Below are 55732 nucleotides of genomic sequence, written 5' to 3'. Positions count from 1 at the left end.
CCTCGTAGGAGTGCGGGTCCTGGTCGGGGTCGCTGATGATCGAGGTGACCTCCACCTTCCCGGCACCGATCTGCTCGACTATGTCCCCGTAGACGTCCGTCGAGGCCACCACCGGGATCGCGGAGGCCGCGGCGGGGCTCTGCGCGGCGCCGGTGCCGCTTGGGGAGTCCGACGAACTGCCGCAGCCCGCAAGGATGATCAGGCAGGCGCCGGTCATCACCGGGGCGAGACGTCGGGGCGAGGACGCGGGCATGGATACCTCCGAGGCACGGCGAATGGTCCGCCGAGCTCCATCCGTCCCGGCTTCGGCCCCACGCTAGATGAAAACGGATGTCAAGAGCGCCCTTGGGGCGTCCGCAGGGGCAACCCTTACCGAGAACTCACCTACGCCCGTCCCCTACTCCGCTCAGGGCGCGGGGACCTCGTCCAGAAGCTGGGGGCCGTTGTTGCGGACGCTGTTCACGGCGGGCGAGACGGGACGGGCATCCAGGTGGCCGTCTGCCGGTGGGGTGAGCAGGGTGCGCAGGTCGTCCGTGGCCCGGTGGTGGGGGTCGAGCCAGGCGTCGTAGTGGTCGGGGGCGAGCGCGAGGGGCATACGGGGGTGGATGCGGCCTGCCGCGTCGGTGGCCTCGGTGGTGATGATGGTGCAGGTCAGCAGCCAGGCGGCCGGGTCGTCGGCGTCCTTGATCTCCGGATCGCGCCAGAACTCGTACAGACCCGCCAGTGCCATCACCTGCCCGTCCTCCGGGTGGATGAAGTAGGGCTGCTTGCGGACCTTGCCCGACTTCCGGTCCTTGACCTCGTCCCACTCGTAGAAGCCGTCGGCCGGCAGCAGACAGCGGCGTTCGGCGAACGCGCGGCGGAAGGCGGGCTTCTCGTGCACGGTCTCCACCCGGGCGTTGATCAACCGCGCGCCGATCTTCACGTCCTTCGCCCACGAGGGCACCAGGCCCCAGCGCAGGGGCCGCAGCCTGCGCCGGGGTGGCTCGTCCTCGGCAGCGCCGCGCGGCGTGCGCTCCAGGACGGCCCACACCTCGTCGGTCGGGGCCACGTTCCAGCTCGGCGCGAGGGTTTCCTCCGGATGCCACTCGGACACCTGGAACAGCTGGGCGAGGTCCTGGGGGCTGCGGGTGGAGGCATAGCGGCCGCACATACTGCCACTGTGCCGCATGGGAGAGGGAGCCGCGCTCCGGCTCGTCATCCCTCCACGCCGGTCGCGGTGTGCGCGGCGCCGACGGGCTTGGACTCCGGCGAGCCACGCTGGCGCAGGTAGATCGACAGGACGACCATCGAGGCCACCGCCAGCAGCTCGGACTGCCAGTTCTGCAGGGTGCGGTTCCAGAAGTCGGCGCAGGTGAGGTACTGGGCCCACGTGACCGGCGCCCGAAGGTCACGCAGTTGCTGTTCGTTGTAGGCGGCCGTACCGGTGACGGACTGGGCGAGCCAGGACATCAGGAACACCGCCCCCATCACCAGGCCCAAGGACCGCGAGTACACCGCCAGCCGCCAGCCGCGGGCGCGTGCCCAGCGTGGGGCGTCGGAGGGGGCGTGCTCCCCCACGAGCTGGTCCTCGTCGGACTCCCTGCCCGCCCTGCCCAGTTCCTTGGACTCCGGTGAGCCGCGCTGGAGGAGCCAGACGGTGACGAAGATGTAGAGGAAGAACTGCAGGTACTCGGACTGCCAGTTCTCCGTCACGTCGACGGCGAAGTCCGACGAGGTCAGGTAGGAGCCGATGCCGATGGACTCCATTCCGTCGCTGACGAGCCGGTTGTTGAAGTCGGCGTGACCCGCGATCACCTGTCCGAACAGGCTCAGCAGGAAACCGATGCCGAACGCCAGGCTCAGGCTGTTCTCACGCAGAAAGCGACGCACGGCGTCGCCACCTCCTGTCGGCCTCTCCCGTCGGACTCCCCCGTCGGCCTCCCCCGTCGTCGTCTCCCGTCGCCCCTCTCCGGTCTTCCTCTCCGGTCGTCATCGGTGCGTCAGCCCCACCGTCATGAAGTAGGCCAGGCCGCCGATCACGAAGACCAGGCACAGGGTGAACATGGTCCGCATCGATCCCTCACCCACCCTTGACCTGGCAGTCGTACGGCTGCTCCGGACGGGGCGTGCATCCGGCGGCGGTCACCTTCCAGCCGGCCGAGAAATGGGCCAGGAACAGCGTGTCGTCCGCGAGGACCACCCGGGCCTGATCGCCGTACACGTCCACTCTCCGTACCGCGTAGCCGGCCGGCAGCTGTTCCTGAGTCACCGCCTGATCGCACGGTGTCCGCTCGGACTTCTCCAGTTCCTCGAGGGTGCGGGGAGCCAGCAGGGCGCACGCCTGCCTGCCGTCCCCCTGTCGCAACGCGTCCGTGAATCCGATGGCGGCCGCGGAGGCGCCCTCGCCGCGTCCGCCCGAAGCACCGCAGCCGGTGCTCACGGCGAGCGCGGCGACCAGAACGCCGCGGCACCATCTACTGACCGACATCGCGCATCGCTTCCGCTCACGTCCCGACGTCTGTGGCGTGGAGGACCAGCATCGGCGACGCGCTGACGGCCCGCACGGCGACGGGTTCCGGACGGGTGACCGAGGCAGGGCATCCCGGCACGCCCCTGCTCCGGGCGACCGTCAGCGCAGGACCACCGTGCGCCTGAACATCGGCGCCGGTCTCTCGCAGAGCATCCTCGGCGGCCCGTCCACCCTCACCGAGTCCATCGCCGCGGCCCTGGGGGACCGGGTGCGACTGAACACCACCGTCGACGAGATCGTCCAGAAGAGGGACTCGGCCGTCGTCCGCTGCCGGGAGGTGCGGTGCACGTGGCGGGAGTTCAGATGGCTTCCGGCGGAGGCCGGCGACAGCCCCCACGCGGTCAATGGCCTCGCGAACCTCTTCCCGCACGGAACGGCCTGGACACGCCGGAGAGCGTCACGGCGCCGGCGCTGGGCGCCCAACGGTCGGGTGTGGAGCACACGTTCGCTCCTCTCCCCGGCGGCGACTGCACGCTCGCGAGCGGGGGCCGGCTAGTCCTCCCGGGCCCACGGCCGCAGCTTTTCCGGGTTGCGGACCGCCCAGATGCGGGTGACGAGCCCGTCCGAGACGTCGAACGAGGCCACGGTCATGACGACGCCGGCCCGCTGGGCCACCAGTCCCGGCACACCGTTGACCGACCGCTCCAGGAGTTCGAGCCCCGGAGCCTTGTCGGCGATGGCGACCATGTACTGGGCGATGCGCGCGCCGCCCTCGACCGGACGCAGGACGGCACCGACCATGCCGCCGCCGTCGGCGGTCATCACGGCGGCCGGGTCGAGGAGACCGACGAGGGCTGCGATGTCCTTGGCCTCCCATGCCTCTTTGACGTGCCTCACCACGTCGGCCCGGCCCGTCGCCGCCACCGGAGCGCGCGCGACGCTCACCCGCCGCCGTGCGGAGGCCGCCAGTTGCTTGCAGGCGGCAGGGGTCCGGCCGAGAACTGCTGCGATCTCGGCGAACGGGTACCGGAAGACGTCGTGCAGGACGAACGCCACCCGTTCGGCAGGTGTCATCGACTCCAGCACGACGAGGAAGGCCATGGACACCGACTCGTCCAGCACGATCTGGTCGGCGGGGTCCACGGGGCCGGTGGGGCCGACACCGCCCGCGTGGTCCCACTCGGTGCGGTCGGGCAGCGGCTCGGGCAGCCACGCGCCGACATAGCGTTCACGGCGGGCCCGCGCCGAGCCGAGCAGGTCCAGGCAGATGCGGCTGGTCACCGTCGTCAGCCAGGCGCCGGGAGACCGGATCTCGTCCTGCCGGCTTCGTGGCAGCGCGTACCAGCGTGCATAGGCATCCTGTACGGCGTCCTCGGCCTCGGTCACGGAACCGAGCAACCGGTAAGCGACATTGATCAGTTGGCGTTGCTCGCCGGCTATCTCACCTGTGCTGGTGCCGACAGTCCCCATGCTTCCGGCCGCCCCCTCGCCTTACCTTTCGCAGGCCCGCGTCGTCGGGCTGGTGAGACCTTATCGATCTACTGCCCGAATACGGCAAAAGGGGACCGTGACATGGCCACTCAGGTGACAGCGACGGCGAACGCACAGCGCAGCTCCTCCTTCCTGCGGACCGCGATCGCCCTGCAGACCCTGACCATCTTCCTTCAGGCGGTCTCCGCCGGACTGCTGCTGACCTCGTCCTACGGGGAGACGCTGCACAGTGTCGGAGCCCGTGTGATGTACGGGGCGTCGATGCTGTATGTGCTCGCGGCGGTGCTGGCGTGGAAGCCGGGCGGCGGCTCACCCCGGCCCGTCTGGCACGCGTCGGGTTTCCTCGTGCTCGCCTCGGTCCAGGTCGTAGTCGGCATCGCGCACGTCCCGTCGGTCCATCTCCCCCTGGGCGTCTTGATGTTCGGCCTGAGCGTACTGGCGCTGGCCCGGCGCTGAGGTCCGATACGGGGTCGGCCGGGGTCAACCACGCAAGAGCACGTACGACGCATGTCATATATGGCATACGAGACGCCCGACTGAACGTACGAGCGCGCTCCGAGAGCGTCGGACGCCGGCCCGGCAGTCCCCAACTGCCGTACGGAGCAACCACATTCCCTCGGCAGCCACCACCGACGAATCGCAGCGCGTGGTGTTGACGGCTCCCTCGGACGGTTCTACGTTGCGACGCCATACGACGTACTTCATACGCCATATATGACATGCGCCCTTGAGTCATCCGCTTCTCGCTCGATGTCAGGAGGCCTGCATGACCGGCACTCAGGTGCGTCCGTGCCCGGACGAGGCGCCAGGCGACGGCCGACGCTCCGCGAGTGCGCAGGAGGCCGACCGGGCACGCAGGCGGCGGCGACGCAGAGAGGCGCTCGCCTCGTACCTCTTTCTGGCGCCGTGGTTCGGCGGGCTGCTGTTCATCACCGCGGGACCGCTGCTGGCGTCGCTCTATCTGTCGTTCACGGACTACAGCCTCATCGGCGGCTCGGACTGGGTCGGCCTGGACAACTACACCAGGATGTTCAGCGACGACCCGCGGTTCCGGAAGGCGTTGCGGAACACCACGATCTACGTCTTCGTCTCGGTGCCCCTGCAACTGGCCTTCGCGCTGCTGCTGGCGCTGGTGCTGGACCGGGGTGTGCGTGGCCTCGCCGTCTACCGCTCGGTGTACTACCTGCCCTCGCTGCTCGGCAGCAGCGTGGCCATCGCCATCCTGTGGCGGAAGGTCTTCGGGGACGACGGCCTCTTCAACCACTTCCTCGGCCTGTTCGGCGTCGACGGGCACAGCTGGATCGGCGACCCGTCGACCGCACTGGGCACGCTCATCGTGCTGAACGTGTGGACCTTCGGCTCACCCATGGTGATCTTCCTGGCCGGTCTGCGACAGATCCCCGTCAGCTACTACGAGGCGGCCGGCATCGACGGAGCGGGCAAGGTGCGGCAGTTCTTCCACATCACGATGCCGCTGCTGACCCCCGTCATCTTCTTCAACCTGATTCTGCAACTGATCGGCGCCTTCCAGTCCTTCACCCAGGCGTTCGTGGTCAGCGGCGGAAACGGAAGTCCCTCGGACTCGACGCTCTTCTACACGATGTACGTGTACACCAAGGGCTTCAACTCCTTCGAAATGGGCTACGCCTCGGCGATGGCCTGGTTCTTGGTCATCATCATCGCCTGCCTGACCGCACTGAACTTCCTGATGTCGAAGTATTGGGTGTTCTACGGTGACAACTGAGGTGAAAACCGCAAAGGCCTCCCGTGCCGGGCTGAACAACACGCTGCTGGCCAGGGCACTGCTCGCGCTTCGGGGGAAGAAGCTCCTGATCCACCTCGGCCTGATCCTCTTCGGCCTGGTGATGCTCTATCCGCTGCTGTGGATGGTCTCCAGCTCCCTCAAACCGGAGGGGCTCATCTTCCGCGAGCAGGGACTGATCCCGAGCAGTGTCACGGGACAGAACTTCACCGACGGCTGGAACGCGCTCAGCAGCCCCTTCAGCCACTACCTGGTCAACTCACTGATCATCACGGGCGGCGCCGTGCTGGGGAACCTGACCGCCTGCTCGCTGGCGGCGTACGCCTTCGCGCGCATGGAGTTCCCGCTGAAGCGCTTATGGTTCGCGCTCATGCTGGGCTCCATCATGCTGCCCCTGCAGGTGGTGATCGTCCCGCAGTACATCCTCTTCAAGCAGTTGGACTGGATCAACACGTTCTACCCGCTGATCGTCCCGAAGTTCCTCGCCACCGACGCCTTCTTCGTCTTCCTGATGGTGCAGTTCATCCGGACACTGCCGCGCGACCTGGACGAGGCCGCGCGGATCGACGGGGCCGGCCACTGGCGCATCTTCAGCCGGATCATCATGCCGCTGTCACTGCCGGCGCTGGCCACCACCGCCATTTTCACCTTCATCTGGACCTGGAACGACTTCCTCAGCCAGCTGATCTTCCTGACCGATCCGGACAAGCACACCGTGCCGGTGGCCCTGCGCACCTTCCTCGACTCGTCGGGCCAATCCGCCTGGGGACCGATGTTCGCGATGTCGGTGCTCTCCCTCGGCCCCATCTTCGGCTTCTTCCTGGCGGGCCAGAAATACCTGGTCCGCGGGGTCGCCGTCACCGGCCTGAAATAGCCCGGTAATTCCGCACCCGCTGATTCCGCCCACGCACCGAAGGAGATATTTCCGTGCTTCATCGAATGAGGACGGCAAGAGTCTGCGCGGCACTCGCGGCCACCGGCGCCCTGGCCGCCACCGCCGCCTGCGGAGGCGACTCGGGGTCCGGCGACGACGGCAAGGTCACGCTCAAGGTCAGCTGGTGGGGCGAGGCCAGCCGGCACAAGATCACCGAGGAGGCCATCGACGTCTTCGAGAAGCAGAATCCAGACATCACGGTGAAGTCGTCGTACTCCGACTGGACTTCCTACTACGACCAGTTGACCACCAAGGTCGCCGCCGGGGACGCCCCGGACGTCTTCGCCATCGAGATCCGCAAGCTCGGCGAGTTCGCCCGCAAGGACACGCTCGCCGATCTGAAAGGGCTGGTGAACACCGGCGATCTCGATCCGAAGCTGCTCGCCGGCGGCGCCGTGGAGGACACCCAGTACGCCATCCCCACCGGTGCCAACGCCTGGGCCGTGATGGCCAACACCTCCGTCTTCGAGAAGGCGGGGGTGAGCCTCCCCGATGACACGTCCTGGACCTGGGAGGACTACGAGGACGTCAGCACCCGACTCACCAAGGCCGGCGGCAGCGGTATCTACGGCACCCAGATCAACTTCAACGACGCCTACCTGTACGCCTTCGCTTCACAGCGCGGCGAATCGCTCTACGACAACGGCAAGATAGGCGTCTCGGCCGGCACCCTCGCCGACTGGTACCAGCTCAACGTGGACATGATCAAGAGCAAGGGCTCCCCCGACGCCGCCCTCAGCAACGAGCTGGACGCCAACAGCATCGAGCAGTCCCTCATCGGCACCAACAAGGGCGGCATGGGGATGTTCTGGACCAACCAGCTCAGCGCCGCCGGCGTCGCCTCCGGCGAGGAGATCGAGCTGCTGCAGATGCCGCAGGCACCGGGGGCGTCGAGCAGCGGCATGTTCCTCCAGCCGGCGATGTTCTGGGCCGCCAGTGCGCACAGCGAGCAGCGGCAGGCGGCCGGCAAGCTCATCGACTTCCTCGTCAACGACCCGCAGGCCGGCAGGATCCTGGGCAGCGACCGTGGCCTGCCGATGAACAGCAAGGTCCTCGAGGAGATCCGGAGCGACCTGCCCGCGGCGGACCAGGCGTCGCTCGACTTCGTCGACAAGGTCCGCGACAAGCTGGCCGACCCGCCCTCGGCCTATCCGGACGGCGCCGCCGACATCCCGGACATGCTGAAGCGCTACGGCCAGGACGTCATCTCCGGCAACAAGACCCCGCAGGACGCCGCCGAGGGGTTCCTGGAGGAGGCGAACAGCACGCTCGGCTGAGCGCCGTGCCCCGCCGACGCCCGGCGTACCGTGCGTGAACCGCCTGAACCCGTAGACCCGCCTTCGAGGAGCCGCCCGTGGAATCGCCTGTGGGATCGTCTGGGAAACGCCGTTACGCCGTCGTCGGGCTCGGCCACCGCGCGCAGATGTACGTCGACGCGCTGCTCGGTGACTGGAGCGACACCGGAGAGATCGTCGCGCTGTGCGATGTCAACCGGACCCGGATGGACTTCTACAACCAGCGCATCGCCGCGACGGGCCGCAAGGCCGTGCCGTGCTTCGGCCCGGACGGCTTCACCGCGATGCTGGCGGGCGCCGACGCGGTGGTGGTGACGTCGGTGGACGCCACCCACGCCCGCTATGTGTGCGCCGCCCTGGACGCCGGGGTGGACGTCGTGGTGGAGAAGCCGCTCACCACCGACGCGGAGGGCTGCGCGGCGATCGCGGCCGCGGCCGAGCGCAGCTCCGCCCGGACCGTCGTCACGTTCAACTACCGCTATTCGCCGCGGAACACGGCGCTGCGCCGACTCCTCGCCGACGGCGCCGTCGGCGAGGTGACCTCCGTGCACTTCGAGTGGGTGCTGGACACCCTTCACGGCGCGGACTACTTCCGACGCTGGCACCGGGACCGGACGTGCTCCGGCGGGCTGTTGGTGCACAAGTCCACCCACCACTTCGACCTGGTGAACTGGTGGCTGGACGCCGGCCCCGAGCTGGTCTTCGCCCAGGCGGACCTGCTCTTCTACGGCAGCGAGAACGCCCGCCGACACGGCTTGGGCCCGCGGCCGGCGCGCGGCACCGGCGCGCCCTCGGCCGGCACCGACCCCTTCCTGCTGGACATGTCCCGCGACGAACGGCTCGCACGGCTCTACCTCGACGCCGAGCACGAGGACGGCTACCAGCGGGACCAGGACGTGTTCGGCGACGGAGTGACCATCGACGACACCATGGCGGTGCTGGTCCGCTACGACAACCGCGCGATGCTGACCTACTCGCTGCACGCCCACGCACCCTTCGAGGGGTACCGCGTGGCGGTGAACGGCACCGAGGGCCGGGCCGAGTTGGAGGTCTGCGAACGCGCCTGGACCCCGCCACACGCCGCCGTCGACCCCTCGGCGCGCGACAAGGAGCACGCCGAAGGAGCGTGGGAACGACTCACCCTGCAACGGCACTGGTCCCCGCGGGAGGAGATCGCCCTGGATGGCGAAGGCGACGGCGGCGGACACGGTGGCGGGGACCGGCTGCTCCTCGACGACGTCTTCCGCGGCCCGGCCCGGGATCCCCTGGGGCGGCAGGCGGGATACCGCGACGGCATCCGCAGCGTGCTCGTGGGCGTCGCGGCGAGCACCTCGGCCGCCACTCACCGACCGGTGAGGCTGGTGGAGAACGGCACCCGCCTCGGATGACCACCCCATGCCGCCCCCGAGACCGGAGAGTTGTTGCCGTATGAATGCGCCCGTGCCCGGCTCCACACCGGCCGTTCCCATCCCTTCCCGGACCCAGTTCGTCCTCGAACACCTGACGCAGGCCATCCTCACCGGCCAGCTGCCGCCGGGACAGCCGCTGGTCGAGATCGAGCTGGCCGGACGGTTCGGGGTGTCCAAGACCCCCGTACGCGAAGCGCTCAAGACGCTGGCCGGACGCGGCCTGGTGGTGATGAGCGAGTTCAGGGGCGCGGCAGTGCGCGCCGTGGACGCGACCATGGCGCGCTCCGTCTACGACGTACGGCTGCTGCTCGAACCGGAGGCGCTGCGCCGCAGCACTCTCGCGCACTCGGGCTTCGCCGGCGCCCAGGAGGCCCTGGATCGCGCCGACGCGGCCGAGGACCGGGCCGAGCGCTCCCTGGCCAACCGCGATTTCCACCGCGCGCTCTATCATCCGTGCGGCAACCCGCTCCTGGTGCGCATGCTGGACGACCTGCGCGACCAGGCGGCACTGGTCTCCGTGGTGGCCTGGGAGTCCACCCCGAGCTGGGAGCGGGAGGCGGAGGAGCACCGGCGGATCCTCGCCCGCGCGCTGGAGGGCGACGCGAGCGGCGCCGCACACCTGCTGTACGACCACATCGCGGAGTTCATACGCCGGGCCTTCCCGCAATCCGCGACGGGAGAGGGGCGGGAGTCGGACATCGCAACCCGGTCTGACGCGATCGGCCGGTAGCGGGACCGTTCGGAGGGACCCCGTACGAGCGTCGAGTCGCAGCACCTGAGTTCCGGGCAGGTCGACTGTCACGAGAGAGCGCGCCCAAAAAAAGGGGGGACGTCTACTCGTCAACCCCTCATCAACAAGGAGGACTTCGCTCCTCACAGGCAACGCACAGCGCCCGTTCCGCCTCATCCTCTTCAACGGGGGACAACCGTACGGAACGAAGGGAAACGATGTGCGCACGAGAAACGCCGGACGAGTGGTGCTCGCCCTCACCGCGACGGGAGCGGTGCTGACACCCCCGGCCATTGCGTACGCGGCGGAGCCGCCACGCGTCGACCTGAGGGCGGACGTCAACCGCGACGGGCGGATCGACCTCACCGGCGGCACCGACACGGCCGGCGAGGACACCTGGTCCGTCGCGCGGGGAGCGGTCTTTCTGCCCAACATCGACGACGACAGCAAGCGGTGCCCGACCACCGGCCCGGGCGGCCGCCCGCTCTCCGACGCCGCGCTGGCCGTCTGCAACGACGCCTCCGACAAGAAGGTCAACGGCAGGGCCGACGCCGCCGACCTGGCCCGGGTGCGCTCGGTACCGATGCGGAACCTGCCCTCCGACGCCAAGGGCAGCGTCAAGGTCACCCAGGGCGCGGCGCAGACCAGGGTCTTCGTCAAGCAGAACGGCGCCTGGAAGCCGGTCACTTCGCAGACCCGGCTGACACGGGCCGAGCTGCGCGCCGGCGTCGAGTTCGGCGTCGAGGGCAAGGACGTGATCCGCGACAGCGCGAAATGGGACGGCCGCACGGCGATCCGCCTGAAGGTGACCTCGTCCGCCGGCACCGCCTCCGACACCGTCACCCTGCGCGCAGCCCCGCTGCTCACCCACCACGCCCTGCAGAACACCCAGCAGTTGCTGGTCACCAAGGTCCGCGGCAGCGACCCCTGGGCCAAGCTCCAGCGCAAGTTCGTCAAGGACCTGGAGAAGGAGGCCCAGCAGGCCGGCATCACCAAGCCGCTGGTGACCTTCGAGAAGTACGGCGACGTCTGGGCCCAGGACTTCGTCGAGCCGGCCTACCTCAACATGACCGGCCCGGACGGCAGGCAGCGGACGATGCGCGTCATGCTGCGCTCCGCCCAGGACCGCGAGGCCGGGCGCGAGCTCTACGAGAAGCTGCGCGGACCGAACATCGGTGTCGTCCAGGCCAAGGGCCGCGACATGCAGGGCTGGGAGACCCTGAACTCCTACGGCAACCTGGAGACCATCCCGCCCTACGCGCAGGGCGGCAAGTCGTTCCCGGCCGGCCGGATCATCATGGGCGAGCGCAAGGACGGCAGCGGCATCCGTCCCTCGAAGGAGATACGCACGCTGCTGAAGTCCCAGGGCCTGCAGGACCCCCTGCTGCTGGATACCTCCTGGCTGCACGTCGGGCACGTCGACGAGTTCGTCCAGTTCCTCCCGGCCGACACCCCGCGCGGCTGGCGGATCGGCGTCGCCGACCCCGAGGCCGGACTGCGGCTCCTGCGCGACGCGCAGCAGGGCGGCCACGGCGCGACCAAGATGTTCTCCGTCCCGGGCTTCGACTCGGTGCAGGCCCCCAAGGAGACCATCGACCAGGCCCTCGCCTCCCGCCACCTGGTGGCCGACAACGAGATGGCGGCCAGGAAGATCGCGGCCAACCTGGAGATCCTGAAGCGGGAGACGGGCGTCACCGACGAGGAGATCGTCCGGGTGCCCGCCCTGTACACCCAGGGCACGGAGAGCGGCGACGAGGGCACCCGCGTGCCGCTGCTCCGCCGTCTCGGCGGCAGCGCCGCCCCGGAGGCCGCCGAGAAGCACGGTCAGCAGCAGTTCCTCGACCGCACCGACGAGCCGGCCGCCGGGGGCTCTCCCTCCGCCGCCCGGGCTCCCGGGACCGTCATGACCAGCGCGTACGTTCCGGGCGCCGTCAACGGCATCCTGCTCTCCCGCGACCGCTACCTCGCCCCGCGCCAGTGGGGTCCCGTCATCGGCGGCAAGGACATCTTCACGGAGGCCGTCACCGCTGCGTACACGCGTGCCGGCATGAAGGTGTCGTACGTCGACGACTGGTACACGTACCACCTCGGTATGGGCGAGATCCACTGCGGCACCAACACCCTGCGTGACGCCTCCGCCGCCTGGTGGAAGCGGTAGCCGCACCGCCCCGGAGAGACCTGGCGGGCGGTGAGGTCGCGCTGGTAGCCCTCGTCGGGTGTGCTGTCGGCGGCGGTCCGGCCGCGGGCTTCAGGAACAGAAGTCGGTGGTGGTGGCGGTGAGGATGTCGGTGAGGCGGTCCAGCGCGGCGAGGCCGACGTATTCGGTGGCGGCGCATGCGCCTTCGCCGTCGACGCCGAAGAGGAGGCAGGGGATCCGGCGCGGCGCGCCGCGACACGGGTCCCGGCCACGAGCCTCAACGTCGGGGTCTTTCGGGTGTCGCGTGTTCAGTGATCGGTGGTGTTCAGCGATCGGTGGTGTTCAGTGATCGGTGGTGTTCAGTGATCGGTGGTGGCATGTGGGTTGGCCGCCGTGCCCTCGGTGCTCAGCAACACGACCACCGAGGACGGCCCGAGGCGCAGTGCCGTGCGTCGTTCGTCGGCGCCTTCGCCGGTGAGGGCCGCGCGGAGGCCGGCGAGGGCTGCCGCCCCGCAGGGGCCCGAGGAGACGCCCGCAGCGGCGAGGTCTCCGGCCGCGCGGGCGCTGTCGGCGTCCGCGACGGCGACCGCGGCGTCCAGCCCGCCGTGGAGGTAGGGCCAAGCGATGGTGGACGGGGTGCCGCAGTTCAGGCCGGCCATGGTGGTTTCGCCGGTGGCGACGCTGACGGGTTCACCAGAAGTGAGGCTTGCCAGGACGCAGGCCGCGGCCTCGGGCTCCACCGACAGCAGCGCCGGGGCATGCCCGGAGGGGCGGCTGCGGTAGTGGGTGATCACGGCCTGCGCCAGTGACCCCACGCCCACGGGTACGGCGACGAGGTCCGGTCCTTCGACTACTCCTTCGGCAGTCAGCTGCTCGTCGATCTCGGCGCAGAGGGTGGAGTAGCCCTCGACGATCCATCCCGGGATCTGCTCGTAGCCCGGCCAGGCGGTGTCCTGGACCAGGACCGCGTCCGGCAGGGCAGCTGCCTCGTCCGCCAGGCGTACGGCCTCGTCGTACGGCCCGGCCACCTCGGTGACCTTCGCCTGTTCCGCGACGATGGCCGCCACGGCCCCCGGGTGCACGCCCTGGGGAACGAAGACGTGGGCGTGCTGCCCGAGCAGGCGGGCCATGCGCGCCACGGCACGGCCGTGGTTGCCGTCGGTGGCGGTCACCAGGGTGACCGGGCCCGGAGCCTCGTGGCTCGCGGCCCGCTCGGCAAGGGTGCGGTGGATGGCCCAGGAGGCACCCAGCGCCTTGAAGGCGGGCAGCCCCAGCCGGCACGACTCGTCCTTGACGAAGACCCTGCCGACCAGCAACTCCTCTGCCAGTCCAGGGAGTTCGGTCAGCGGAGTGGATGAGTAGTCGGGCAGCGCGGCGTGGAAGTCGCGCACCGCGGCGTCCGCGGGCGCACACCGCCAGGCACGGGCGCCGGGACGCGCAAGCCACGGCAGCGTACGGAGGGAGGAAGCAGTCTCAGTCACACGATCAGAGTGCGGCGCCCTCTTGCGATCGGTCCAGCGAATGCTTCCGACCTGTCTTCATCGAGGAAACCGACTATTAAGGGTTCGCCGCACGGCGACAAGGCGAGCGGGCGCCCATGTTCGACCTGCACCGATTGCGCCTACTGCGCCTACTGCGGGATCAAGCACCGCGGCACCCTCAGCCGTCGCCGCCGCCCTGTGAGCAGACCGGCGGGAAGCCGAAGCGGGACGACATGACCCGCTGGACGGTCTGATCCGGCGGTGATTCGCAGACTCCCCGAGCCCGAACCGGCCGACCCACGTCGAGATCGAACTGGTTGGCCCCGCCGTGGCGGGCCGACGCGACCAGTTCGGAGCCATCCAGCCCAAGGAGGCCGTGGCGCACAGCTTCGTGCTGTGGCTGCTCGCGTGCGCTGACGGTCTCGGGTCCGGCATGCCGACGCCAAGGCTCAGCCCTCTACGCCGACGGCTCCCCGATCCTGCGCGGTGGAGCACCTCAGCGCGAGGGCCGCGATGTCGTCGTCGAGCCTGCCGCCGCTGTGCTGGAGCAGATCCCGGTGCAGCTGGTCGAGCAGCTCGCGGGGGTGCTGCAGGCCCTGCCGCCGCAGCCAGTCCGGCAGCGGGAAGAACTGGCCGGTGTGGTCCCGGGCCTCCGATACGCCGTCCGTGTAGAGCAGCAACTGGTCACCCGGGGCGAAGGCGACCGTGTCGACCCAGTATCGGTCGCCGATGAGCGCTGCGAGGTTGAGGGGCGGGGAGGGGATGGCCGGCTCCAGGACCAGGACCTTCCCGCGATGCGCGATCAACGGCGGGGGATGCCCGCAGTTGAGAAGTCGTACGTGACCGCCGCCGTGCGGGATCTCGGCGAGGAGAGCGGTGGCGAAGTGCTCGGGCTGGTCCTGGACGGGAAACGCAGCGCTGTGACGCGTGACGGTGGTCTCCAGGCGGTGGATGATGCCCTGCAGGTCGGGCTCGTCGTGCGCGGCCTCCCTGAAGCAACTGATCACCGCCGAGGCCGCCCCCACTGCGGACAGGCCCTTGCCCCGTACGTCGCCGATGAGCAGCCGGACCCCGTGCGGTGTGCCGATCGCCTCGAAAAAGTCGCCGCCGATCCGCGCCTGTTCTTGGGCGGCCAGATAGAGCGACTCGATCTCGAGGTCCTCGATGCGGCGCGGCAGCGGGCGGAGCAGCACCTTCTGGGCCGTGTCAGCGACGAGCCGGACCTGGAAAAGTATCTCCTCTCGCTGGAGTCGGACATGACTCCCGTATGCGGCCGCCAAGGTGACCGCGACGATCGCGGCCGACGTGTACTGCGTCCCCAGATCGGTGTAGAAGAAGCTGAGGACTGTCATGAGCAGGAGGCAGAACGCCCCCAACAGGATCGTCGGGAGCACGGGCCACATCGCGGCGGCAAGGGCGGGCGCGGCGGGCAGAAGGCGGCTGACGGCGATCTCCCTGGGTGTGGAGAACGCCAGGCCGGCGATGAGGACGGTCAGGACCACGGGTGACAGCCGGGCGACTTCCCATCGGCCGCTGTAGGCGGGGCGACGGCGCCACAGCCGTGCAGACATGATCACAAAATGCATCATATCGGCCTAAGCGGACATGGGGCGCGGCAAAATCATGCGCCGCACACGAGAATCTGCAGCGGACGGCCATGCCCGGAGGAGCCGCGGCGATGCGGCACATGGCCGCACACACGCCGGAGGTCAGCCGAACAAGGATCGAAGGGCCCCTGGCCGCTGGGGATCATCGGTGTTAAAAAGGGTCGCATGGCGAATCGTTTCGCCCGTTTTCGACACCTACCGGTCAAGCGCCTGATCAGCAGGAGCACGCGGAGCGTAGCCGGGCAGGTGTTGGTTTTCCAGGTGGCTCTGGTGGTGCTGCTCGTAGCCTGCGGCGTCTTCGCTCTCATCCTGCAGTCGGAGCGGGACACCAACGCGGAGGCCAGGCGCCGCTCCACGGCCGTGGCACAGACCTTCGCGCACTCACCGGGGGTCCTGGAGGCATTGCGGACCCCGGATCCGAGCAGGATTCTCCAGCCGCTCACCGAGGCGGCACGCCGGGCCGCCGGTGTCGACTTCATCGTGGTCATGGACACCGAGGGCATCCGGTACACGCACCCCTTGCCGGACCGGATCGGAAAGCGGTTCGTGGGCGAGATCGGGCCGTCACTGGCGGGGCAGGTCTACGTGGAGAGCGTCAACGGCCCGCTCGGTCGCGAGGTGCAGGCGACGGTCCCGATCGAGAACGCCGACAGCAAGGTGGTGGCCCTCGTCTCGGCCGGGATGAAGGTCAAGAACGTCGAAAGCCAGTTGGCCCGGCAGCTACCGATCATCCTGGGTGCCGGGGCCGGAGCGCTCGCGTTGTCCACCGGTGTGACGGCCCTGGTGGGCAGGCGGCTGCGACGGCAGACTCACAGCCTGGCCCCGGACGAGATGACCCTGATGTACGAGCACCACGACACCGTGCTCCACTCCGTGCGGGAAGGGGTGCTGATCGTGGCCGCCGACGGGCGGCTGATCCTGGCCAACGACGAGGCCAGACGGCTGCTGGAGCTGCCCCCGGACGTCGAGGGACGGCTCGTCTCGCAGCTGCCGGGCCTCGATGCCGAGACGAAGGCGCTGCTCACCTCCGGGCGGGAGGCCACCGACGAGGTGCACCTCGCGGGAGAGCGGCTGCTCGCGGTCAACCAACGGCCCACGCATCGCGACGGAGGCCCCGAGGGAACGGTGGTGACGCTACGCGACTCCACCGAGCTGCAGGCGGTGACCGGCAGGGCGGAGGTGGCACGGGAGCGGCTCAGGCTGCTGTACGACGCCGGACTGCGCATCGGTACCACCCTGGACGTGCTCCGCACCGCCGACGAGTTGGCGCAGGTCCCCGTTCCTCGCTTCGCGGACTTCGTCACCGTGGACCTGGCCGACGCCGTCCTGCACGGCGAGGAGCCGGCCCCCACCGCGACGGACATGCGACGCGCGGCCTTGTACGGCATCCAGCACGACCATCCGCTCTCCGCACAGGGCCGGCTTTTCGACTATCTTCCCGCCACGCCCCAGGCGCGCGGCTTCGGTAGCGGCCGCTCCCAGTTGGTGAGCGATCTGCCGACCGCCACGGGCTGGCGCGTGCAGGACCCGGAGCGCGCCGAGGCGATCATCGGGTACGGCATCCATTCCCTCATCACCGTGCCCATCCAGGCCCGTGGCGTCGTACTGGGCGTGGCCAACTTCTGGCGCGCGCAACAGCGTGAGCGCTTCAACGAGGAGGACGTGTCGCTGGCGGAGGAACTGGTGGCCCGTGCCGCGATCAGCATCGACAATGCCCGCCGCTACACCCGCGAGCACGCCCTGGCAGTCACCCTCCAGCGCAGCCTGCTGCCGCAGGCCATGCCCGAGCAGAACGCCCTCGACATCGCCTACCGCTACCTCCCCGCCCAGTCAGGCGTGGGCGGTGACTGGTTCGACGTGATTCCCCTGCCGGGGAGCCGGGTGGCGCTGGCCGTCGGCGATGTGGTCGGCCACGGCCTGCACGCCGCCGCCACGATGGGACGGCTACGGACCGCGGTGCACAACTTCTCCACCCTCGATCTGCCACCCGACGAGCTGCTGAGTCATCTGGACGACCTGGTCGGGAGCATCGACCAGAACGAGGCGGCAGAGAGTGCGGCGGGCGTCGTGGGCGCCACCTGCCTGTACGGGATCTACGACCCCGTGACGCGCCGCTACGTCATGGCCCGTGCGGGACATCTGGCGCCCGCGCTGGTCCAGCCCGACGGAACCGTCACCTTCCCGGACGTGCCGGCCGGTCCGCCCCTGGGCCTGGGCGGCATGCCGTTCCAGACCGCGGAGCTGTGCCTCGCGGAGGGAAGCCAGCTCGTCCTGTACACCGACGGCCTCATCGAGGACCGCAGCCGCGACCTGGACGTGGGAATGGAACTGCTGCGCGATGCGCTCACGGGCCACCCCGGCCGGCCGCCCGAGGAGACCTGCCAGGACGTACTGGACAGTCTGCTCCCCGGGCGCCCCAAGGACGACGTCGCCCTGCTCGTCGCCCGCACGCGGGAACTGCCGCGCGACCGGATCGCCGAATGGGACGTACCGCCGGACCCGGCCGCCGTCGCGGGTACGCGCGACGCTGTGTCGCGGCGGCTCGAAGCGTGGGGCCTGACAGAGTTCGCCTTCACCATGGAGCTCATCCTGAGCGAGCTCGTCACCAACGCCATCCGCTACGGCGCCGGGCCGATCCACGTACGGCTGATCCGCGACCGCAAGCTGATCTGCGAGGTGGCCGACGGCAGCAGCACCTCACCGCATCTGCGGTACGCCGCGACGACGGACGAGGGAGGCCGGGGCCTGTTCCTGGTGTCGCAGATGGCTGAGCGCTGGGGCACCCGTTACACCCCGCAGGGCAAGGTGATCTGGGCCGAACAGGCCCTGCCCGAGGTCCTCCAGCAGCCCGTCCCGGCACCGGCCGACCCGGACACTCCCCCGGACGAAGAGGCGACCGACCCGAAAACCCCGACGTGAGGCAGGCGGCGATCAGCCGGATTTCGTCGACGCCATGTCGTCCGGCGAGGCCCACGCCCGCGTACTCGTACCGGTGGACGGCAACGGCAGCGGGGACTTCGGCGCCGCCGCCGGACACCCGAGCCGGCGTCGCGCCTTCGGCGCCGGACCCGGTTCCTCGACGTGGCCCCACTGCGGGAGCCCTCGCCCTCCAGACCTCCAGACCTCCAGGAGCAGCTGACACAACCTCTGCCTCCCGACCCGCGGAAGACCAGCTTGTACCGCTTGGAGACGGCCTCCGCGGTCGGCTTGGAGCCAGACGCGAAGACCACCGCTCTTTCTCGATGGTGGTGGCAGGGGCCACGTCCGGTGGGTGAGCCGCGTCGCATCGGAGCGCGTGAGGTTGCTATGCAACGAGTTGCATAGCACGATCGTCGTCATGGCGCTCGAGCACGCGATCCTGGTGTCGCTCTTGGAGAAGCCGGGATCCGGCTATGAGCTGGCCCGGCGTTTCGAGCGGTCCATCGGCTACTTCTGGACCGCGACCCACCAGCAGATCTATCGCGTACTCAGGCGCATGGAGAACGACGGTTGGGTCGACGCCCGGGACGTCCCGCAGCAAGGCCGGCCGGACAAGAAGGAGTACTCCGTCGCCGACCTCGGCCGGGCCGCGCTGTCCTCGTGGTTGCGCGATCCGATCGAGCCGGAGAGCGTCCGCCACGACCTGGCCGTGAAAATCCGGGGGGCCGCCTTCGACGACCCGGCCGCCCTGATCCGCGAGGTGGAGCGGCACCGGCAGGCGCACCGGGACCGGCTGGCGCAGTATCTCGCGGGCGAGGAGCGGGACTTCACGGGGCCCGAGGCGAGCGCGGCCGCTTCGAATGCGCCGCTCGACGCGGAGCGAGAACTCCAGCACGTCGTACTGCGCGGCGGCATCGCGTACGAGCGGATGATGATCGACTGGCTGGACGACGTGCTCGCCACTCTGGCCCGGTTCGGCCCGGGCCGCTGACCACCACCGCCCCCCGGCCTCTCCTCGTCTCCGGCTCCTCCAGGCGCCGGATCTCCCGATTCCCATCCACTCACCAGCCGAAAGGGGTCCTCACCATGGCTGACCAACTGCTCTTCAACCCGCGCACTTACGACCCCGCGCACTTCGACCCCGAGACGCGCCGCTTGCTGCGCACCACCGTCGACTGGTTCGAGGAGCGCGGGAAGCGGCAGCTGATCGAGGACTACCGGACCCGCGCGTGGCTCGGTGACTTCCTCGCCTTCGCCGCGAAGGAGAACCTGTTCGCCACCTTCCTGACGCCGTCGTCCGCCGCCGGGGAGGGGGAGCCGGACAAGCGGTGGGACACCGCCCGTATCGCCGCGCTCAACGAGATCCTCGGCTTCTACGGCCTGGACTACTGGTACGCCTGGCAGGTCACCATCCTCGGCCTCGGGCCGGTCTGGCAGAGCGACAACGCCGCCGCCCGCGCTCGTGCCGCGGAACTCCTCGCCCAGGGAGATGTGTTCGCGTTCGGCCTGTCCGAGAAGGCCCACGGCGCCGACATCTACTCCACCGACATGCTGCTCGAGCCCGACGGCGACGGCGGCTTCCGCGCCACCGGCTCCAAGTACTACATCGGCAACGGCAACGCCGCCGGACTCGTCTCCGTCTTCGGCCGCCGTACCGACATCGAGGGCCCCGACGGCTACGTGTTCTTCGCCGCCGACAGCCGTCATCCGGCCTACCACCTGGTCAAGAACGTCGTCGACTCGTCCAAGTTCGTCAGCGAGTTCCGCCTGGAGGACTACCCCGTAACGGCCGAGGACGTCCTGCACACCGGCCGCGCCGCCTTCGACGCCGCCCTCAACACGGTCAACGTCGGCAAGTTCAACCTGTGCACCGCCTCGATCGGAATCTGCGAACACGCGATGTACGAGGCCGTCACCCACGCCCACAACCGCATCCTCTACGGCCGCCCCGTCACCGCCTTCCCGCACGTGCGGCGCGAGCTGACCGACGCCTACGTCAGGCTCGTCGGCATGAAGCTGTTCAGCGACCGCGCTGTCGACTACTTCCGCTCCGCCGGCCCCGACGACCGCCGCTACCTGCTCTTCAACCCGATGACGAAGATGAAGGTGACCACGGAGGGCGAGAAGGTCATCGACCTGATGTGGGACGTCATCGCCGCCAAGGGCTTCGAGAAGGACAACTACTTCAGCCAGGCGGCCGTGGAGATCCGCAGCCTGCCGAAGCTGGAGGGCACGGTCCACGTCAACCTGGCGCTGATTCTGAAGTTCATGCGCAACCACCTCCTCGACCCGGCCGAGTACCCCGGCGTGCCGACCCGCCTCGACGCGGCCGACGACGACTTCCTGTTCCGGCAGGGGCCGGCCCGCGGCCTGGGCTCGGTGCGCTTCCACGACTGGCGCCCGGCCTTCGAGGCGTACGCGCATCTGCCCAACGTCGCTCGCTTGCGCGAACAGGCCGACGCGCTCTGCGAGTTCGTCGCCACGGCCGCCCCCGACGCGGAGCAGAGCCGCGACCTCGACCTCGTCCTCGCGATCGGCCAGCTCTTCGCGCTCGTCGTGCACGGGCAGCTCGTCCTGGAGCAGGCCGGCCTGACCGGTCTCGACGAGGACGTGCTCGACGAACTCTTCGCCGTCCTCGTACGGGACTTCTCCGGGCACGCCGTCGAACTGCACGGCAAGGACTCGGCGACCGAACAGCAGCAGGAGTGGGCGCTGGGTTCGGTCCGGCGGCCGGTCGTCGACGAGGCGCGCACGGAGCGAGTCTGGCAGCGGGTCGAGGCGCTGTCCGGCGCGTACGAGATGGCCCCGTAGGCGCGCCGTACGCATGTCCGGTGGCCGGGCCGCGTGGGCCCGGCCACCGGTCCGTGAGGATTCGGCCCCGCGTGCGGGACCTGGCGCCCCATCAAAGAGACACGCTCTAGCGGCGGCTGCGCACCAGCAGATAGAGGAAGTACGGCGTGCCGATCACCGCGGTCACCATGCCGGCGCCGAGTTGGGCGGGTGCGATCACGGTGCGGCCCAGCAGGTCCGCGGTGCAGACCAGGGCGGCGCCGAGCAGCATGGCCACCGGGAGCACCCGGACGTGCTGTCGGCCCACCAGGGCCCGGGCGGCGTGCGGGGCGACGAGTCCCACGAAGCCGATCGTGCCCGCGGCGGCGACGGCGGTGGCGCTCAGCAGGACGCCCAGTGCGAGGAAGCCGAGGCGCCCCCGTCCCAGGTCGATGCCCAGGAGCCGCGGGGTGTCCTCGTCGAGCGACACGAGGTCGAGCTCCGCGCGCCGCAGCACCGCGACGACCACGCCCAGGGCGAGGACGGCCGCGAGCGGCGCGACGTCCGGCAGGGTCCGCCCGTAGGTGGAACCGGACAGCCAGGTGAGGGCCTTGACCGCGTTGAACGGGTCGGTGAGGACGATCAGCAGGCTGATCAGAGCGGTGGCCGCGGTGGCGACGCCGATGCCGACGAGGACGAGCCTGTTCTGCTGGAACCCGCCCCGCGCGGCGAGGCCGAAGACGATGACGGAGCTGACCGCGGCGCCCGCGAACGCCGCGCCCGCAAGTCCCCACGAGTCGGCCAGCGGCACGGTCGTCACCAGGAGTACGGCGCCGAGCGCGGCCCCGCCGGACACCCCGAGGACGGCGGGTTCGGCGAGCGGGTTGCGGGTCACGGCCTGGATGAGTGTCCCGGACAGGGCGAGTGCCGCGCCGGCGAGCAGCGCCGCGAGGACCCTGGGCACCCGGGTGTCGAGCACGAAGGACACGGTCTGGCCGGCCCTGCCCTGCGCCCAGTTCACGACGTCGCCCAGCAGCAGTTTGGCGTCGCCCAGCAGCACGGCGGCGATCGTCACACCGACGAGGACCACCGCCAGGACGGCTGTGACGGTGAGGAAGACGGCCCGGCTTCTGATGCGCAGCCGGTCGGATGCGGCGGATGCCGCGGTGTCCTTCAGCCGGACGGCCATGACGATGAGGAAGACGGCGCCGACGAGGCTGGTGACGACGCCCGTCGGCACGGCGACCGCGAGGTCCGCCGGCACGAGGGACCGAAGCAGCACGTCCGAGCCGAGCACCAGTGCCGCACCGGTCAGGCCGGTGACCGGAAGGCTCGACCGCGACCGGGCGAAGGCCCGGAACCTGCGGGCGAGGGGGCGCATGAGGGCGGGGGCGCACAGGCCGACGAAGCCGATCGGTCCGGCGAGGGTGACGGACGCCGCGGAGAGCAGCGATGCGAGTACGACCGCCGTGATCCGGGTGGCGCGGACCGGGACACCGAGGCCGCGGGCGGCGTCGTCGCCGAGGGCCAGGGCGTCGACCCGGCGGGCGACCAGCAGCAGCCCGAGGAGGCCGGCGAGGCCGATGGGTGCCATCTGGAGCACGCCGTCGAAGCCGTTCTGGCCGATGCTGCCCTGGTTCCACTGGTAGAGCCCGTGGGTCTCCTCGGGGAAGAGCAGGAGCAGCCCCTCGGTGACGGCGTTGAGGCCGAGCATGAGGGCGGTGCCGGCGAGTACGAGGCGTACGGTGCCCGTGCCCAGGCCGGACAGGCCGAGCACGACGGCGGCGGCGGCGAGGCTGCCGAGGAGTGCGACACCGGAGGAGGCGAGCAGCGGCAGCGACACGCCGGTGACGGCGACCAGCCCGAGGGCCAGGTAGGAGCCGGCGTTGACGGCGAGGGTGTCGGGGGACGCGAGGACGTTGCGGCTGACCGCCTGCAGGGCGGCGCCCGCCATCCCGAGCATGGCCCCGACCAGGATCCCGGCGGTCATCCTCGGCAGCCGGGAGGCGATGACGACGGAGGCGTCGGCCGGGGCGGCCCGGCCGGTGAGTGCTTTCCACACCTCCCCGGCGCCGACGGCGGCGGTGCCCTGCGTGATGTCGACGACCGCGAGGGCCGCGACGAGCAGGGCCAGAGCGGCCGTCACCGCGGCCGCGCCCGTCCGGGACGTGACCTCCGACGGACGGGTGGCGGGGGTTGTCGCGGTGACGGCCATGGTGTTACTTCGTCAGCTCGGCGACGACGGAGTCGATGTACTTGCCCATCGACTCGGGCCCGCCGAACATCCAGATGCCGTCGGGCAGCCGGTGGACGTTGCCCTTCTTCACGAACGGCAGCGAGGTCCACACCTTGTCCTTGGCCAGGGCGTCGGTGAACGGGGTGCTGCTCGTGTCCCCGTCGTTGCCGATGTAGGCGAACTGCACGTCGTCGCTGAGCTTGGTGAGCCCCTCGACGTCGGTGCTGCCGAGTCCGTAGTCCTTGTCGCCCTTGACCGTCCAGTCGTTCTTCAGGCCGAGCTGCTCGTTGACCGCGCCGATGAGCGAGCCGCTGGTGAACGGCCGGATCGAGACCTGGTTGGAGATGTCGTAGCCGTCGGCGAAGGCATACTTCGTGCCGCCGAGACCGGCGTCCGCGAGGGCCTTCTTGCCCTCGGCGACCTTGGCGTCGAAGTCCTTCTTCAGCTTCTCGGCCTGCTCCGTGGTGCCCGTGGCCTGGGCGAGGAGGTCGAGGTTCTCGTTCATCTGCCCGATGGGGTCGGAGGCGTTGGCGGACTTCACCTCCACGACCGGGGCGACCTTGCGCAGCTGCTTCACCGCGGCCGGCGGCAGGTCGGTGCTGGCGACGATGAGATCCGGCGACAGGGCGGCGATGGTGTCCATGCTGGGCTCGCCGCGGGTGCCGATGTCCTTGGGGTCGTTCTTCAGCGGCACTGCCTGGTCCCAGGTCTTGTAGCCCTTGACGTCGGCGACGCCTACCGGGTCGACACCCAGCGATATCAGCAGCTCGACCTCATGCCACTCGGTTCCGACGACCTTCTGGGCAGGCCCGTCGAGTTCGACCTTCTTGCCGGAGGCGTCGGTGAGGGTGATGGCCTGGCTCGCCGACTTGGTCTCCTCGCTGTCGGCGGCGGGCTCGGTCGTGCCGCAGGCGGTCAGACTGAGCGCCGCGGCGGTGGCGACCGCCGCGGTCGTAAGGAGGCGTCTCATGAGGGTGTGATGAGCCTTTCGCTTCGGGAGTGGTGCCGACCCATCGCGCGGGTGCGCAGTCGGCCCGTCAGGGGGTCGGTGCCGACCTCGATGCGGATGCCGTAGACGTCGGTCAGCCGCTCGGCCGTCAGTACGTCGTCGGGGAGGCCGTCCGCGACGATCCGTCCCTCGTGCAGCAGCACGATCCGGTCGGCGAGGGCCGCGGCCTGGTCGAGGTCGTGCAGGACGGCGCCGACGGCGATCCCGTGGTCGTCCGCCAAATCGCGGACGAGATCGAGGAGTTCGATCTGGTAGCGCAGGTCGAGGTAGGTCGTCGGCTCGTCGAGGAGCAGTACGCCGGTCTCCTGGGCGAGGCAGCTCGCGAGCCACACGCGCTGGAGCTGTCCGCCGGAGAGGTGCTCGGCGCCGCGCTCGGCGAGTTCGGCGACGCCCGTCATGGCCAGCGCGCGATCCACCGCGGCCCGGCCGTCGGGGTCCGCCCTGCCCCAGCGCCCCCGGTACGGGTAGCGGCCGAACTCGACGACGTCCCGCACGGTCAGCCCGCTGGGCGTGGGACGGCCCTGTGTCAACAGGGCCACCCGGCGCGAGAACTCACGGGCAGTCAGCGCCAGGCCATCCGTGTCGTCGATGACGAGCGTGCCGGTCCTGGCCCGCTGCAGTCGCGCGATCGTCCGCAGGAGTGTCGACTTCCCGCTGCCGTTCGGCCCCACCAGCACGGTCACTTCGCCAGGCAGCAGCGTCACCGACGCACCGTGCACGACGTCGACACCGTCGTAGGCCACGGTGACACCCGTGGCCGAAAGTTCATGACCGCGGACGCTCACCGCCGCGGAGCTCTCTTCACCTGCTTGCACGCCGCACAGGTTAGCCTAACCTAAGCGAAATCCGTGAGGGATGGCGACGACAGGCATGCAAGGAGAACATCAGCCAAAGGTCGGCAACCCCACTGCCGCAACCGCAAGTAGGTGTCGAGTACGGCCCGCCGTACTCCCTCGCACTGCTGGAAAGGACCGCGTCCGCCATGCAGGGTGACAAGGAAGTCCTCGAATTCCTCAATGAGCAGCTGCCCGCCGAGCACACCCGCGCCGACTCCTTCGACGAGATGAAGGTACGGGGCCGCCTGATCGGGCTCATCCACCAGAGTCCGGCCGCGCACCTCACTCCCGTGCGCACGGTCCGCTCCCACCTGGAGGAAACCGTCGCAGCGTTGACCTCCTAACGTGCAGGTGCAGCCGTGCGGGCCGCAGCCGAGACGGCCGCCGATCGCGCCGCGTTCCCCACCGGCCACCTCGACTGCCACCCGCACGAACTCTCCGGCGGCCTGGCCCAGCGCGCCGCCACCGCCCTTGCCCTCGTCGGCGACGCGCCGTTGCTGCCGGCCGACGAACCGACCACCGGACTCGATCGCGACCTGGTGGACCACACGGTCGACGAACTACGACGCCACGTCACGCCGACGGCCACGAGGGCGGTACGGGCCGGGCCCTGCTGATGATCACCCACGACCTCACGGCGCCGAGCGCATCGCCGACCGCGTGGCCGTGATGTACGCGAGGCGGATCGTCGAACTCACCGCCGCGGAAAGGTTCTTCGTCACCCCCGGCCCCCGGCATCCCTACAGCCACGGCCTGCTCCAGGCCCTCCCTGAACGCGCCTTCACCCCCATCCCCGGAATGCCATCGAACTCGGCGACCTGCCCGACGGGTGCGCCTTCGCTCCACGCTGCGAGCGCACCTCCGGAGCCTGCGCCACCGTGCCGCAGACGACCGGTGGAACCGCCTGTCACCATCCGCACGTTCCGGAGGACATCCGTGCTTGAGCTGCACGCCATCACCGCCGGATACGACAAGAGAGCACCGGTCCTGCGAGGCGCCTCGCTGACCGTCGCACCTGGTGAGGCCGTCGGCCTGCTCGTGAATAGGCGTCTGGACAGCGGGCCGGCTGACCCGCAGGTCGGCCGTCCACCGGCCGAGTTCACGCGCATCGGCGGGTTCGTTTTCGCACGCCCGGGTCAGTCCCTCGACGATCCGCTCACCGATGCCCAGCAGCGTGTAGTACATCTCGTGCGTGTCGAAGTAGACGGGCGTGTGCGCGACGTGCCACATCAGCCGCTGGTACGCAGGCCGGATGAGAGCCGGGTGATAGTGGCTGCCGATGTCGAGGTCGTTGATGACGTGGAACGCCGCGGTCGCCCACGGTTCGTAGCTGGCGCCTCTCAGCATCCGGTGACTGCCCAGGGCTTCCACACGCTGCATCAGCTCGTCGGGATCGGGTGGGCTCGCGACTTCCAGGGCCATCAGCGCTGCGGCGACGCAGTGCTCGCAGAAGTCCTCGGGCTGCTTGCCGCAGCTGCACTCGCCGACGAGTCTGCCGTTCTCCCCGGTCACCCGCACGTCGAAGTCGTCGTCGTAGCCGACGGTCGAGACGATCTCGCCGGCCGACACCGTGACCGCAGCCGCGTCGTCGAACTCGGCTGCCCGACCGACCACATCCGCGCCGGCCCTCGCCAGCACATCGTCCTCGCTGAACCAGAGCACCATGCCGCTCATCCAACCAACAACCGCGTGGGTCATACCGACCACTGCACGGGACGTGTGCAAGCCGTCTTCTACATCGTTGGCGTGTCCGGGGCAGCCTCCGGAGACTGATCAGGATGCGATAACTCCTCCGTAGTGCGGCTGGCGTACACCGGAGAGCAGCGCGCGGCTGATCCTGCTCAGCGGTCGCACGGTTCCTGGTGTGGTTCGGTTGCGGCAGGGCTGATTGCTGCGGTGACGCGGCGGTAGGCGGCGTGGGCGTGGCGGAGGCGGGCCAGTGTCGTGCCCAGGAGGGCGGCGGAGAGCAGGCAGGTGAGCCAGAGCGTGTCACGGTGCCCGGCCCAGGTGAGGGTGCCTGCGGGTGGGATGGCGAAGCCGTTGAGGAACAGCCAGCACAGTACGGCCGTGCCGGGGGCCGCGGCGAAGTGGGCGCGCAGTCCCAGCAGGGCTGCGAGCAGGGACAGAACGGCCAGGGCGAGTGAGGTGCGCCCCGGGCCGACGAGGGTGTTGAGGAGCGCCACCAGCAACAGTGCGCTACCGGCCGTCGCAGCCCATACCAGCGGCGTGGCCACGGGCTTGGGGACGGGCCGGGCCCCGGTGCCGAGTGACACCCACTCAATCATGCTTGCGTTTCCTTCCGGTGCTCCCCGTCCCAGCAGAGGCACACGGCGGCCGTCTCTGCGGCTTCGGTGCCGGCGACCGGAGCGCGGCTCGCCGCCGGTCGGTTCGGGACGGAGCTGGCGAACGACCGAGTTCCGGGTGCTCGCTAGGGTGTCATTAAAGATTGTCCAAAGAAACACCCGAATCAGACAGGGAGACAGCCGTGGGCGCTGCGCGTATGAGCAGTACGCCGTTGCCGGGGATCGGGGTCCGTTACGACCTGACCACGCGGGAGCAGCGTCGTCTGTCCGTTGTCGCGCACCGGGACGGGGCGCGGACGCTGAGCGCGTACCGCAAGGATGATCCGGACGCGTGCGCGTTGTCGCTGCGGCTGGCCGCCGGGGAGGCGGAGGCGCTCATCGACGCGCTGATGCCCGCGCATCACAGCCCGAGTCTGCTGTCGACGACCGAGTTGGGGCTGGTGGCCGAGCGGATCGAGCTGTCCGCCACGTCGCACTGGAACGGGCGGGTGCTGGGCGAGACCCGGATGCGCACGGAGACCGGTGTCTCGATCGTTGCCGTGCTGCGCCGGGCCGAGGCGATCCCCTCGCCGGGACCGGAGTTCCGGCTGGCCGGCGGCGACACCCTGATCGTGATCGGGACCCGCGAGGGCGTGGAGGCTGCCGCCCAGATACTCGGCCGAGAGTGACCGCCCGTGCACTCGTCTGCCATCTTCCTGATCGAGTTCGGCGCGATCATCCTCGGTCTGGGGCTGCTGGGCCGGCTCGCCGGACGCTTCCAGTTCTCGCCCATCCCCTTGTATCTGCTGGCCGGCCTGGCCTTCGGCCAGGGCGGACTGCTCCCACTGGACACCAGCGAGGAATTCGTCGCGATCGGCGCCGAGATCGGCGTGATCCTGCTGCTGCTCATGCTGGGCCTGGAGTACACCGCCAGCGACCTGGTCTCCAACCTCAAGACCCAGTACCCGGCCGGTCTCGTCGATGCCGCACTCAACGCCCTGCCCGGGGCTGCGATGGCGCTGCTGCTGGGCTGGGGTCCGGTGGCTGCTGTCGTGCTGGCCGGGGTGACCTGGATTTCCTCCTCCGGGGTGATCGCCAAGGTTCTCGGTGACCTTGGGCGGCTGGGCAACCGGGAAACGCCGGTGATCCTCAGCATCCTGGTCCTGGAGGACCTGTCCATGGCCGTCTACCTGCCGATCATCACCGCGCTGCTGGCCGGAACGAGTCTGGCGGCGGGCAGCGTCACGCTCGCGATCGCGCTCGGGGTTGCAGGTCTGGTGTTGTTGCTGGCGGTGCGGTTCGGCCGGCACATCTCGCGCTTCGTCTCCAGCGACGATCCCGAGAAGCTGCTGCTGGTGGTTTTGGGGCTGACCCTGCTGGTCGCCGGTATCGCGCAGGGACTGCAGGTCTCCGCCGCCGTCGGCGCGTTCCTGGTCGGCATCGCCCTGTCCGGTGAGGTCGCCGAAGGCGCGCACAATCTGCTCGCTCCGTTGCGGGATCTATTCGCCGCGGTGTTCTTTGTCTTCTTCGGTCTGCACACCGATCCGTCCAGCATTCCGCCGGTGCTCCTGCCCGCGCTCGTGCTGGCCGTCGTCACCGCCGGTACGAAGATCGCCACCGGGTACTGGGCGGCGAAGCGGGCCGGCGTCTCGGCCAAGGGCCGGTGGCGGGCGGGCGGCACGCTGGTCGCGCGGGGTGAGTTCTCCATCGTGATCGCCGGGCTCGCGGTCACCGCCGGGATCGAGCCGTCCCTGGGCCCGCTGGCCACGGCGTACGTGCTCATCCTGGTGATCCTCGGTCCGCTCACCGCTCGTTACACCGAGCCCGTGGCCCTGCGTCTGACCGCTCGGTGGGGCAAGCCCTCCCCGACCACTCAGGCGCCGCTCGCGGAGGCGCAGAACACGGTGGACAACCAGGACGCGGTCGGCCGGTCATGAGTGAGGAGGTCTGGGCGCGCTGACCGACCGGGACACGGTCCTGGTCCTCGCCGTCCTGGCCGTCTGCCTCGGCGGCGTCGTCGGAATCGCCCAGAACCTGCCCAAGGCGCTGCGGCGCAGTGCAGCCTGGCGGCGGGATACGGAACTGCATCCCGTCTCCAGTGCCCTCACCCTGACGGTGCTGATCGTGTTGTGGCCGGTCAGCCTCGATTATCTGGCCTGGCGTATGGCGTCCCGGCGGCGCAGCGGGAAGAACTGCGCAGGGCCGTCGTAGGGCGGAGAGGTGGTCGCCGTCGCCGTATGGGAGGAGTACCGCGTTCGCAGCCGGACGGCCTGCCTCATCCCTGGGTGAGGGAGTGTTCCATCAGCCGGGCTGCCGTGATCGCTCCCACCGTCCGCGTTTCCTGGCCGTCGCTCTCGACGACCGCCACCAGCGGCGTGTGCGTACGGATCATCAGCGCGGCGATCTGTGCGACACCCGTATCCGGCCCGACGACGGTCGGCAGGGTGCGGCGGCCCGGCAGCCACTGCGCGACGGTGAGTCCCTCCAGCTTCTCCGCCAGCCGCTCCAGCTCGGAGTCGTCAAGGGCGAGGGCCTGCGCGGAATCCTCCAGAACGTAGTCCGGGAGCACGACGCGCAGCAGCTGCGATCCCGGCACGATCGCGTACGGCCGCTGGTCGGTATCAAGGACCAGCAACGCCGGAAGCCGCCGTTCTACGAACAGCCGAGCCGCCGTCACCGCATCGTCGTCGGCGGAGACTGCCGGATACGGCTCGGCCAGGTCACGTGCTCGCATGCGCGGCCCCTTTTCCTCAGCCGCCCCGAAGGGAGCAGAGCGCGGACACGGCGGTGCGGGCTGCAACTGCCCCAATTCCCGGGACCCGCCAGGTCGGCGCGCAGTCGAGATCTCGTGAACTGTCGACCGGACTTCCCGGCGCACCACTACCGACTGTACCGGCGTCGCCTCCACCAGTCATCGGATGCGCCGTGGGGGGTGGGGGGGAAGGGGCCGCCGGGGATTCCCCTCGGCGGACCGGTCTGTGGATCACAGGGGTCTGGTCGGCCAGTCGAGGAGGCGAGCGCCGATGGCCGCAGGGTGTAGCGGTGGCCCGGGTCGGTGGGGTCGGTGCCGGTCAGGGTGTGGTTGCGTTCCAGGCGGAGATCAGGAACGGCTGCCGGTCGCGAGCCAGGAGGGGGAAGGCCAGCAGGTCGGCGGCGAGCCGCAGCGGGTCGTCGCCCTTGGCGTCTGTCGCCGCCGCTCAGTCGCGTCATGGCGGTCCTGGCGACAGCCCGAGGGTGGGCTCAGTCGCCGGACGTCTGCCCCCGGCGCGGCGCCTGGGGCGACATCGCAGCCGCGGCCTCCGCCTTGGCGTCGCTCACTGCGGCGGCGGCCTGTTTCTCGGCCTCGTCAGCAGCCGCCGCGGCGTCGAGCGAAACCGACGAGCCTGTATCGAGCTCTGGAACCCGGCTTTCGTGCGGGGTGTCGTCGGCGTCGGCGGTGGCTGCTTCCTCGGGTTGCGCGGGTGTGTGCGGACCCGCCATCGGCTGGTCACCGAACGCACGGGTGACGGTCCGCACAGCCTCGGTCAGCTCCCCCGGGATCACCCAGAACGTGTTGTTGTCGCTGCTCGCCAAGTGTGGGAGCGTCTCGAGGTACTTGTAGGCCAGGATCTTCGGGTCGGCGTTGTTGCGATGGACGGCCTGGAAGACGAGCTCCACGGCCTTTGCCTCGCCGTCCGCCCGCAGGATCATGGCTTGTTGCGTGCCCTGGGCCTCCAGGATGTCCTTCTGCTTCGTGCCTTCCGCGGTGAGGATCTTGGCTTGCCGCTCCCCTTCGGCGTGCAGGATGGCCGCACGCTTGTCACGCTCGGCCCGCATTTGCTTCTCCATCGCTTCCTTGATGGTGTGCGGTGGATCGATGGCCTTGATCTCGACACGGTTGACTCGGATGCCCCACTTGCCGGTGGCGTCGTCGAGGACGGCGCGGAGTCGGGAGTTGATCTCCTCTCGCGAGGTGAGCGTCTCCTCCAGGTCCATGCTGCCGATGACGTTCCGCAGCGTGGTCACGGTGAGCTGATCGATCGCCTGCAGGTAGTCGGCGACCTCGTAGGCCGCCGCCCGGGGGTCCGTGATCTGGTAGTAGAGCACGGTGTCGATGTTCACCACGAGGTTGTCCTCGGTGATCACCGGCCTGGGATCGGAGGAATAGACCTGCTCGCGCACGTCGAGTTTGGTGTTGATGCGGTCCGCCACCGGCACGACGAAGTTCAGGCCGGGTTGCAGAGTCCGGCGATATCGACCGAACCGCTCGATGTTGTAGCGGCGCGCCTGCGGGACGATCCGCACAGTGGAGGCCACGAGGAAGACGACGACGATGGCCGCCACAAGAGTGAGGATGACAACTGGATCCACAGTGTGCCTCCGTTGCTGTGTGTTCAGCCGTTCACGGAAGGAGCTCGCGGGGGTAGACGATGGCTGTGGCGCCTTCGATCTCCATGACGTCCACCAGCGCCCCCACCGGGATCACCAGGCTCTCGTCGAGGGCGCGGGCGGACCACTCCTCGCCGGAGAGTTTGATCAGGCCGTGGGTCGCGGTGACCTCCTGCATGACCTCGGCCCGCTTGCCGACCAGCGCATCACTGCCCTCGCGTATGAGGGGTTGCTGTGCCATATGCCGCAGCGCGACAGGACGGACGATGACGAGACCCGCTGCCGCTGCTATCGCGAAGGCGACGAGCTGGCCGAGAACGCCGATGCCCACACCTGCGACTACGGCGGCCACCAACGCAGCGCCCGCCAGCAACCCGAAAGCCAGTGTCAGGGTGAAGAACTCCGCGGCGCCCAGCACCCCGGCGGCGAGCAGCCACAGGAACCACGGCATCAAACCGCCCTCCTTACAGAGGCCTTCTCCACCAAGCTACCTGCCATGACGCCGGGCAGAACAGACACGGGAGCCGTGGGCCTTGCTCGTTGAAGGGTTTGCCCTGACCGGCGGGGGTCCAACGGGCATCTGAAGGCCGCGCAGGCGGTGTCGGACCACCGGGCGCCGGGTACGTCAGGACACTGCGCGGTCCCAGCACGTCAGCCGCGGTGTGCGTCTGCGGTAGGCGACGCCGTCCAGGACGGGAGCGGTGACGATGACCATGGGACGCATCGCCGCAGAGAGGGCCACCAGCGCCAAGGAATAAGGGTCCATGCCACTGTCACACACAGCCTTGCGGCATCACCATCGGGCCCAGCATCCATTCCCGCCGGTACCCGACACCCACTACCGGCCGACACCTGGGCGCCGACGGTGCTTCTCACCCGGCCGCTCCAGTTCCGATTCGCGCGGGGCAGGCGCCTACGCGGAATCCTCCAGGGCGTGGGCACACACGGGACTCACCAGGTCGGCGCTTACGTCAGAAGCTCGTGAATTGCCGAGGGAGATCTCCGGCACACCCCTTGCCGACTGTGCCGGCGATGCCGCGTCGGTCAGGCGGTGGCCTTGGGGGTCTGTGGATCACAGGGGTCTGGTCGGCCAGTCGAGCAGGCGGGCACCGATGACCGCGGTCTGCAGGGTGTAGCGGTGGGCGGGGTCGGTGGGGTCGATGCCGGTCAGGGTATGGATGCGTTCCAGGCGGTAGGTCAGGGCCCGCACGCTCAGGGACAGTCGGCGGGCGGTTTCGGCGGCCACGCAGCCCGTGTCGAAGTAGGCGGTCAACGTGTCGAGGAGGGGCTGGGCTCCGCCGCGGGCTTGCTCCAGCGGGCTGAGGGTGCTGCGTACGAGGTCCATCAGGGCCTGCCGGTCGCGGGCCAGGACAGGGAAGACCAGCAGGTCGGCAGCGCGCAGCAGCGGGTCGTCGAAGCCCATGCGCTGGGCGACGTCGAGGGCGTTGAGGGCTTCCTCGTAGCTGTGTCCGATGCCGACGGCGCCGGGGCGCGGGCGACCGATGGCGACCTGGCCGCCGTCGGTGGCGGCGTGAGCCTGCTTGGCGAAGTGGGCCAGGACGTCGCCCTGGTCGCCGGGGGCGATGCAGACCATCCGCCCGTCCTTGGTGGTGAACAGGATCCGGCGGTTCTCGAAGCGGCCGAACAGGGCGTCCTGGACCTGCCGGGGGACGGGGTCGGTCTCGTCGTACTTGGCGGGGCCTTCGGCTACGGCGACCGCGTGGGCGCGCGACAGACGCAGCCCGAACCGTTCGGCGCGGGCGGCAAGGTGTCCGGGGTCGCCGCGGCCGTGGAGCAAGTCGTCGATGAACTCGCGTCGGGCTGCTTCTTCTTGCCGTATGACGAGGCGTTGGGCGCGCTCGTATCCGTCGGCGAAGGCGTCCATGGCCTGTTCGATGACGGACAGGACGCTGTCCGGGGAGGCTGCGGTGGGCCAGCCGGTTCTGCTGGCCGTGAGGTGTTCGCGCACCAGCACGCGCCATCCGTAGCCCGATGCCGCGGCCTTTGAGCCCAGTTGGCGGCGGGAGTCCAGTTCATCGCGGGTGAGGCGGCGGCCGGTGGTGGAGGCGTCCGTAAGGATCTCGGTGTAGCCGTCGAGGAATTCGCCAGGTGTGTCGTGCACGGTCATGCCCCTCCTGCCGGGCCTGGTGGTCGTGGACCCGTTCGGTTCCGATGGGTCTGCAGCCGGAGAGATGCCGCTTCCGGCCGCACCCGTGCTCAGACGTTGGCGTGTGCGGACTCGGCCCGCTCCGCTTCGGCGGGGGCGGCGGCCGGTGCCGTCGTAGTGGACCGACGGGTGAGGCGGCGCGCCAGCGGTTCGGTGAAGCGGGCGGTCAGCGGGCCGACGACGACGAGGATCAGGACGTAGGCGGTGGCCAGCGGCCCGATGCGGGGCTCGACACCGACGGCGAGGCCGGCGATGACGATGGAGAACTCGCCGCGCGCGACCAGGGTTCCCCCGGCACGCCAGCGGCCCGCGCCCTGGATTCCGGCGCGGCGTGCGGCGTACCAGCCGGTGGCGACCTTTGTCAGTGCGGTGACGATCGCGAGGAGGAGGGCGGTGACGAGGACGGGCGGGATGTCGGCGGGGTCGGTGGACAGCCCGAAGAAGACGAAGAAGACGGCGGCGAACAGGTCGCGCAGCGGGGTGAGGAGGTTGCTGGCGCCTTCGGCGACTTCGCCGGACACGGCGATGCCGACGAGGAAGGCGCCAACGGCCGCGGAGACCTGGAGTTCCTGAGCGATGCCGGCGACGAGCAGGGTCAGTCCGAGGACGACGAGCAGGAGCATTTCGGCGCTGTCGGAGGAGACAGCACGGCTGATCAGCCGTCCGTGGCGCAGGGCGACGTAGAGGACGGCACCGACGGTGCCCAGGGAGATCAGCAGGGTGACGGTGCCGCCGGCCAGGCTGACGCCGGCGAGCAGGGCGGTGAGGATCGGCAGGTAGAGCGCCATGGCGAGGTCCTCGATGACGAGGACGCCGAGAACGACGGGGGTTTCGCGGTTGCCGAGCCGGCGCAGGTCTCCGAGGACCTTGGCGATCACCCCGGAGGAGGAGATCCAGGTGACGCCGGCCAGGGCGACGGCAGCCACCGGACCCCAGCCCAGGATCAGCGCGGCGAGGGCGCCCGGCACGGCGTTGAGGACGAAGTCGACTGCACCGGAGGGGTATTGGGTCTTGAGGTTGGTGACGAGTTCGGAGGCGCTGTACTCCAGGCCGAGCAGGAGCAGCAGCAGGATGACGCCGATTTCGGCACCGGTCGCGGTGAACTCCTCGCTGGCGTTGAGCGGGAGAATGCCGCCGTGACCGAAGGCAAGTCCGGCGAGGAGGTAGAGGGGTATGGGGGAGAAACCCACTCGCCCGGCGAGGCGTCCCAGCAGCCCCAGGGCGAGGATGATGGCCCCGAGTTCGATGAGCATGGCGGTGGTGCTGTGCACGGGCGTCTCCTCCGGTTCGGCGACGGCGTCAGTGCCTTCTTGGCTACGGGTGGCGCGCGGGCGCTGCCGGTGAGGTCGGCGATACGGCCGGGCGCGGGCAGTGCTGGGTCAGGCCGAATAGGCATGACCGGGTGGGGCTCGGCGTACTCGCGTGCCACGGGGCACAAGCAGGGGGGGCGGCGGTCTGCGCTTAGTCGGGCAACACCTGGTGCGTGCCTCGGACCGAGGGATCAGACGCTGGGAACGGCGCGGTCCGGTTCAGGCACGCTGTCACGAGCGGTTGCGGGCACATCAACGGCCCGGACAACTCGATCCATGTCACGCCCCCCATCGCACCGAGATCCAGAAACTTTGGAAAACAAACCCCACAGAAATGAGCGAGCAGCCGCTCAATGGAGCGCCAAGGCTCGGTAAAGAACCTTACCGCACGACTAATGACACATAGATCGCATTCAATTACATACCGGCAGCAATGGGAGCAGAGATCGCGGCTACTTCACCGAACGAGTGTCCGCTCGGGGCCGCGCGCCCAGAGGGCTGGGTTGTCGGCTGCACTCTGGGGGGCGTCATTCGGTCCGTGCTGGAGTGGCGGGCTCCGGTTCGGGGGCGCCGTGTTCGCCGAGCCAGCGGGCGAGTTTGCCGCGTCGGCCGATGGCACGGAGCCGGCGTTCTGTGGCTTCCCGGGCGTTGGGGGGGTGATGAGCAGGAGTTCGTCGCCAGCGCGCAGCACGGTGTCCCGGTCGGGGACGAGGGTGGTGCCGTCGCGGACGATCAGGGTGACGACGGTCGGAGGCGGCAGCCGGAGTTCGAAGACGGCGACGCCATGAAGCCGGGAACCCTGCGGGACGGCGACGGTGAGCAGGCCGCGTCCAGTACGTCGAGAGGGGCGGTCTCGACCTGGATCTCCTGCAGGGCGTCGGGGCGCGCGAGTCCCAGGTGCCGGGCGACGGCGGGCAGGGTGGGGCCCTGGATGAGGGTGAACAAAGCCACGAGGACGAACACGATGTTGAGCACGTCGCGGGCGCCGGTGACGTCGGCGACGATGGGGAAGGTGGTGAGCACGATGGGGACCGCGCCGCGCAGACCGGCCCAGGAGATGAACGCCTGCTCGCGCCAGGGGATGCGGAAGGGCAGCAGACAGGCCAGGACGGAGACGGGGCGGGCGGCCAGCAGCAGGACCAGGCCGATGACGAGGGCCGGGATGATCGCGGAGGGCAGTTCACTGGGGTCGACGAGCAGGCCGAGCATGACGAACAGGCCGATCTGGGCCAGCCAGCCGACGCCTTCGGCGAAGGAGCGGGTGGCGGCGCGGTGGGGCAGCTTGGCGTTGCCGAGGACGAGGCCGGACAGGTAGGCGGCGATGATGCCGCTGGCGTTCACAGCTCCGGCGGCGGCGAAGGCGATGATGCCGAAGCCGACGGTGGCCAAGGGATACAGGCCGGTGGCAGGCAGTGCGATGTGGCGCAGGGCAGCGGCGCCCAGGCGGCCGACCAGTACGCCGAGCGTGCCGCCCACGGCGAGCTGGTAGCCCAGGTTGCCCAGGAGGGGCGCGGGGCCGGACAGGTTGGCGGTGGCGGTGGAGAAGGCCAGGACCAGGGCAATGGTGGGGGCGTCGTTGAAGCCGGACTCGGCCTCCACCAGCGCGGTCACCTTCTGCGGCAGCGGCAGCGCGCGCAGGACTGCGAAGACGGCAGCGGCGTCGGTGGAGGAGACGATCGCGCCGAGCAGCAGGGCCAGGTGCCAGTCCATGCCCAGCAGCCAGTGCGCGCCGACGGCGGTCACCGCGACCGAGACGGCCACGCCAGAGGTGTCTCCACAAGAGGCAGCTGAGCGCGGAAGGGGCACTGGCGAGCCGTTCAGACTCCAGAGCGGGTTGGCAGTGTGGTGACGGGTGCGCCGGACAGGCTGTTGTGAACCAAGGCCAGGAACTCCTGGTCAGAAAAACCGAGATCACGCGCCTGGGTAATGAGACCGTGCACGGCCTCGGCGAGCCGAGCCTGGTGCGCGACGTCGGGCGCCGCGTTGATCACCGCGCCCCGGCCACGACGCAGCTCGATCAGGCAGAGCCAGTGCGGTAGACGAGCGGTGTTCCTCCTGGCGGCCAAGTCGCGGGCCCGGTGCGGTCCTCGAAGGGGGTGGGCCAGCTACACCCGGCCGCGAGCGTGCCGTGACAACCTCACTTGCTGCGTTGCGTAACGGTGGGTGTGGGCCTGGATGTGTGCACCGCAGGACGCGAAGCCCCGTCGTGGGCGGCACAGTGGGCAGCCAGAACACAACACCGTCGTCTTCCAGGCAGGATCCTTGCCGTCAGTGAGTGGTCCTCTCTGCCGAGGTATGGCAATGAGCTGAAGCGGCGCCGCATGCAAAGCTCTGCCGTATGGGGTGGGGTTTCAAGCTGCACGGGGGAATCGCAGCCGGGCTGAGCGCCTTGCTGCTGATCCTCGCAGCGCTGACGTGGCTGCCAGGGGGCCTGCCACTGGTGGACTCGCCATGGCTGACGGCGGCGATCGTGCTGCTTCTGTTCCCGGTCTTCGCAGCTGCCGTGGTGCGCGTACTCCTGACGCGCGCGGACCGCCACTCGGTATGGCTGGCCTTCCGGTGCCTGCCCGGCGCGGTGCAGGCTGCTCTGGGGAGCCTGGCCGTCTCAGGAATCGTGATGATCCTGGTCAGCATGGCCGGTACGGGGAACCTGCAGTCAGCTGAAATCAGGGACGGCCGGTACTTCGTCCTCGACACGACTCCCCACGAACGCGGGACGATCGAGGTCTCGCGGAGCCAATACGTGGCCGTCGTCGAAAGCGATCAGCGCAGCATGCTCGCCATCCCCGGCATCCTCTTCGCCGCAGCCGCGTATCTCGCCCTTGCAGCGGGAGAGTTGCGCCGGGCGGACGGAGGGCTCCGGATGTGACCGCCGTATGAGAACAAGCCAGGCCGGTCGCGGGCGACCTGGGGCAGATCCCACCGAGCGGCGGGACGTTGACGTGCCAGGGCGACACGAAGCCGGCCGGATGACCCGCGTTTTCACACACGGGGTGTCACTGCCAGGCGCCCGGAACACTGACCAGGAGGTCACGGACGAGATGGTCCTCTTCCCGCAGCCGACGCGAAGGATCCCCCAGCCGGGACACATGATCGTGTGCGGTGACGACGCACTCGCCGAGCGGCTGGCCGCCGAGCTCACGGCGGTGTACCGGGAACGCGTCACCCTCGTCGTCCCGACCGGACACCGGACCAGCCCCACCGGACCGGCGCAGACCACGACGCTGTTAGGCCGGGTACAAGCCGTCGTGAACCGTACAGCCGGCCCGGCCACCGACGGGGCTTCGGACGCCCCCCAAGTGGTCGAGGCACCCGAACTCACCGAGGCCGTCCTGGCCGAAGCAGGCGTACGCGAGGCCGCCGCGCTGGCACTGGTCCATGACGACGACGAGACCAACATCCGCACCGCGCTGGCCGCCCGCCGCCTCAACCCCCGGCTTCGGCTGGTCATCCGGCTCTACAACCGCAAACTCGGCCAGCACTTGGAGGAACTCCTCGACCAGGCCGCCGTCCTCGCCGTCCCCGGTCTGGACCCGGAAATCCTGGACACCTCCACCACCGTCCTGTCGGACGCGGACACAGCCGCCCCCGCCCTCGCGGCCACCGCCGTCGCCGGCACCAGCAAGGTCATCCAGGCCGACGGGCTGCTGCTGCGCGCCGCCGAGCGCACTCCGTCCGGCCACGGCGAGACGGCCGATCCGGGCCTTTGCACGCTCGCGCTTCTGTCATCGACCACCAACGACCCGGCAGGCGCCGAAGGATCGGACGCCAGCGGCCGAGAAGGACCCGTACTGCTGCCCGACGACGACACCGTGGCCGCAAGCACAGGCCACGGCACCGTGGTCCTGGAACAGGTCACCCACTCCGCGGCCGCTCCCCCGCCGAGGAGACTGGCCGCGCGCGGGGCTCCGCTCGGGTCCCTGTTCTCACGACGACTGCGCTGGGCCGTGGCCGGGCTCATGACATGCGTGCTGGCCCTGGCCGTCGCAACCTGGCTGACCAGCGAGCAAAAGCATCCATTGCACGCCGGTTACCTCACCCTGCTCGACTTCTTCGCGATCAACGATCCGGCGATCGGCGAACCCACCGCCCGCCAAGTGCTCCAGCTCCTCGCCGGGCTCGCCGGGCTGCTGTTCCTTCCCGTGCTGCTCGCGGCCGTCCTGGAGGCCCTCGGCACCTTCCGCACCGCTTCCGCGCTGCGCCGCCCGCCGCGCGGCCTGTCCGGCCACGTCGTCCTGCTCGGCCTCGGCAAGATCGGCACCCGGGTACTCACCCGACTGAACGAGCTCAACATCCCCGTGGTGTGTGTGGAGGAGGACCCCGAGGCCCGTGGCATCCCGGTCGCCCGCCGCCTGCGGGTGCCCACCGTCATCGGCGACGTCACCCAGGAAGGCGTCCTGGAAGCCGCCAAGGTTCATCGCGCACACGCCCTGCTCGCCCTCACCAGCATCGACACCACTAACCTGGAAGCCGCCCTGTACGCGCGGTCCGTCAAGCCCGATCTGAGAGTGGCTCTGCGGCTGTACGACGACGAGTTCGCCGCGGCCGTCCACCGCACCCTGCGCGCCGCCCACCCCCGCAGCCTGACCCGCAGCCGCAGCGTTTCCACCCTCGCCGCCCCCGCCTTCGCCGGAGCCATGATGGGCCGCCAGATCCTTGGAGCCATCCCGGTCGAACGCCGCATGCTGGTCTTCGCCGCCCTCAACGTCGCCGGGCACCCCCACCTCGAAGGACGCACGATCGCCGAATCGTTCCGTGCCGGCGCCTGGCGCGTCATCGCCCTGGACACGACAGAACCAGACGACCGGCTCCCCGACCTCTCCGCCACTCCAGCCCACGACGGCGCAGACCGACCCACCGGACTCATATGGAACCTCCACCCCGGCTACGTCCTGCGCCCCCAGGACCGCGTGGTCCTCGCCACCACCCGACAGGGCCTGGCCGAACTCCTCGGCCGACAGCCTCAGCGCCAAGGTCGGTCGTCCGGCGGGTAGGACAGCATCTGGCCGGTTCCGACCACCGCATTGCGTGGATCGACCTCGCCCCGCCAAGATCGAAGCCGATGAGGCCAGCCGATGAGGCGCTTCCTGAGTGACCAGCGGCTGTGGGCTCCGCAGGACGGGCCGGACGCGGACCGGATCCGACCGCACGTTCTGTGACTTCCGCACGACCAGCCCAAGTACTGGACTACTTCGCCCGCGTCCGCGAGATCCTCGCCTCCTACCGGGACATCATCACCCCAGTCGCCGAGCCCCACCTCCACATGACGGTCCAGAAGATCGAGCACAACGAAGCGACGGCCAGCGCATCGACGAGGAACCTCTGCTGCATGCCGCGCCTGTCCTTCAAGAAGAACTCGCCGGCCTGGCGCCCTTCGGGATCGAGATCGGCCCGCCCGTGCCTCCGCGTCCGCCGCCATCACGGACGTGTGGCCGGAGACCGAACTACACCACCTCGACCTGTGGGTACGGACCGGGCTCGGTGCCGCCGGCCTGACCCTGCCGCCACCGGCCGACTGGTTCTGGGGACACATGTCCTGCGGCTACGGCCTGCAGGACACTGGCACGCTCGGACTGGCGGCTCGCTCGGACCGGCACGAGGTCGTTAGGGGCGGGAGTGTTGCAACAGCACTGTTGCCTCTCGGTGGCTGCCAGACAAGTGCCTCTATCTCGCATCGCTGACCACGGGCCGACATGGGATGTGAACCAGCGCAGAGGGACAGCTAGGTAAGTTGGATCACTGTGGCGCTGAGCCGGCATCCAGATCCATAGCAAGGCTTGCCGAGATGGCGTCGAAGGCTTCCTCGACGCGGTGGGCGAGGGTCTCGGTGCCGCCGTGGCCGCGGCGCTTGTCGTAGCCGTCGGGGCCTCGTCCGGCGACCCAGTTGCGGGCGCCGCAGCGCCAGGTGCCAAAAGAGAACTCGCCGAGCAGGCGCAGCCGTACGTCCTCGCGGCTGTCAATGTCGAGGCACGCATTCGGCCCTGCATCCCGGCGCCCGCCCAGTCTGCGACCTCAACGGAATCCTCCGCGTCCGATGCGCGTACGGACTCATCCTGAGCCGACTACGGAAGGAGAACACCGACCTGCGCCGCACCCTCGTCCTGTACGAGGAGGTGATTCGCCAACTGTCCCTCGAAGACGATGCCCTGTGCGGCGGTGCCACGGTCGTGCCCCTGCCTACCCGCACCATGTCCGCTCCGCCAGCACGGTCCTGACCGCCAATCGAGTCGATGCCAGTGCCATCGGTCCTCCGATGCGGAACGCAGTTGTCCCGGGCCGCGCGGACGGAGCTCTCGCGCCTTCTGGACCGCCCTCAGCTCCTGTCTCCGGGGCCGTAGTTGAGGCACTGAAGAACCACCCGCGCAGCCCAGGACATCTACGGCATCGGCCTTGGCCTTCCGCTCGGCGCCTCCCTGGCGAACCCCATGCCCGGTGACAGACCGCTGACGGCGACATCGCCGCCCCGGCAGCCCCCTCGGCGTTCACTGCCGTCAAGAACGCCGAGACGGGACACCCGAGGAGGCGGCTGACCGGCGATCAGCTCAGTGCGTCGAGAGTATGCAGGATGTCGGCCGGTTCGGCGCGGGTGGTGTAGTCGGTGTTGACGAAGGCCCAGCGGATCACGCCGTCGCGGTCGATGACGTATGTGGCGGGCAGCGGGAGGGTGCGCGGGTGGCCGTCGTTGACGCGCTGGAGGTCGAAGCCGAGCTTGTCGTAGACGGCGGCGAGGTCGTCGGGGAGGTCGAAGGCGAGGCCGTACTGCTTGGCGGTGTCGGAGCCGATGTCGCTGAGGACGTCAAAGGCGAGGCCGTGCTTCTCCGACAGGGTGAGGGACTCGTCGGGGATCTGCGGGGAGACGGCCACCAGGCGGGCGCCGCGAGCGGTGATGCCCTCGTGATGCTGCTGGAGGGAGCGCAGGGCGATGTTGCAGTACGGACACCACGCGCCACGGTAGAAGGTCAGCACGACCGGCCCGTCAGTGAGCAGGTCGTCCAGGGCTAGGGTCTGCCCGGTCGCGGAGGGGAGGCTGAAGCGCGGGGCCTTGTCGCCCACAGTCAGGGCGAGGTCGGACTGGCCGGAGTCGGCGAGTTCCTGGCCGGCCCGCTGCATGATCTCCCGGATCTCGGCGGGGATCTGCTGCTGACGCGCTTCGTAGAAGGTGCGCAGTTCGGCGTTGAGGGTGGTCATGACGCTCGTTCCTCCTGGCTGACGGCTGGAGCGGGGCAAATCTTGAAACGACCGTTCCAAGATAAGGGTATGCGTAGTCCCGCGCCAGCCGTGAGGAGGTGTCGATGTGTCAGAGGCTGGTGAAGGGGCGATGGTCGGTCAGGGCGAGAGCCCGGATGAAAGCGCCGAGATGGACCACACGGCGGGCGAGGAAGCGGCGGAGGCGGGGTGTCTGCGACCCGTACGCGGCTGCCCAGAGGGCTGGTATGCGATTCATGGGGGCATGTTCGCGGCGAGCGGGCGGCCACCGGGCGGATCGTGGACGAAGCTGGACGGCTTCGCACCTGGCGGGCGTCCTGCCCCGCTCCGTATCTGTCAGCACCTTTGCGGCGTGCTGAACGGGGAGTATCTTGGAATCCCTATTTCAAGATGGCGGGGTGAAACATGCCGGACATCAAGCACTTCGATCCGGATGCCACCTTGGAGACCGTGGTGCGACTGTTCTGGCGGCAGGGCGTGGCCTCGACCGGGATCCAGGACGTGGTGACCGCGACCGGGCTGAACCGTTCCAGCCTGTACGCCACGTTCGGCGGTAAGCAGGAGCTCTACCTCGCCGCACTACGCCGTTACATGGAGCGGCGGTCCCAGCCGATGTTCCGGCGCCTGGCCGAGGACGAGCGGGGCCTGCCCGCGATCTCCGAGTTCTTCGGCGGCCTGATCGAGGCGCGTTGCTCGGGTGAGTACGCCCGCTGGGGCTGCATGGTCTCCAACGCGCACGCCGGGGCTGAGAACAGCGATCCTGAGGTACGCGCTGTCCTGGACCAGCACCACCGAGAGCTGCGCGAGGCAATGTACGCAGCCCTTGTCACCGCCGACCGCGAGGGGCAGCTCGCCCCCGGCGCCGACCCCGGAGCCTCCGCGGATCTGCTGGCGCTGCTCGCCTATGGCGTCAACCTGCGCTCCCGTGCCGGTGCGGATGCCGCGACGCTGGGCAGGACGGTGACCGCCGCGCTGGACTCGATCGGCGTCCGGGCGGCGGCGTAGAGGTGCGTGGATCCGGCTCAACTGGGGTTGGTTGCAGGTGAAGTGCCGGGTCGGAGCGTGGGGGCCGCCTTCTCTTCCGCTTCTGCCGCATCCGCCGTGTAGTCCCCGGGGGAGGTGACGTCGATGCCCTCGGGGGCCTTGGCTGCCTTCAGGACGAAGGTCAGCACCACCGTCACCACCATGTTCAGGACGAACGCCGTGAGGCCGATGTAGCCGATCTCGCCGATGCCGGGGATCTCCGCCGAGGAGCCGCCGAAGTGCTTCTGGGTCGGGGAGGCGACGCCGTACGCGGCGACCGTGCCGTAGATCATGCCGACCGCCCAGCCGGCCAGCAGGGCCCAGCGGTGGAACCAGCGGGTGAACAGGCCGCCGACCAGGGCCGGGAAGGTCTGCAGGATCCAGATGCCGCCCAGGAGCTGGAAGTTGATGGCGACCGTCTTGTCCATGGTGAGGACGAAGACCAGTGCACCGACCTTCACCAGCAGGGAGACGAGCTTGGAGACCTTGGTCTCTTGCGCGGGTGTCGCGTCCGGCTTGATGAAGTCCTTGTAGATGTTGCGGGTGAAGAGATTTGCCGCCGCGATGGACATGATGGCCGCGGGGACCAGCGCGCCGATGCCGATCGCCGCGAAAGCCACGCCCGCGAACCAGTCCGGGAACATGTCCTCGAACAGCTGCGGGATTGCCAGCTGCCCGTTGGTGACCTTGATGCCGGCTGCGATCGCCATGAAGCCCAGCAGGGCGAGCAGGCCCAGCATCAGGGTGTAGAGGGGCATCACCGTCGTACCGTCACCGTGCTCCAACGTCTCCACGACGCGCGGCTGCTGTTCCCCAACACCCTCCTCGTCAATGGGAAATCCGAGGCGGGACACCTGCGCGAACGCGTCGGCCGGGCCCGCAACGACTCCGGCTGCAACAAGGACATCACCGAACTGATCGACTGGATCAACGACTACTGCACGGCCCAACACCGCGACGACGCGATTCCCTCCGACCCCACCAATCCGAAGATCGCCCTCAGCCGCCTGCGCCGCACGCTCGCCTGGTTCATCGCCCGTCGGCCCCGCGGCCTGGTCGCCGCCGCGATCCAGTACGGCCACGTCCGCATCAACATGACCCTCGGCTACTCCGGCAACTACGCCTCCGGCTTCCCCGACGACCTGGCCTTCGAAGAATGGCTCGCCCGCCTCGAAACCCTCGCCGAAGCCCACGAGCAGCTACAGGCCGGCGAGCACGTCAGCGGCCCCGCCGCCGACACCTACCGCCACCGCGTCGCCGCCTCCGCCAAGTTCACCGGCCGTGTCCTGCGCACCACCCGCGAAGCCCACACCCTGCTCACCAACCCCGACCTGCAGATCTTCCCCGGCCAGGGCATGACCTGCGTTCTCGACCCCGCCCGCGCCGCCTGCCGGCTGAGTACTGACGAACGCAGCAGTCGCCGCACCCCCGACATCGACGACTGCAGACCCTCGTGCGTGAACATCGCCCGCACCGACCGCGACATCGACTTCCTGCGCACACGCGTCGACACCCTGCAGGCCATCGTCGACGACCCGCTCGCCCCACCCATCCGCCACGCACGCGAACAACACGAACTCGCCCGACTCCAGCAGGTCATCGCCAACCACCAGGAGCCCCGGCCATGAGCACGAACCGCACAGCGGAACGCGACGCCATCCAAGCGGCAATGCAACGCCTCCTGGCCGGCACGCCGACCCACTCGACCGGAGCCCTCACCGTCGTCCAGCTCGCCGCCGAAGCCGGAGTCAAACGCTGGGTCCTCACCCACAAACACCCCGACCTGCGACAGGAATTCGAAGCAGCCCGCGAAAGCGTCAACGGAATTCCTGCCGCGTTCCAAAACCTCCAGGCCAAAGTCGACGACCTCGAAGCCTCGAACAGAAGGCTGCGTGAGCACAACAGCGAACTTGCCGAACGAAATGAGATCTATGCCCAAGTCATCCACGCTCTCACTACCGAACTCGCCGAGCTGCGACAAGGCCGGTCCCTCCCAGCGAACGTCCGCCGTCTCCCGACCGAAGCCACAACACCACGGCGGACCTGACTCACCGACCCTCCGCCCAGGAGCAAGACCGCAACAGCCCCAAACAGGTGACAGTGGACTCATTCTCTACCTGGTGTCTCGCTTCTGAGCGAGATCCATTCCTTGTATTCCCGCCGGGGTGCTGCGGTCACACGTCCCGGCGTCGTACCACGAGCACCGCGATGGCCACTGCCGCGGTGGCCCACGCGCCGTACACGATCCACGCCTCGGTGACTGTCAGCGGGTACTTGCCCAGGTCGTGCGCGCGCTCCGGGTTCGTCACCAGCCGTTCCCAGGCGCTGAGCGGCATGGCGTTGCCGATCTCCTTGACCCAGCGGTAGCGCTCGCCCTGGAAGAGCGCCGGTACCAGCAACAGCAGGGCAATGACCGTGACGATGGAGCCGGCGGCGTGCCGGACGGCCGCACCCACCGCCATACCGACCAGCGCACACAGCGGTGCGAGCAGAGCGGCTGCGGCCGCGGCGCGCAGTGCGCCCGGGGCGCCCAGCGACAGGCCGCCGTGGTCTCGCAGCAGCATCTGGGTGACGCCGAAGGAGGTGCCGGAGACGAGCGTGCCGAGCGTCAGCATGACCACCGACACCACGGTCACCTTGGCGGCGATCACCGCCTGCCGGTCGGGGACGGCGGCGAAGGTCGTACGGATCAGCCCAGTTGAGTACTCGCCGAAGACCGCGATCGCCCCCACTGTCGCAGCGATGATCATGAACAGTTGCCAGGCGGGATCGACGAACGCCGTGGTGAGCGGATCGAACAGGAACTCAGGGCGGTCCGGGAACCCCGGCGGCTCCGGCGGCCGCTGTGTCTGATGCGCCAGCCGGTCCGCGTTGGACGCGGCGGAGTTCACATTGATGCCGATCACGGTCAACGCGCCGACGCCGAGCACCCAGTAGGTGGAGCGCAGCGACCAGAGTTTGATCCACTCGGCGGCGAGGAGATGACGGAACCGGGCGGGTACCCGGACCGAGGGGCGGGCGGGGGCTTTGTCGAGTACGGGGGTCATCGGGCAGCTCCTGCGGAGTATTCGACGCTCTCTGCGGTCAGTTCCATGAACGCCTCCTCCAGGGAGGCCGAGTGTGGGCTGAGTTCGTGCAGCCGCACCCCATGCGCGAAGGCGAGCTCGCCGATGCGGTCCGCGGGCAGACCGGTCACCGTGTACGCCCCGTCGAGCTCTGCCCGTACCTTCGCTCCCGCGTCCGCCAACAGCCCGGACAGGACGTCCGCGTCGGGCGTACGGACGCTCACCCGCAGTGGTGTGCTGCGGGCCGCGAAGTCCCGCAGGCTCTCCGCCGCGATCAGTCTGCCGCGGCCGATGACCATCAGTTCCTCGGCGGTCTGCTCCATCTCCCGCATCAGATGGCTGGAGACGAGCACGGTGCGGCCCTCGTCCGCCAGTTGCTTGAAGAGGTTCCGCACCCAGCGCACGCCCTCCGGGTCGAGGCCGTTGAGCGGCTCGTCGAAGAGCAGTACGGGCGGATCGCCGAGCAGGGCGGCGGCGATACCGAGCCGCTGTTTCATACCCAGGGAGAACCCGTCGATCCTACGGCGGGCCGCCTCTGCCATGCCTACCTCTGCCAGTACCTCCGCGACCCGCCTGCGTGGCAGTCCATTGCTGACCGCCAGCACCGTCAGATGAGCGCGGGCGGTGCGGCCGCCGTGCATGTCGTGGGCGTCGAGGAGGGCGCCGACGTGTCGCAGGCCGCGGGGGCGGTCGCCGAACGGCTGCCCGTCGACGGTGACGGTGCCGCCAGTGGGCTGGTTCAGCCCGAGGATCATCCGCAGCGTGGTGGTCTTGCCGGCACCGTTCGGGCCCAGGAACCCGGTGACCACGCCCGGGCGGACGGTGAAGGACAGGCGGTCGACGGCGGTGGTCTTGCCGTATCGCTTGGTGAGTTCGGTTGCTTCGATCACGGTGTCCACGCTGCCGGGGCGGATCCCGCTCAGGCATCGGGCTGCCGACCACAATCGGGGAGTCCGGGGTAGCCTCCGGGAGTACGCCCGTGGGCCAATGCCGGGCAGCGGGCCGCGTGCCTATGATCGGCGCATGAAAGCCCCGCTGGATGCTCCGCGGTCGCTCCTTGTCGAGATCCTGGCCTGGTGCTCAGGTATCGCATACGTGGTCCTGCTGTACGTCGTCGTGCTGAACACCGGCCGCGAACTGACCGGCATGCGCCTGGTGTTGGCCGCCCTGCCCTCCGTACTGTTGCTGCCCCTGGTGCTGCGTCGGCCGCTGCCCGCCCTGATGCTGCTGCTCACCGCCTCCTTCGCGGCGACCGTGCGGGCGGACTCGGTGATGGCTGCGGGACAGCACGTGATTGGCGGCATGCCGCACGCAGAGACGCAGGCGTGGCAGATCGCGTGTCTGCAGGCAGTGCTCTCCGATCTGACCGTCGGATGGATCGCGGCCACCCGGTCGCGGCTGACGGCGGCCATCGCCTCGATGGTGGCGCTCGGTGTACAGATCGGGGCCGCCAGTTACTACCGGGAGGGCTCCTCGTCGTTCCTTGCCGCCGCCGTCTTCCTGGCGCTGATGATGGTCACCGCTTGGACGGTCGGCTACTCGGTCCGCGAGCGCCGCCAGCACACGGCCGCCCTGCGGGCGCGGGCCGCTGAGCAGGCCGTCATCGCAGAGCGACTGCGGATCGCCCGGGAGCTGCACGACATGGTGGCGCACAGCATCGGCGTCATCGCCATCCAGGCCGGGGTGGGCCGGCGCGTCATCGACACCCAGCCGTCGGAGGCCCGCAACTCCCTCGCCGCCATTGAGGACACCAGCCGCGACACTCTGGCGGGCCTGCGCCGGATGCTCGGCGCGCTGCGGCAGGCGGACCCCAGGGACGGTGCACCGCTCGACCCGGCGCCGGTGCTCACCGATCTCGACAGGCTGGTGGAGCGGACCCGGGACGCGGGCGTGCGGGTGGACATCGAGTGGCGGGGGGAACGGCGGCCGCTGCCGACGGAGATCGAGCTGTCCGGGTACCGCATCATCCAGGAGGCGGTCACCAACGTGGTCCGCCACTCGGGCTCCAACGCCTGCCTGGTGACCATCGACTGCCAGGAGGACGATCTGTCCATCGAGATCACCGACGAGGGTCGCGGCCTGTCCGGCCTGCCCGGCGCAGCCGGCTACGGGCTGACGGGCATGAGGGAGCGAGCGGCGCTGCTGCACGGCGAGTTCACGGCCGGGCCGCGCGACGAGGGCGGCTTCCGCGTGGCGGCACGGCTCCCGCTGTCGGTGGCGGCCACATGATCAGGGTACTGCTCACCGACGACCAGCCGCTGGTCCGGCACGGGCTGCGGGTGCTGATCGCCGACCGCCCCGGGCTGGAGGTGGCGGGCGAGGCGGCGAACGGCGAGGAGGCGGTGCGGCTCGCGGAGCAGCTGGCGCCGGATGTGGTGGTGATGGACATCCGGATGCCCGGCATGGACGGCATCGAGGCCACCCGGTGGATCACCGCGGGCTCCACCACACCACCGAAGGTCCTCATCCTCACCACGTTCGACGACGACGAGTACGTCTACGGCGCCCTGCGCGCAGGGGCGAGCGGCTTCCTCGTCAAGGACATGGACATGGACCAGATCCTCACCGCGATCGAGGTCGTCGCCGCGGGTGATGCCCTCATCGCACCGAGCGTCACGCGCCGCCTGATCGCCGAGTTCGCTGCCCGCCCCGATGCCACCCCGCCGCCCCCGAGACCGGTGGAGAGCATTACCGTCCGCGAACGGGAAGTGCTCACCCTGGTCGGAAGTGGACTGTCCAATGCGGAGATCGCCACGCGGCTGCACATCAGCATGGCCACGGCCAAGGCCCATGTGGGCAGGCTGCTGACAAAGCTGGACGCGCGAGACCGAGTGCAACTGGTCATCATGGCGTACGAGCTGGGGCTAGTAACGCCGACGCGGGGATAGGGCTCCGACCAGGGCTGATCGCGATTCTCGGCCGGAAACGCGCTCTGGCCCGCAGCAGGCCAGCGTCGTTGGTGGTAGCACCATTAAGTTGCGGGCCACCGCAATGAGGCGTCGCAGGGCGGTACGTGCGGGTGGGCCCCAGGGGGTTTGCCGCCGGGGCAACCGTGAACGTCAGCTTCTCCGATGAGGACGCCGCTGAGGGCTTTCAGCACCGCCCAGCCGCGGGCGCGGCGCAGGGTCGCGGCATCCAGGGCTGGCGGGTAGGCGCGGTGGAAGCGGTCGGCGGCACCGTCCGGCAGTAGCACCCAAGTGGCAGCGAGATCGCAGGCCGGATCGCCCGCGCGAAGTCGATCACGCCGCAGAAGGTGCCGCCTGGGTCATGCGGAGCAACCGTACTCAAGCGGCGGCCCGCCACTGATGCCCCTCCCACCGTCGCAGAACGTCACAAACCAGCAGTTCTGACACAGCTTCCCAAGCCGCGATTCAGCGGCTCTTCGCCGGCGCACCCGCCCGATCGACCGGTGCCCTCACCGTCGTCCAGCTCGCCGCCGAAGCCGGAGTCAAACGCTGGGTCCTCACCCACAAACACCCCGACCTGCGACAGGAATTCGAAGCAGCCCGCGAAAGCGTCAACGGAATTCCTGCCGCGTTCCAAAACCTCCAGGCCAAAGTCGACGACCTCGAAGCCTCGAACAGAAGGCTGCGTGAGCACAACAGCGAACTTGCCGAACGAAATGAGATCTATGCCCAAGTCATCCACGCTCTCACTACCGAACTCGCCGAGCTGCGACAAGGCCGGTCCCTCCCAGCGAACGTCCGCCGTCTCCCGACCGAAGCCACAACACCACGGCGGACCTGACTCACCGACCCTCCGCCCAGGAGCAAGACCGCAACAGCCCCGAACAGGTGACAGAGGTGCCGGTATCCAGTCCAGCGCCATGCTCGCCCTCTCCGCACAAGGCATACTCCCGAAGGTCGACTACGCAATTTTCGCCGACACGGGCTGGGAACCGAGAGCCGTTTATTCCCATCTCGACCGGCTGGAGCGTGAAATAGCCAGACCCGCAGGCATACCCGTTCTTCGCGTATCGTCCGGAAACATACGCGAGGATGCCCTGGACCCCGACCACAGGTTTGCGTCAATGCCGCTCTACGTCCTGAACAAGGACGGAAATCCGGGTATGACCAGGCGCCAATGTACCGGGGAATATAAAATTAAGCCGATCAAGAAAAAGGTCCGCGAAATACTCGGCTATCCCTATCCGACACGCATCCCCAAGGGGATCTTCGTCGAGCAGTGGGTCGGCATCTCCACCGACGAATTCCACCGGGCCAAGGACGCCGACGTCAAGTACATGCGCAACCGGCACCCGCTCATCGACATGGGCTGGTCAAGAAGCGACTGCGTCCGCTATCTGACGTCGCTCGGCCTGGCCGACACCCCGAAATCGAGCTGCCTCGGGTGCCCTTTCCACGGAAACGCCCAATGGCGCAACATCCGCGACAACTCCCCACAGGAATGGGAAGACGTAGTGGAGTTCGACGCGGCCATCCGCAAGGGAAACGCCCGCGCCAACGCCACCGGCAACCGTCTGCTCGGCGAGGCGTTTCTCCACCGCTCCCGCGTCCCTCTCAGCGAAGCCCCGATCGATCACGTCACCGCCGCCGAATGGGCGGCGATGCAGCAAGAACTCACCGAGAGCGGACCGGACCTGGATGAGCTGGAGCAGGGCGTCGTCGACGGCTGTTCCCCGTGGGCCTGCCGCGGTGAAGTCGAGCCGGTACAGGAAGACTTCGGACTGGCCTCTTGACCATCCTGGACCTGTTTGCGGGACCGGGGGGATGGAGCCACTCACTTGACGTCCTCGGCGTACGGGACGTGGGCCTGGAATGGGACGAGTGGGCCTGCAAAACCCGGGCAGCGGCAGGGCAGTTGACCATTCGCACCGACGTGGCGCTGTATCCCGTCTGGTCCTTCCTCGGAAAAACCGCCGGGCTCATCGCGAGCCCGCCCTGCCAGGCATGGTCCATGGCCGGCAAGCGCCTCGGCCTGGTGGACCAGCCCCTGGTCCACCAGGCGGTCGCCGACCTCGCCACCGGCCGCGACACCCGCAAGCAGCTCCTGGCCGCCTGCCGTGACGAGCGCTCCCTGCTGGCGGCCGAGCCGATGCGCTACCTGCATGCCCTCAACACGGTCGGCGAGCCGGAGTGGGTGGCCATGGAGGAGGTCCCCGACGTGCTGCCGCTGTGGCACCAGTACGCGGCCGTCCTGCGCGGCTGGGGGTTCTCGGTCTGGTACGGGATCCTCAATGCCGCCGACTTCGGCGTTCCGCAGACGCGGAGGCGGGCGATTCTGCTCGCCTCCCGGGTCCGTACGGCACAGCCTCCAACGCCGACGCACTCCCAAGTCGCTGAGCCCGAATCGCTGTTCGGTCCGGGCCGCGCCCGCTGGGTGAGCATGGCTGAGGCGCTCGGGTGGGGCGCGACCGACCGGCCTGTCCCCACCGTTTGCGCCGGCGGCGGACCCGGCGGCGGGCCCGAGCCTTTCCCTTCGGGCTCCCGAAAGACGCTGTCCGATGCCCGGGAGCGCGGCACCTGGATGCCGCGACCGGACGGAGTGGTTCTACAGTCCCGCCGCGAAGGCGCAGGGTGGGCGGCGCGGCACGGCACCAACCGTGCCGCCAGCGCTCCGGCGCCGACGTTCACCGCCGAGGCCCACCGTTGGTCTTGGTCGCTGCGCAGCAACAACCAGGCCAACGCCACCGTCCGGTCCATCGAGGAGCCGGCGGGCACGCTGTTTTTCGGACACCGCGCGAACGAGTGCGTATGGGTCGCAGAACCGGCCGCTGCGCCGGCACAGGACACGGAGGCTCCCGATGTGCCGGAGCCGATCCGGATCACCACCCGCGAGGCGGGCCTCCTGCAGACCTTCCCCGCCGACTACCCCTGGGCCGGCAACAAGGGCCAGGTCTTCAGCCAGATCGGCAACGCGGTCCCACCGTTGCTCGCTGGCCACCTCCTCGCCCCGCACCTCGGCGTCACCCTCGACCCCGACGATTTCACCCTGGCTGCCTGATGCCCCACAGCCCCGAATCCGACGAAGACGACCTCGACGACCTGCCCGACACACATCCGCCGCAGCCCGTGCGCTACGCCGAGCAGGCCCTCCTCGGTGCCCTCCTCCTCGACCCGCATCGGCTCGGCGACGTGACCGGGATTACCGCCGACTCGTTCTCCACCGCCGCGCACGCCGCCCTGTTCGCCGCGATCAGCACCCTGCCCCCGCCCGATCCGGCCGAGCACGCGAAGAACACCAAGTGGCTCGACCAGGTGCTCGCCGCCGGCCGCGAGCAGGCGCGCGGACTGTCCGTCTCATACCTGCACACCCTCATCCAGATCTGCCCCTGGCCCCGCCACGCGCCGGCCTACGCGCGCATGGTCGAGGCCGAACACGCCCGCCGCCGTCTGCAGGCCGCCGCGGAACGCCTCGTCCAGACCGTCCACGATGTCTCCCTCCCCCACCCTGTCCAGACGGTGCTCGCCGAGGCCGACGCGCTCGCCGCGGTCGTAGACGACATCGCGAGCCGCTTCCCGCCGCGCGCCGGCGTCCTGCCCCGCACCACGGCACCGCCGCGGACCATCGCGCCCGACTACACCGAGGCGGTCGAGGAGGAGCAGCTGCTGCTCGCGACCGCCACCGCGCACCCCGCAGATACCGAGTCCGTCCGGTGGCTGCTCCCCGAGGACTTCAACCGGCCGCTGCACGCCGGGCTGTGGCAGTGCCTGACCACCCTCGCTCGCCGCCGCGAGCCCGTCGACCCCGTCACCGTTCTGTGGGAAGCCCAGCAGCGCGGTCTGCTGGACGACGGAAGTGAACCGGGCGAGGTGCTCCGCCTGCTGGCCGAACCGGCTGGGTCCGTGGAGCACTGGGGCGAGCGGGCCCTGCAGCGTTCCCTCCTGGCCACCGCAGAGCACACCGGCCGGCAGATCGAGGCGTACGCCGGCGACCTGGCGAACACCCCGTTCCAGCTCGTCGTCGGCGCCCGCCGCTCCCTCGCCGACATCGGCGCCGTCCGCACCCGCTGGCAGCACGCCACCGGAACGGTCCCGCCGCAGCGACCGCGCCCGGCGCCCACCACCCGTGCCGGCCCGCCGACCACCACGCCCGCGCGCACCGCCCGCGCCGCGCGAGCAACCCGATAGCCCCCGCATACGCCGGTGGCCGGACCCGAAGGCCCGGCCACCGGCAGAAGAGACGACACCCCAACGTGACTCCCACCATCGACGCCCACGTCCGCCTCGACACCCACCCCACCCATCCCAGCGCCGTGACCGCCGTCCTGACCGGTACACAGGCCCACGTTGTCCACCTGAGCCTGGAGGCTGCCGACTGGACTGTCGTCGCTGACAACGTGCTGGTCCTGGTCCGCATCGACCATGAGGAGCCCTACTGGGCGCAGGACGCGGCCAAGCACCTGTCCGCCGAAGGCATCGCCGTCGAGATCACCCCTCGGCTCCGGGAGGCCATTGACGAAGAATGGACCTGGGCCAACTACCCGATGCCCTGGTGCACCCGCAGCGAAATCCGCGAGGTCTCCAACGAGGCCCAGAAGATCCACGACGACATCCGCCATGGTCAGCTCCTCATCCACGCCCACGCCTACGACGGCCACACCACCGTCGCGGTCGGCACCTACCTCGGCCGCAACGGCAAGTCCGTCTATCTCCACGGCGAGGACCACCTGCGCCAGGTCGCCGACACCTTCGACTCACCCGCTGGGGCCATGCTCGCCTTCGAAAAGGTCCACAGCGCCGAGATGCACCCTGGGCCAGCGCCCCTGACCGACACCGAACGCGCCGCCGCCGAAGCCCGCACCCCACTCGCCCTCACCGCAGCCACGACCGAACCGGCCCGCCTGGAGCCGGAAACCGTCCCGGCCTACCTGGCCGATGCCGGCGATCACGACGCCCTCCTCAACACCTTCCTCGACGCACACGGCGACTGGGAGAAGTGGCGGACCTGGTCGGACGAGACAACCCACGCCATCCACGAATCCCAGACCCTGCGCATCGAGCGCGTCCACGAAACCCCCGCCCACGAAACCGCGTGGACCGTGGCCGCCTACGAGACTCCCGTCTCCGACCGCATGTGGGTCCTCACCGCGACCGGCGCCACCCCTGCCCCGGTGCTGCAGGAACTGCTGAACCACCTCGCCGACGGCGACGGCTGGGACACGGCCATCGGCGCCCCGGTGGACGAGAAGATGGTCACCGCGGCCACGCAGCCCCTCTCCGACGCCGGATGGAAGCACACCGTGGACGGGCGATGGATCCGCTGGACATCCCCCACCGGGGACGCAGGCGTCCAGTTCGACGCCTTCACCGCACAGCACCCGAGCCAGAACCTGGCCACCTGGACCGTCTGGGCCGGTCCCGATCCCGACAGGCCCACCTGGACCATCACCGCGTCCCCGCACACCCCGAGTTCGCTGCTGGCCGATCTCTCCGAAACCCTCGCCCACGAAACCGGCCTTCGCCGCCCGCAGACCGCGGGCCCCGAACGCAGGACGACCCTCTTCACCAGCCCACCGGCCGCTCCGGCGGTCACGGCCGGTCCCGCTGCCAGCCGTTCACTCTGATCATCGGCACGCGAGAGCGGAGCAACATAGCGCGGGATCGCCGGTTAGCCAAACCGGCGATCCCGCGCACCATTGAGCGGTGTGCATCGGGAAACTCACAGGTCAAGTGGGCTGGTGTGCGTGCACCTTGGCGAGCTCGCGCTGGTCGGCGGCAGGTGTCCACGACGAAGATCGTCTGCCAGGGCGGCCGGAGCGGTTCGACGCCTCTGACCGAGATCCGCGTGAAAGGGGACGGGCAGGACGAGCCCGTAGCGCTGCCGCTGTGACCCGCTCGTAGAACACAGAGTAGAGCGGGGCCTGGAGCGCGGAGCCGAGGCGCCCGTCCGGCGCCCCCAGATCACGGCTCGGACACCGGGCATCAAGTAGCCCGCTGAGAGAGCCGCTGTATCAACGGACCGCCATCGACCTAGCCCCCGCCGAGGTCACCGAGTGGTACCTCATCCAGGCCTGGCCGGCACCGGCCCAAGATGTGGCGGTACTCCGCCAGACCGACAGCTACGGAGCCTCAGTCCGAGCACACTGAAGCGGCCACGGAACCATGACGCTGCCTCGTCCGCCTTCACAGTCGGGCGGGGCGGCGCACGTCGAGCAGAGTGGTCGCCTCGACCTGGCCATCAGTCACGACAAGCACCGTTGCAGTACTAGGGTCCGTCTTCAAACGGATCTTGCCCAGAGCAGGAACGATGCGAGCGTGACCGCCGCCTCGTAAGAGGTGGC

Annotated in this window: 48 protein-coding genes and 4 pseudogenes; 26 read left to right on the top strand and 26 right to left on the bottom strand. The window is 69.5% G+C overall.

The annotated features are described in order from the left end of the window. The 4 genes from ACTMVF_RS41435 to ACTMVF_RS41420 form a co-directional block, all read right to left on the bottom strand. Window positions 1-253 (bottom strand): metal ABC transporter solute-binding protein, Zn/Mn family (locus ACTMVF_RS41435; RefSeq protein WP_441276268.1); only part of this gene is annotated, 253 nt, incomplete at its 3' end. A gap of 153 nt (window positions 254-406) precedes the next feature. Continuing rightward, the gene (locus ACTMVF_RS41430; protein ID WP_441276267.1) at window positions 407-1153 is read right to left on the bottom strand and encodes an SOS response-associated peptidase; all 747 of its coding nucleotides are present in this window, start codon (window positions 1151-1153) and stop codon (window positions 407-409) included. Window positions 1154-1197: 44 nt separating this feature from the next. Further along, a complete protein-coding gene (locus ACTMVF_RS41425; protein ID WP_441276266.1) occupies window positions 1198-1872 on the bottom strand; it encodes a DUF6766 family protein in 675 nt (224 codons plus the stop codon). 190 nt (window positions 1873-2062) lie between these two features. Further along, on the bottom strand, window positions 2063-2470 hold the full coding sequence (locus ACTMVF_RS41420) for a hypothetical protein (protein ID WP_441276265.1): 408 nt from the start codon (window positions 2468-2470) through the stop codon (window positions 2063-2065). A 157-nt stretch (window positions 2471-2627) separates the two neighbouring features. On the opposite strand from ACTMVF_RS41420, the gene ACTMVF_RS41415 reads away from it, so the two are divergent. After that, a complete protein-coding gene (locus ACTMVF_RS41415) occupies window positions 2628-3008 on the top strand; it encodes a hypothetical protein (RefSeq protein ID WP_441276264.1) in 381 nt (126 codons plus the stop codon). Here ACTMVF_RS41415 and sigJ read toward each other — a convergent pair. Further along, a complete protein-coding gene (sigJ, locus tag ACTMVF_RS41410; RefSeq protein WP_441276263.1) occupies window positions 3005-3922 on the bottom strand; it encodes an RNA polymerase sigma factor SigJ in 918 nt (305 codons plus the stop codon). The genes ACTMVF_RS41415 and sigJ overlap by 4 nt on opposite strands. A 102-nt stretch (window positions 3923-4024) precedes the next feature. On the opposite strand from sigJ, the gene ACTMVF_RS41405 reads away from it, so the two are divergent. The 7 genes from ACTMVF_RS41405 (at window position 4025) to ACTMVF_RS41375 (ending at window position 12231) form a co-directional block, all read left to right on the top strand. After that, on the top strand, window positions 4025-4399 hold the full coding sequence (locus ACTMVF_RS41405) for a hypothetical protein (protein ID WP_441276262.1): 375 nt from the start codon (window positions 4025-4027) through the stop codon (window positions 4397-4399). A gap of 310 nt (window positions 4400-4709) precedes the next feature. Then, entirely contained in the window at window positions 4710-5687 is a 978-nt protein-coding gene (locus ACTMVF_RS41400) for a carbohydrate ABC transporter permease (protein ID WP_441276261.1), read from the top strand. Window position 5688: 1 nt separating this feature from the next. Next, on the top strand, window positions 5689-6579 hold the full coding sequence (locus tag ACTMVF_RS41395) for a carbohydrate ABC transporter permease (protein ID WP_441276260.1): 891 nt from the start codon (window positions 5689-5691) through the stop codon (window positions 6577-6579). Between the two features lie 65 nt (window positions 6580-6644). Beyond that, window positions 6645-7916 carry an ABC transporter substrate-binding protein gene (locus tag ACTMVF_RS41390; RefSeq protein ID WP_441276259.1) on the top strand — a complete coding sequence of 424 codons (1272 nt, stop codon included), beginning with the start codon at window positions 6645-6647 and terminating at the stop codon, window positions 7914-7916. An 89-nt stretch (window positions 7917-8005) separates the two neighbouring features. Beyond that, window positions 8006-9322, top strand: coding sequence for a Gfo/Idh/MocA family protein (locus ACTMVF_RS41385; protein WP_441276258.1), 1317 nt, complete (start codon window positions 8006-8008; stop codon window positions 9320-9322). Between the two features lie 40 nt (window positions 9323-9362). Continuing rightward, window positions 9363-10073, top strand: coding sequence for a GntR family transcriptional regulator (locus tag ACTMVF_RS41380; protein ID WP_441276257.1), 711 nt, complete (start codon window positions 9363-9365; stop codon window positions 10071-10073). A 220-nt stretch (window positions 10074-10293) separates the two neighbouring features. Further along, on the top strand, window positions 10294-12231 hold the full coding sequence (locus ACTMVF_RS41375; RefSeq protein WP_441276256.1) for a protein-arginine deiminase domain-containing protein: 1938 nt from the start codon (window positions 10294-10296) through the stop codon (window positions 12229-12231). Window positions 12232-12569: 338 nt separating this feature from the next. On the opposite strand, the gene ACTMVF_RS41370 is transcribed toward ACTMVF_RS41375, so the two are convergent. Together ACTMVF_RS41370 and ACTMVF_RS41365 are read right to left on the bottom strand one after the other, a co-directional pair. After that, window positions 12570-13691: a diaminopropionate ammonia-lyase gene (locus ACTMVF_RS41370; protein ID WP_441276255.1), complete on the bottom strand. Its 1122-nt coding sequence runs from the start codon at window positions 13689-13691 to the stop codon at window positions 12570-12572. A 449-nt stretch (window positions 13692-14140) separates the two neighbouring features. Further along, the gene (locus tag ACTMVF_RS41365) at window positions 14141-15262 is read right to left on the bottom strand and encodes a PP2C family protein-serine/threonine phosphatase (protein WP_441276254.1); all 1122 of its coding nucleotides are present in this window, start codon (window positions 15260-15262) and stop codon (window positions 14141-14143) included. A 201-nt stretch (window positions 15263-15463) separates the two neighbouring features. Between ACTMVF_RS41365 and ACTMVF_RS41360 the strand changes: the two genes are divergently transcribed. The 3 genes from ACTMVF_RS41360 to ACTMVF_RS41350 all read left to right on the top strand — a co-directional run bounded on the left by ACTMVF_RS41360 (window position 15464) and on the right by ACTMVF_RS41350 (window position 21028). After that, a complete protein-coding gene (locus ACTMVF_RS41360; RefSeq protein WP_441276253.1) occupies window positions 15464-18217 on the top strand; it encodes a SpoIIE family protein phosphatase in 2754 nt (917 codons plus the stop codon). 418 nt (window positions 18218-18635) lie between these two features. Continuing rightward, complete coding sequence (locus tag ACTMVF_RS41355) at window positions 18636-19208, top strand: PadR family transcriptional regulator (RefSeq protein WP_441276252.1); 573 nt, start codon at window positions 18636-18638, stop codon at window positions 19206-19208. A 95-nt stretch (window positions 19209-19303) separates the two neighbouring features. Next, entirely contained in the window at window positions 19304-21028 is a 1725-nt protein-coding gene (locus ACTMVF_RS41350) for an acyl-CoA dehydrogenase family protein (RefSeq protein WP_441276251.1), read from the top strand. 106 nt (window positions 21029-21134) lie between these two features. On the opposite strand, the gene ACTMVF_RS41345 is transcribed toward ACTMVF_RS41350, so the two are convergent. Genes ACTMVF_RS41345 through ACTMVF_RS41335 form a run of 3 tightly spaced genes read right to left on the bottom strand, consistent with a single transcriptional unit; the run spans window position 21135 to window position 25046 of the window. Continuing rightward, window positions 21135-23201, bottom strand: a complete 2067-nt coding sequence (locus ACTMVF_RS41345; RefSeq protein WP_441276250.1) for an iron ABC transporter permease — start codon at window positions 23199-23201, stop codon at window positions 21135-21137. Window positions 23202-23205: 4 nt separating this feature from the next. After that, window positions 23206-24192 (bottom strand): iron-siderophore ABC transporter substrate-binding protein, encoded by a 987-nt coding sequence (locus ACTMVF_RS41340; protein WP_441276249.1) that lies wholly within the window; start codon window positions 24190-24192, stop codon window positions 23206-23208. Next, a complete protein-coding gene (locus ACTMVF_RS41335; RefSeq protein WP_441276248.1) occupies window positions 24189-25046 on the bottom strand; it encodes an ABC transporter ATP-binding protein in 858 nt (285 codons plus the stop codon). Before ACTMVF_RS41335 ends, ACTMVF_RS41340 begins: the two co-directional genes overlap by 4 nt. A 254-nt stretch (window positions 25047-25300) precedes the next feature. Here ACTMVF_RS41335 and ACTMVF_RS41330 point away from each other — a divergent pair. After that, a pseudogene (locus ACTMVF_RS41330) lies at window positions 25301-26011 on the top strand (oligopeptide/dipeptide ABC transporter ATP-binding protein); the annotation flags it as partial. Beyond that, window positions 26004-26840, top strand: a complete 837-nt coding sequence (locus ACTMVF_RS41325; protein WP_441276247.1) for a hypothetical protein — start codon at window positions 26004-26006, stop codon at window positions 26838-26840. The pseudogene ACTMVF_RS41330 and the gene ACTMVF_RS41325, both read left to right, overlap by 8 nt. A 68-nt stretch (window positions 26841-26908) precedes the next feature. On the opposite strand, the gene ACTMVF_RS41320 is transcribed toward ACTMVF_RS41325, so the two are convergent. Continuing rightward, window positions 26909-27352 carry a hypothetical protein gene (locus tag ACTMVF_RS41320; protein WP_441276246.1) on the bottom strand — a complete coding sequence of 148 codons (444 nt, stop codon included), beginning with the start codon at window positions 27350-27352 and terminating at the stop codon, window positions 26909-26911. A gap of 215 nt (window positions 27353-27567) precedes the next feature. On the opposite strand from ACTMVF_RS41320, the gene ACTMVF_RS41315 reads away from it, so the two are divergent. Both ACTMVF_RS41315 and ACTMVF_RS41310 read left to right on the top strand, forming a co-directional pair. Further along, window positions 27568-28038 carry a cation:proton antiporter regulatory subunit gene (locus ACTMVF_RS41315; protein ID WP_441276270.1) on the top strand — a complete coding sequence of 157 codons (471 nt, stop codon included), beginning with the start codon at window positions 27568-27570 and terminating at the stop codon, window positions 28036-28038. 6 nt (window positions 28039-28044) lie between these two features. Further along, entirely contained in the window at window positions 28045-29286 is a 1242-nt protein-coding gene (locus tag ACTMVF_RS41310) for a cation:proton antiporter (RefSeq protein ID WP_441276245.1), read from the top strand. Window positions 29287-29624: 338 nt separating this feature from the next. Here ACTMVF_RS41310 and ACTMVF_RS41305 read toward each other — a convergent pair whose 3' ends face one another. The 8 genes and pseudogenes from ACTMVF_RS41305 to ACTMVF_RS41270 all read right to left on the bottom strand — a co-directional run bounded on the left by ACTMVF_RS41305 (window position 29625) and on the right by ACTMVF_RS41270 (window position 37185). Beyond that, window positions 29625-30083 (bottom strand): CBS domain-containing protein, encoded by a 459-nt coding sequence (locus tag ACTMVF_RS41305; protein WP_441276244.1) that lies wholly within the window; start codon window positions 30081-30083, stop codon window positions 29625-29627. A 506-nt stretch (window positions 30084-30589) separates the two neighbouring features. Continuing rightward, a complete protein-coding gene (locus ACTMVF_RS41300) occupies window positions 30590-31699 on the bottom strand; it encodes an SPFH domain-containing protein (RefSeq protein WP_441276243.1) in 1110 nt (369 codons plus the stop codon). Window positions 31700-31730: 31 nt separating this feature from the next. Next, on the bottom strand, window positions 31731-32168 hold the full coding sequence (locus ACTMVF_RS41295; RefSeq protein ID WP_441276242.1) for an NfeD family protein: 438 nt from the start codon (window positions 32166-32168) through the stop codon (window positions 31731-31733). Window positions 32169-32342: 174 nt separating this feature from the next. Continuing rightward, window positions 32343-32483 carry a hypothetical protein gene (locus ACTMVF_RS41290; RefSeq protein ID WP_441276241.1) on the bottom strand — a complete coding sequence of 47 codons (141 nt, stop codon included), beginning with the start codon at window positions 32481-32483 and terminating at the stop codon, window positions 32343-32345. 306 nt (window positions 32484-32789) lie between these two features. Further along, the gene (locus tag ACTMVF_RS41285) at window positions 32790-33845 is read right to left on the bottom strand and encodes a PucR family transcriptional regulator (protein WP_441276240.1); all 1056 of its coding nucleotides are present in this window, start codon (window positions 33843-33845) and stop codon (window positions 32790-32792) included. Between the two features lie 89 nt (window positions 33846-33934). Beyond that, window positions 33935-35155: a cation:proton antiporter gene (locus ACTMVF_RS41280; protein ID WP_441276239.1), complete on the bottom strand. Its 1221-nt coding sequence runs from the start codon at window positions 35153-35155 to the stop codon at window positions 33935-33937. A gap of 566 nt (window positions 35156-35721) precedes the next feature. Further along, window positions 35722-36964 (bottom strand): annotated as a pseudogene (locus ACTMVF_RS41275) (potassium/proton antiporter); the annotation flags it as partial. Window positions 36965-37011: 47 nt separating this feature from the next. Beyond that, on the bottom strand, window positions 37012-37185 hold the full coding sequence (locus ACTMVF_RS41270; RefSeq protein ID WP_441276238.1) for a hypothetical protein: 174 nt from the start codon (window positions 37183-37185) through the stop codon (window positions 37012-37014). Window positions 37186-37532: 347 nt separating this feature from the next. Here ACTMVF_RS41270 and ACTMVF_RS41265 point away from each other — a divergent pair, with 347 nt between their 5' ends. Both ACTMVF_RS41265 and ACTMVF_RS41260 read left to right on the top strand, forming a co-directional pair. Then, entirely contained in the window at window positions 37533-38063 is a 531-nt protein-coding gene (locus ACTMVF_RS41265) for a hypothetical protein (RefSeq protein ID WP_441276237.1), read from the top strand. Window positions 38064-38283: 220 nt separating this feature from the next. Next, window positions 38284-40188: an NAD-binding protein gene (locus ACTMVF_RS41260; protein ID WP_441276269.1), complete on the top strand. Its 1905-nt coding sequence runs from the start codon at window positions 38284-38286 to the stop codon at window positions 40186-40188. Window positions 40189-41731: 1543 nt separating this feature from the next. Here the strand turns inward: ACTMVF_RS41260 and ACTMVF_RS41255 are convergent. Both ACTMVF_RS41255 and ACTMVF_RS41250 read right to left on the bottom strand, forming a co-directional pair. After that, on the bottom strand, window positions 41732-42382 hold the full coding sequence (locus ACTMVF_RS41255) for a peroxiredoxin-like family protein (RefSeq protein WP_441276236.1): 651 nt from the start codon (window positions 42380-42382) through the stop codon (window positions 41732-41734). Between the two features lie 109 nt (window positions 42383-42491). After that, window positions 42492-42638, bottom strand: a complete 147-nt coding sequence (locus ACTMVF_RS41250) for a hypothetical protein (RefSeq protein WP_401867663.1) — start codon at window positions 42636-42638, stop codon at window positions 42492-42494. Window positions 42639-42805: 167 nt separating this feature from the next. On the opposite strand from ACTMVF_RS41250, the gene ACTMVF_RS41245 reads away from it, so the two are divergent. Next, a complete protein-coding gene (locus ACTMVF_RS41245) occupies window positions 42806-43405 on the top strand; it encodes a TetR/AcrR family transcriptional regulator (RefSeq protein WP_441276235.1) in 600 nt (199 codons plus the stop codon). A 17-nt stretch (window positions 43406-43422) separates the two neighbouring features. Here the strand turns inward: ACTMVF_RS41245 and ACTMVF_RS41240 are convergent. Next, window positions 43423-44190 (bottom strand): annotated as a pseudogene (locus ACTMVF_RS41240) (sodium:solute symporter family transporter); the annotation flags it as partial. Between the two features lie 9 nt (window positions 44191-44199). On the opposite strand from ACTMVF_RS41240, the gene ACTMVF_RS41235 reads away from it, so the two are divergent. Together ACTMVF_RS41235 and ACTMVF_RS41230 are read left to right on the top strand one after the other, a co-directional pair. After that, window positions 44200-45051 (top strand): hypothetical protein, encoded by an 852-nt coding sequence (locus ACTMVF_RS41235; RefSeq protein ID WP_441276234.1) that lies wholly within the window; start codon window positions 44200-44202, stop codon window positions 45049-45051. Beyond that, window positions 45048-45470, top strand: a complete 423-nt coding sequence (locus ACTMVF_RS41230) for a hypothetical protein (protein WP_441276233.1) — start codon at window positions 45048-45050, stop codon at window positions 45468-45470. Before ACTMVF_RS41235 ends, ACTMVF_RS41230 begins: the two co-directional genes overlap by 4 nt. 127 nt (window positions 45471-45597) lie before the next feature. Here ACTMVF_RS41230 and ACTMVF_RS41225 read toward each other — a convergent pair whose 3' ends face one another. Both ACTMVF_RS41225 and ACTMVF_RS41220 read right to left on the bottom strand, forming a co-directional pair. Continuing rightward, window positions 45598-46470, bottom strand: a complete 873-nt coding sequence (locus ACTMVF_RS41225; RefSeq protein ID WP_441276232.1) for an ABC transporter permease — start codon at window positions 46468-46470, stop codon at window positions 45598-45600. Further along, a complete protein-coding gene (locus tag ACTMVF_RS41220; RefSeq protein ID WP_441276231.1) occupies window positions 46467-47378 on the bottom strand; it encodes an ABC transporter ATP-binding protein in 912 nt (303 codons plus the stop codon). Before ACTMVF_RS41220 ends, ACTMVF_RS41225 begins: the two co-directional genes overlap by 4 nt. A 133-nt stretch (window positions 47379-47511) precedes the next feature. Here ACTMVF_RS41220 and ACTMVF_RS41215 point away from each other — a divergent pair, with 133 nt between their 5' ends. Together ACTMVF_RS41215 and ACTMVF_RS41210 are read left to right on the top strand one after the other, a co-directional pair. Then, entirely contained in the window at window positions 47512-48717 is a 1206-nt protein-coding gene (locus tag ACTMVF_RS41215; protein ID WP_441276230.1) for a sensor histidine kinase, read from the top strand. After that, window positions 48714-49376 carry a response regulator gene (locus ACTMVF_RS41210; protein WP_441276229.1) on the top strand — a complete coding sequence of 221 codons (663 nt, stop codon included), beginning with the start codon at window positions 48714-48716 and terminating at the stop codon, window positions 49374-49376. Before ACTMVF_RS41215 ends, ACTMVF_RS41210 begins: the two co-directional genes overlap by 4 nt. A 99-nt stretch (window positions 49377-49475) precedes the next feature. Here the strand turns inward: ACTMVF_RS41210 and ACTMVF_RS41205 are convergent. Continuing rightward, a pseudogene (locus tag ACTMVF_RS41205) lies at window positions 49476-49746 on the bottom strand (phosphotransferase); the annotation flags it as partial. Between the two features lie 72 nt (window positions 49747-49818). Further along, window positions 49819-50169: a hypothetical protein gene (locus ACTMVF_RS41200; RefSeq protein WP_441276228.1), complete on the bottom strand. Its 351-nt coding sequence runs from the start codon at window positions 50167-50169 to the stop codon at window positions 49819-49821. Window positions 50170-50314: 145 nt separating this feature from the next. Between ACTMVF_RS41200 and ACTMVF_RS41195 the strand changes: the two genes are divergently transcribed. The 4 genes from ACTMVF_RS41195 to ACTMVF_RS41180 all read left to right on the top strand — a co-directional run bounded on the left by ACTMVF_RS41195 (window position 50315) and on the right by ACTMVF_RS41180 (window position 55015). Further along, window positions 50315-51187, top strand: a complete 873-nt coding sequence (locus tag ACTMVF_RS41195) for a hypothetical protein (RefSeq protein ID WP_441276227.1) — start codon at window positions 50315-50317, stop codon at window positions 51185-51187. Then, complete coding sequence (locus tag ACTMVF_RS41190) at window positions 51184-52452, top strand: DNA cytosine methyltransferase (protein WP_441276226.1); 1269 nt, start codon at window positions 51184-51186, stop codon at window positions 52450-52452. The genes ACTMVF_RS41195 and ACTMVF_RS41190 overlap by 4 nt, the downstream gene beginning before the upstream one ends. Next, window positions 52452-53579, top strand: a complete 1128-nt coding sequence (locus ACTMVF_RS41185) for a DnaB-like helicase N-terminal domain-containing protein (RefSeq protein WP_441276225.1) — start codon at window positions 52452-52454, stop codon at window positions 53577-53579. Before ACTMVF_RS41190 ends, ACTMVF_RS41185 begins: the two co-directional genes overlap by 1 nt. 65 nt (window positions 53580-53644) lie before the next feature. Continuing rightward, on the top strand, window positions 53645-55015 hold the full coding sequence (locus tag ACTMVF_RS41180; protein WP_441276224.1) for a DUF317 domain-containing protein: 1371 nt from the start codon (window positions 53645-53647) through the stop codon (window positions 55013-55015). The last annotated feature ends 717 nt before the right edge of the window (window positions 55016-55732 follow it).

Source organism: Streptomyces sp. SD31 (genome assembly GCF_052068475.1).
GTDB lineage: Bacteria > Actinomycetota > Actinomycetes > Streptomycetales > Streptomycetaceae > Streptomyces.
Note: the sequence above shows the minus strand (reverse complement) of the source record. Positions and strands in the feature narration are given on the sequence as shown.

What these genes read in the sequence shown, in the direction of transcription:
- ACTMVF_RS41405 (WP_441276262.1), top strand. Translation starts at nt 4,025, where the DNA reads ATGGCCACTCAGGTGACAGCGACGGCGAACGCACAGCGCAGCTCCTCC.
- ACTMVF_RS41265 (WP_441276237.1), top strand. Translation starts at nt 37,533, where the DNA reads ATGGGGTGGGGTTTCAAGCTGCACGGGGGAATCGCAGCCGGGCTGAGC.
- ACTMVF_RS41215 (WP_441276230.1), top strand. Translation starts at nt 47,512, where the DNA reads ATGAAAGCCCCGCTGGATGCTCCGCGGTCGCTCCTTGTCGAGATCCTG.
- ACTMVF_RS41225 (WP_441276232.1), bottom strand. Translation starts at nt 46,470, where the DNA reads ATGACCCCCGTACTCGACAAAGCCCCCGCCCGCCCCTCGGTCCGGGTA.
- sigJ (WP_441276263.1), bottom strand. Translation starts at nt 3,922, where the DNA reads ATGGGGACTGTCGGCACCAGCACAGGTGAGATAGCCGGCGAGCAACGC.
- ACTMVF_RS41380 (WP_441276257.1), top strand. Translation starts at nt 9,363, where the DNA reads ATGAATGCGCCCGTGCCCGGCTCCACACCGGCCGTTCCCATCCCTTCC.
- ACTMVF_RS41350 (WP_441276251.1), top strand. Translation starts at nt 19,304, where the DNA reads ATGGCTGACCAACTGCTCTTCAACCCGCGCACTTACGACCCCGCGCAC.
- ACTMVF_RS41400 (WP_441276261.1), top strand. Translation starts at nt 4,710, where the DNA reads ATGACCGGCACTCAGGTGCGTCCGTGCCCGGACGAGGCGCCAGGCGAC.
- ACTMVF_RS41260 (WP_441276269.1), top strand. Translation starts at nt 38,284, where the DNA reads ATGATCGTGTGCGGTGACGACGCACTCGCCGAGCGGCTGGCCGCCGAG.
- ACTMVF_RS41290 (WP_441276241.1), bottom strand. Translation starts at nt 32,483, where the DNA reads ATGGACCCTTATTCCTTGGCGCTGGTGGCCCTCTCTGCGGCGATGCGT.
- ACTMVF_RS41420 (WP_441276265.1), bottom strand. Translation starts at nt 2,470, where the DNA reads ATGTCGGTCAGTAGATGGTGCCGCGGCGTTCTGGTCGCCGCGCTCGCC.
- ACTMVF_RS41255 (WP_441276236.1), bottom strand. Translation starts at nt 42,382, where the DNA reads ATGACCACCCTCAACGCCGAACTGCGCACCTTCTACGAAGCGCGTCAG.
- ACTMVF_RS41230 (WP_441276233.1), top strand. Translation starts at nt 45,048, where the DNA reads ATGAGCACGAACCGCACAGCGGAACGCGACGCCATCCAAGCGGCAATG.
- ACTMVF_RS41250 (WP_401867663.1), bottom strand. Translation starts at nt 42,638, where the DNA reads ATGAATCGCATACCAGCCCTCTGGGCAGCCGCGTACGGGTCGCAGACA.
- ACTMVF_RS41430 (WP_441276267.1), bottom strand. Translation starts at nt 1,153, where the DNA reads ATGTGCGGCCGCTATGCCTCCACCCGCAGCCCCCAGGACCTCGCCCAG.
- ACTMVF_RS41320 (WP_441276246.1), bottom strand. Translation starts at nt 27,352, where the DNA reads ATGATTGAGTGGGTGTCACTCGGCACCGGGGCCCGGCCCGTCCCCAAG.
- ACTMVF_RS41340 (WP_441276249.1), bottom strand. Translation starts at nt 24,192, where the DNA reads ATGAGACGCCTCCTTACGACCGCGGCGGTCGCCACCGCCGCGGCGCTC.
- ACTMVF_RS41355 (WP_441276252.1), top strand. Translation starts at nt 18,636, where the DNA reads ATGGCGCTCGAGCACGCGATCCTGGTGTCGCTCTTGGAGAAGCCGGGA.
- ACTMVF_RS41345 (WP_441276250.1), bottom strand. Translation starts at nt 23,201, where the DNA reads ATGGCCGTCACCGCGACAACCCCCGCCACCCGTCCGTCGGAGGTCACG.
- ACTMVF_RS41245 (WP_441276235.1), top strand. Translation starts at nt 42,806, where the DNA reads ATGCCGGACATCAAGCACTTCGATCCGGATGCCACCTTGGAGACCGTG.
- ACTMVF_RS41210 (WP_441276229.1), top strand. Translation starts at nt 48,714, where the DNA reads ATGATCAGGGTACTGCTCACCGACGACCAGCCGCTGGTCCGGCACGGG.
- ACTMVF_RS41360 (WP_441276253.1), top strand. Translation starts at nt 15,464, where the DNA reads ATGGCGAATCGTTTCGCCCGTTTTCGACACCTACCGGTCAAGCGCCTG.
- ACTMVF_RS41285 (WP_441276240.1), bottom strand. Translation starts at nt 33,845, where the DNA reads ATGACCGTGCACGACACACCTGGCGAATTCCTCGACGGCTACACCGAG.
- ACTMVF_RS41390 (WP_441276259.1), top strand. Translation starts at nt 6,645, where the DNA reads ATGAGGACGGCAAGAGTCTGCGCGGCACTCGCGGCCACCGGCGCCCTG.
- ACTMVF_RS41305 (WP_441276244.1), bottom strand. Translation starts at nt 30,083, where the DNA reads ATGCGAGCACGTGACCTGGCCGAGCCGTATCCGGCAGTCTCCGCCGAC.
- ACTMVF_RS41195 (WP_441276227.1), top strand. Translation starts at nt 50,315, where the DNA reads ATGCTCGCCCTCTCCGCACAAGGCATACTCCCGAAGGTCGACTACGCA.
- ACTMVF_RS41185 (WP_441276225.1), top strand. Translation starts at nt 52,452, where the DNA reads ATGCCCCACAGCCCCGAATCCGACGAAGACGACCTCGACGACCTGCCC.
- ACTMVF_RS41315 (WP_441276270.1), top strand. Translation starts at nt 27,568, where the DNA reads ATGAGCAGTACGCCGTTGCCGGGGATCGGGGTCCGTTACGACCTGACC.
- ACTMVF_RS41295 (WP_441276242.1), bottom strand. Translation starts at nt 32,168, where the DNA reads ATGCCGTGGTTCCTGTGGCTGCTCGCCGCCGGGGTGCTGGGCGCCGCG.
- ACTMVF_RS41365 (WP_441276254.1), bottom strand. Translation starts at nt 15,262, where the DNA reads ATGTCTGCACGGCTGTGGCGCCGTCGCCCCGCCTACAGCGGCCGATGG.